This window comes from Mesorhizobium sp. P2_F5, from assembly GCF_056403715.1.
Map to the genome: position 1 here is coordinate 168,267 of NZ_JBFUEY010000005.1, position 55,301 is coordinate 223,567.

At 62.0% G+C, this 55,301-nt stretch carries 54 protein-coding genes, 1 tRNA gene and 3 pseudogenes (2 of these 58 cut by a window edge); 27 read left to right on the forward strand and 31 right to left on the reverse strand.

The features are described from left to right. Positions 1-47, reverse strand: partial view of a hypothetical protein gene (locus AC1DYO_RS10130; protein ID WP_181061779.1) — the 5' portion only. The gene continues 187 nt to the left of window position 1, outside the view; only the first 47 of its 234 coding nucleotides appear in the window; its start codon is at positions 45-47; the stop codon falls past the left edge of the window. Positions 48-199: 152 nt separating this feature from the next. Here AC1DYO_RS10130 and AC1DYO_RS10135 point away from each other — a divergent pair. After that, positions 200-457: pseudogene (locus AC1DYO_RS10135) on the forward strand (aldehyde dehydrogenase family protein); the annotation flags it as partial. A 125-nt stretch (positions 458-582) separates the two neighbouring features. Here AC1DYO_RS10135 and AC1DYO_RS10140 read toward each other — a convergent pair. From AC1DYO_RS10140 to AC1DYO_RS10155, 4 genes are all read right to left on the reverse strand, one after another. Then, positions 583-1,131, reverse strand: coding sequence for a hypothetical protein (locus tag AC1DYO_RS10140; RefSeq protein WP_477262758.1), 549 nt, complete (start codon positions 1,129-1,131; stop codon positions 583-585). 286 nt (positions 1,132-1,417) lie between these two features. After that, positions 1,418-1,720 carry a hypothetical protein gene (locus AC1DYO_RS10145; protein ID WP_477262760.1) on the reverse strand — a complete coding sequence of 101 codons (303 nt, stop codon included), beginning with the start codon at positions 1,718-1,720 and terminating at the stop codon, positions 1,418-1,420. 96 nt (positions 1,721-1,816) lie between these two features. After that, positions 1,817-2,446 carry a hypothetical protein gene (locus AC1DYO_RS10150; RefSeq protein ID WP_477262762.1) on the reverse strand — a complete coding sequence of 210 codons (630 nt, stop codon included), beginning with the start codon at positions 2,444-2,446 and terminating at the stop codon, positions 1,817-1,819. Positions 2,447-2,526: 80 nt separating this feature from the next. Continuing rightward, positions 2,527-3,057, reverse strand: coding sequence for a DnaJ domain-containing protein (locus AC1DYO_RS10155; protein WP_477262764.1), 531 nt, complete (start codon positions 3,055-3,057; stop codon positions 2,527-2,529). A gap of 210 nt (positions 3,058-3,267) precedes the next feature. Between AC1DYO_RS10155 and AC1DYO_RS10160 the strand changes: the two genes are divergently transcribed. Together AC1DYO_RS10160 and AC1DYO_RS10165 are read left to right on the forward strand one after the other, a co-directional pair. Beyond that, positions 3,268-3,459 (forward strand): hypothetical protein, encoded by a 192-nt coding sequence (locus AC1DYO_RS10160; protein ID WP_477262766.1) that lies wholly within the window; start codon positions 3,268-3,270, stop codon positions 3,457-3,459. A gap of 284 nt (positions 3,460-3,743) precedes the next feature. Continuing rightward, positions 3,744-4,553 carry a hypothetical protein gene (locus tag AC1DYO_RS10165; protein WP_477262768.1) on the forward strand — a complete coding sequence of 270 codons (810 nt, stop codon included), beginning with the start codon at positions 3,744-3,746 and terminating at the stop codon, positions 4,551-4,553. A 218-nt stretch (positions 4,554-4,771) separates the two neighbouring features. Here AC1DYO_RS10165 and AC1DYO_RS10170 read toward each other — a convergent pair whose 3' ends face one another. From AC1DYO_RS10170 to AC1DYO_RS10180, 3 genes are all read right to left on the reverse strand, one after another. Continuing rightward, entirely contained in the window at positions 4,772-6,109 is a 1,338-nt protein-coding gene (locus tag AC1DYO_RS10170) for an HlyD family type I secretion periplasmic adaptor subunit (protein ID WP_477262770.1), read from the reverse strand. Between the two features lie 19 nt (positions 6,110-6,128). After that, entirely contained in the window at positions 6,129-7,802 is a 1,674-nt protein-coding gene (locus AC1DYO_RS10175; protein ID WP_477262772.1) for a type I secretion system permease/ATPase, read from the reverse strand. A 207-nt stretch (positions 7,803-8,009) separates the two neighbouring features. Next, positions 8,010-11,678, reverse strand: a complete 3,669-nt coding sequence (locus AC1DYO_RS10180; RefSeq protein ID WP_477262774.1) for a beta strand repeat-containing protein — start codon at positions 11,676-11,678, stop codon at positions 8,010-8,012. A 768-nt stretch (positions 11,679-12,446) separates the two neighbouring features. Between AC1DYO_RS10180 and AC1DYO_RS10185 the strand changes: the two genes are divergently transcribed. From AC1DYO_RS10185 to AC1DYO_RS10195, 3 genes are read left to right on the forward strand one after another with little or no spacing between them, the layout of a single operon-like run. Further along, positions 12,447-13,100 (forward strand): hypothetical protein, encoded by a 654-nt coding sequence (locus tag AC1DYO_RS10185; protein WP_477262776.1) that lies wholly within the window; start codon positions 12,447-12,449, stop codon positions 13,098-13,100. Between the two features lie 6 nt (positions 13,101-13,106). After that, entirely contained in the window at positions 13,107-13,304 is a 198-nt protein-coding gene (locus tag AC1DYO_RS10190; protein WP_477262778.1) for a hypothetical protein, read from the forward strand. Further along, positions 13,288-14,331 carry a tyrosine-type recombinase/integrase gene (locus tag AC1DYO_RS10195; protein WP_477262780.1) on the forward strand — a complete coding sequence of 348 codons (1,044 nt, stop codon included), beginning with the start codon at positions 13,288-13,290 and terminating at the stop codon, positions 14,329-14,331. Before AC1DYO_RS10190 ends, AC1DYO_RS10195 begins: the two co-directional genes overlap by 17 nt. A gap of 47 nt (positions 14,332-14,378) precedes the next feature. On the opposite strand, the gene AC1DYO_RS10200 is transcribed toward AC1DYO_RS10195, so the two are convergent. Beyond that, a tRNA-Gln gene (locus tag AC1DYO_RS10200) sits at positions 14,379-14,452 on the reverse strand. A 136-nt stretch (positions 14,453-14,588) separates the two neighbouring features. Continuing rightward, positions 14,589-15,521 carry a lysylphosphatidylglycerol synthase domain-containing protein gene (locus AC1DYO_RS10205; protein ID WP_477262782.1) on the reverse strand — a complete coding sequence of 311 codons (933 nt, stop codon included), beginning with the start codon at positions 15,519-15,521 and terminating at the stop codon, positions 14,589-14,591. A 286-nt stretch (positions 15,522-15,807) separates the two neighbouring features. On the opposite strand from AC1DYO_RS10205, the gene AC1DYO_RS10210 reads away from it, so the two are divergent. After that, positions 15,808-17,148 carry a Ppx/GppA phosphatase family protein gene (locus tag AC1DYO_RS10210; protein ID WP_477262784.1) on the forward strand — a complete coding sequence of 447 codons (1,341 nt, stop codon included), beginning with the start codon at positions 15,808-15,810 and terminating at the stop codon, positions 17,146-17,148. A 58-nt stretch (positions 17,149-17,206) separates the two neighbouring features. Next, a complete protein-coding gene (locus tag AC1DYO_RS10215) occupies positions 17,207-17,953 on the forward strand; it encodes an RlmE family RNA methyltransferase (protein ID WP_477262785.1) in 747 nt (248 codons plus the stop codon). Between the two features lie 109 nt (positions 17,954-18,062). On the opposite strand, the gene AC1DYO_RS10220 is transcribed toward AC1DYO_RS10215, so the two are convergent. After that, positions 18,063-19,484 (reverse strand): MFS transporter, encoded by a 1,422-nt coding sequence (locus AC1DYO_RS10220; RefSeq protein ID WP_477262787.1) that lies wholly within the window; start codon positions 19,482-19,484, stop codon positions 18,063-18,065. A 311-nt stretch (positions 19,485-19,795) separates the two neighbouring features. Here AC1DYO_RS10220 and guaB point away from each other — a divergent pair, with 311 nt between their 5' ends. Genes guaB through AC1DYO_RS10235 form a run of 3 tightly spaced genes read left to right on the forward strand, consistent with a single transcriptional unit; the run spans position 19,796 to position 22,329 of the window. After that, complete coding sequence (gene guaB / locus AC1DYO_RS10225) at positions 19,796-21,298, forward strand: IMP dehydrogenase (protein WP_454576727.1); 1,503 nt, start codon at positions 19,796-19,798, stop codon at positions 21,296-21,298. A gap of 43 nt (positions 21,299-21,341) precedes the next feature. Further along, the gene (locus AC1DYO_RS10230; RefSeq protein ID WP_477262917.1) at positions 21,342-21,887 is read left to right on the forward strand and encodes a hypothetical protein; all 546 of its coding nucleotides are present in this window, start codon (positions 21,342-21,344) and stop codon (positions 21,885-21,887) included. A gap of 22 nt (positions 21,888-21,909) precedes the next feature. Continuing rightward, the gene (locus AC1DYO_RS10235; RefSeq protein ID WP_477262790.1) at positions 21,910-22,329 is read left to right on the forward strand and encodes an MAPEG family protein; all 420 of its coding nucleotides are present in this window, start codon (positions 21,910-21,912) and stop codon (positions 22,327-22,329) included. 16 nt (positions 22,330-22,345) lie between these two features. Here AC1DYO_RS10235 and rnd read toward each other — a convergent pair whose 3' ends face one another. The 3 genes from rnd to AC1DYO_RS10250 all read right to left on the reverse strand — a co-directional run bounded on the left by rnd (position 22,346) and on the right by AC1DYO_RS10250 (position 26,124). After that, entirely contained in the window at positions 22,346-23,497 is a 1,152-nt protein-coding gene (gene rnd, locus AC1DYO_RS10240; protein WP_477262792.1) for a ribonuclease D, read from the reverse strand. A gap of 75 nt (positions 23,498-23,572) precedes the next feature. After that, positions 23,573-24,817, reverse strand: coding sequence for an MFS transporter (locus AC1DYO_RS10245; RefSeq protein WP_181060784.1), 1,245 nt, complete (start codon positions 24,815-24,817; stop codon positions 23,573-23,575). 101 nt (positions 24,818-24,918) lie between these two features. Beyond that, complete coding sequence (locus tag AC1DYO_RS10250; RefSeq protein WP_477262794.1) at positions 24,919-26,124, reverse strand: MFS transporter; 1,206 nt, start codon at positions 26,122-26,124, stop codon at positions 24,919-24,921. 112 nt (positions 26,125-26,236) lie between these two features. Here AC1DYO_RS10250 and AC1DYO_RS10255 point away from each other — a divergent pair, with 112 nt between their 5' ends. Both AC1DYO_RS10255 and aspS read left to right on the forward strand, forming a co-directional pair. After that, positions 26,237-26,995, forward strand: coding sequence for a DeoR/GlpR family DNA-binding transcription regulator (locus tag AC1DYO_RS10255; RefSeq protein WP_477262796.1), 759 nt, complete (start codon positions 26,237-26,239; stop codon positions 26,993-26,995). Positions 26,996-27,125: 130 nt separating this feature from the next. Next, positions 27,126-28,916 carry an aspartate--tRNA ligase gene (aspS, locus tag AC1DYO_RS10260; RefSeq protein ID WP_477262919.1) on the forward strand — a complete coding sequence of 597 codons (1,791 nt, stop codon included), beginning with the start codon at positions 27,126-27,128 and terminating at the stop codon, positions 28,914-28,916. 117 nt (positions 28,917-29,033) lie between these two features. Here aspS and AC1DYO_RS10265 read toward each other — a convergent pair whose 3' ends face one another. Then, positions 29,034-30,224 (reverse strand): hypothetical protein, encoded by a 1,191-nt coding sequence (locus tag AC1DYO_RS10265; RefSeq protein WP_477262798.1) that lies wholly within the window; start codon positions 30,222-30,224, stop codon positions 29,034-29,036. 403 nt (positions 30,225-30,627) lie between these two features. On the opposite strand from AC1DYO_RS10265, the gene parC reads away from it, so the two are divergent. Next, a complete protein-coding gene (gene parC, locus AC1DYO_RS10270) occupies positions 30,628-32,880 on the forward strand; it encodes a DNA topoisomerase IV subunit A (RefSeq protein WP_477262800.1) in 2,253 nt (750 codons plus the stop codon). Between the two features lie 283 nt (positions 32,881-33,163). After that, positions 33,164-34,378, forward strand: coding sequence for an AI-2E family transporter (locus AC1DYO_RS10275; protein WP_477262802.1), 1,215 nt, complete (start codon positions 33,164-33,166; stop codon positions 34,376-34,378). Here AC1DYO_RS10275 and AC1DYO_RS10280 read toward each other — a convergent pair. The 4 genes from AC1DYO_RS10280 to AC1DYO_RS10295 all read right to left on the reverse strand — a co-directional run bounded on the left by AC1DYO_RS10280 (position 34,366) and on the right by AC1DYO_RS10295 (position 37,569). After that, positions 34,366-35,262: a DMT family transporter gene (locus AC1DYO_RS10280; RefSeq protein ID WP_477262804.1), complete on the reverse strand. Its 897-nt coding sequence runs from the start codon at positions 35,260-35,262 to the stop codon at positions 34,366-34,368. The two genes, AC1DYO_RS10275 and AC1DYO_RS10280, sit on opposite strands and share 13 nt — an antisense overlap. Before the next feature lie 132 nt (positions 35,263-35,394). Next, positions 35,395-36,159, reverse strand: coding sequence for an arginyltransferase (locus AC1DYO_RS10285; protein WP_192253163.1), 765 nt, complete (start codon positions 36,157-36,159; stop codon positions 35,395-35,397). 139 nt (positions 36,160-36,298) lie between these two features. After that, a complete protein-coding gene (locus tag AC1DYO_RS10290; protein WP_477262806.1) occupies positions 36,299-36,769 on the reverse strand; it encodes an RDD family protein in 471 nt (156 codons plus the stop codon). 107 nt (positions 36,770-36,876) lie between these two features. Beyond that, on the reverse strand, positions 36,877-37,569 hold the full coding sequence (locus tag AC1DYO_RS10295) for a methyltransferase family protein (RefSeq protein WP_477262808.1): 693 nt from the start codon (positions 37,567-37,569) through the stop codon (positions 36,877-36,879). Positions 37,570-37,769: 200 nt separating this feature from the next. On the opposite strand from AC1DYO_RS10295, the gene sthA reads away from it, so the two are divergent. Further along, a complete protein-coding gene (sthA, locus tag AC1DYO_RS10300; RefSeq protein ID WP_181060773.1) occupies positions 37,770-39,158 on the forward strand; it encodes a Si-specific NAD(P)(+) transhydrogenase in 1,389 nt (462 codons plus the stop codon). Positions 39,159-39,167: 9 nt separating this feature from the next. Here the strand turns inward: sthA and AC1DYO_RS10305 are convergent. After that, positions 39,168-39,348 (reverse strand): annotated as a pseudogene (locus tag AC1DYO_RS10305) (hypothetical protein); the annotation flags it as partial. A gap of 106 nt (positions 39,349-39,454) precedes the next feature. Between AC1DYO_RS10305 and AC1DYO_RS10310 the strand changes: the two are divergent. Both AC1DYO_RS10310 and AC1DYO_RS10315 read left to right on the forward strand, forming a co-directional pair. Next, on the forward strand, positions 39,455-40,096 hold the full coding sequence (locus AC1DYO_RS10310) for a DUF47 domain-containing protein (RefSeq protein WP_112397070.1): 642 nt from the start codon (positions 39,455-39,457) through the stop codon (positions 40,094-40,096). A 3-nt stretch (positions 40,097-40,099) separates the two neighbouring features. Then, complete coding sequence (locus AC1DYO_RS10315; RefSeq protein WP_477262810.1) at positions 40,100-41,104, forward strand: inorganic phosphate transporter; 1,005 nt, start codon at positions 40,100-40,102, stop codon at positions 41,102-41,104. A 122-nt stretch (positions 41,105-41,226) separates the two neighbouring features. Here the strand turns inward: AC1DYO_RS10315 and AC1DYO_RS10320 are convergent, their stop codons facing one another. Next, the gene (locus AC1DYO_RS10320) at positions 41,227-41,451 is read right to left on the reverse strand and encodes a hypothetical protein (protein WP_477262812.1); all 225 of its coding nucleotides are present in this window, start codon (positions 41,449-41,451) and stop codon (positions 41,227-41,229) included. An 81-nt stretch (positions 41,452-41,532) separates the two neighbouring features. Here AC1DYO_RS10320 and AC1DYO_RS10325 point away from each other — a divergent pair, with 81 nt between their 5' ends. Then, the gene (locus AC1DYO_RS10325; protein WP_477262814.1) at positions 41,533-41,721 is read left to right on the forward strand and encodes a hypothetical protein; all 189 of its coding nucleotides are present in this window, start codon (positions 41,533-41,535) and stop codon (positions 41,719-41,721) included. A gap of 2 nt (positions 41,722-41,723) precedes the next feature. On the opposite strand, the pseudogene AC1DYO_RS10330 reads toward AC1DYO_RS10325, so the two are convergent. Then, positions 41,724-42,083, reverse strand: a pseudogene (locus tag AC1DYO_RS10330) (IS1 family transposase); the annotation flags it as partial. A gap of 144 nt (positions 42,084-42,227) precedes the next feature. Beyond that, positions 42,228-42,884, reverse strand: coding sequence for an alpha/beta hydrolase (locus AC1DYO_RS10335; RefSeq protein WP_477262816.1), 657 nt, complete (start codon positions 42,882-42,884; stop codon positions 42,228-42,230). Positions 42,885-43,102: 218 nt separating this feature from the next. On the opposite strand from AC1DYO_RS10335, the gene AC1DYO_RS10340 reads away from it, so the two are divergent. Then, positions 43,103-44,290, forward strand: a complete 1,188-nt coding sequence (locus AC1DYO_RS10340; protein ID WP_477262818.1) for an OpgC family protein — start codon at positions 43,103-43,105, stop codon at positions 44,288-44,290. A gap of 12 nt (positions 44,291-44,302) precedes the next feature. Here AC1DYO_RS10340 and AC1DYO_RS10345 read toward each other — a convergent pair whose 3' ends face one another. Then, positions 44,303-45,382 carry a LacI family DNA-binding transcriptional regulator gene (locus AC1DYO_RS10345; protein WP_477262820.1) on the reverse strand — a complete coding sequence of 360 codons (1,080 nt, stop codon included), beginning with the start codon at positions 45,380-45,382 and terminating at the stop codon, positions 44,303-44,305. A 146-nt stretch (positions 45,383-45,528) separates the two neighbouring features. On the opposite strand from AC1DYO_RS10345, the gene AC1DYO_RS10350 reads away from it, so the two are divergent. Both AC1DYO_RS10350 and AC1DYO_RS10355 read left to right on the forward strand, forming a co-directional pair. Beyond that, entirely contained in the window at positions 45,529-45,672 is a 144-nt protein-coding gene (locus tag AC1DYO_RS10350; protein WP_477262822.1) for a hypothetical protein, read from the forward strand. A gap of 61 nt (positions 45,673-45,733) precedes the next feature. Then, positions 45,734-45,877 (forward strand): hypothetical protein, encoded by a 144-nt coding sequence (locus AC1DYO_RS10355; RefSeq protein ID WP_477262825.1) that lies wholly within the window; start codon positions 45,734-45,736, stop codon positions 45,875-45,877. A 43-nt stretch (positions 45,878-45,920) separates the two neighbouring features. Here the strand turns inward: AC1DYO_RS10355 and AC1DYO_RS10360 are convergent, their stop codons facing one another. Next, a complete protein-coding gene (locus tag AC1DYO_RS10360) occupies positions 45,921-46,295 on the reverse strand; it encodes a DUF423 domain-containing protein (protein ID WP_477262827.1) in 375 nt (124 codons plus the stop codon). Positions 46,296-46,335: 40 nt separating this feature from the next. Then, a complete protein-coding gene (locus AC1DYO_RS10365) occupies positions 46,336-47,601 on the reverse strand; it encodes a multidrug efflux MFS transporter (protein ID WP_477262829.1) in 1,266 nt (421 codons plus the stop codon). 152 nt (positions 47,602-47,753) lie between these two features. On the opposite strand from AC1DYO_RS10365, the gene AC1DYO_RS10370 reads away from it, so the two are divergent. Next, positions 47,754-48,419 carry a GntR family transcriptional regulator gene (locus tag AC1DYO_RS10370; RefSeq protein WP_477262831.1) on the forward strand — a complete coding sequence of 222 codons (666 nt, stop codon included), beginning with the start codon at positions 47,754-47,756 and terminating at the stop codon, positions 48,417-48,419. An 82-nt stretch (positions 48,420-48,501) separates the two neighbouring features. Next, the gene (locus tag AC1DYO_RS10375) at positions 48,502-48,759 is read left to right on the forward strand and encodes a DUF982 domain-containing protein (RefSeq protein WP_181060761.1); all 258 of its coding nucleotides are present in this window, start codon (positions 48,502-48,504) and stop codon (positions 48,757-48,759) included. A 50-nt stretch (positions 48,760-48,809) separates the two neighbouring features. Here the strand turns inward: AC1DYO_RS10375 and AC1DYO_RS10380 are convergent, their stop codons facing one another. Next, positions 48,810-48,968 (reverse strand): hypothetical protein, encoded by a 159-nt coding sequence (locus AC1DYO_RS10380; protein ID WP_181060760.1) that lies wholly within the window; start codon positions 48,966-48,968, stop codon positions 48,810-48,812. Positions 48,969-49,146: 178 nt separating this feature from the next. Here AC1DYO_RS10380 and AC1DYO_RS10385 point away from each other — a divergent pair, with 178 nt between their 5' ends. Next, the gene (locus tag AC1DYO_RS10385) at positions 49,147-50,118 is read left to right on the forward strand and encodes a glycosyl transferase family 90 (protein WP_181060759.1); all 972 of its coding nucleotides are present in this window, start codon (positions 49,147-49,149) and stop codon (positions 50,116-50,118) included. 9 nt (positions 50,119-50,127) lie between these two features. On the opposite strand, the gene AC1DYO_RS10390 is transcribed toward AC1DYO_RS10385, so the two are convergent. After that, positions 50,128-51,171: an aldo/keto reductase gene (locus AC1DYO_RS10390; protein WP_477262833.1), complete on the reverse strand. Its 1,044-nt coding sequence runs from the start codon at positions 51,169-51,171 to the stop codon at positions 50,128-50,130. 227 nt (positions 51,172-51,398) lie between these two features. On the opposite strand from AC1DYO_RS10390, the gene ppk2 reads away from it, so the two are divergent. Then, a complete protein-coding gene (gene ppk2, locus AC1DYO_RS10395) occupies positions 51,399-52,319 on the forward strand; it encodes a polyphosphate kinase 2 (protein ID WP_477262835.1) in 921 nt (306 codons plus the stop codon). A gap of 69 nt (positions 52,320-52,388) precedes the next feature. On the opposite strand, the gene AC1DYO_RS10400 is transcribed toward ppk2, so the two are convergent. Both AC1DYO_RS10400 and AC1DYO_RS10405 read right to left on the reverse strand, forming a co-directional pair. Further along, entirely contained in the window at positions 52,389-53,036 is a 648-nt protein-coding gene (locus AC1DYO_RS10400) for a dihydrofolate reductase family protein (RefSeq protein ID WP_477262837.1), read from the reverse strand. Positions 53,037-53,462: 426 nt separating this feature from the next. Beyond that, entirely contained in the window at positions 53,463-54,158 is a 696-nt protein-coding gene (locus tag AC1DYO_RS10405) for a winged helix-turn-helix transcriptional regulator (protein WP_477262839.1), read from the reverse strand. Between the two features lie 178 nt (positions 54,159-54,336). Here AC1DYO_RS10405 and AC1DYO_RS10410 point away from each other — a divergent pair, with 178 nt between their 5' ends. After that, entirely contained in the window at positions 54,337-54,663 is a 327-nt protein-coding gene (locus AC1DYO_RS10410) for a DUF1330 domain-containing protein (RefSeq protein ID WP_023673003.1), read from the forward strand. Between the two features lie 70 nt (positions 54,664-54,733). Here the strand turns inward: AC1DYO_RS10410 and AC1DYO_RS10415 are convergent, their stop codons facing one another. Next, positions 54,734-55,301: the final stretch of a polyhydroxyalkanoate depolymerase gene (locus tag AC1DYO_RS10415; protein WP_477262921.1), read on the reverse strand. The gene runs 641 nt beyond the window's last position; the window shows 568 of its 1,209 coding nt (coding positions 642-1,209); its start codon lies off the right edge, out of view; it ends in the stop codon at positions 54,734-54,736.

Below are 55,301 nucleotides of genomic sequence, written 5' to 3' on the forward strand. Positions count from 1 at the left end.
CCGTAGATCATGCGCAATAGCTGCGCCAGTGCGGTTTCGACACTCATGCGTTTTGCTCCGCATCGGTCGAGCGTCGCGGCACACAAATAGTGCCGGATCGTCGATCGGGAATTGGTCCCGATACGCAAAGGCTCGATCATACTTATTAATATATCGTTTAATGCTAATATACATGGCCGTACCGATTGAGCGCCGAGGCGTTTGCGAGCAGATCGGCACCGCCAACGACACCGTCTATGGGCTGGCCTCCTACATCCAGGCCAAGGACATCAAGAAGGCCCGCGAAGTCGCCGCCCGTATGCGCACCGGCAATGTCTACATCAACTATCCCCAGTGGGACGCCGGCCTGCCTTTCGGCGGCTACAAGCAATCCGGCAACGGTCGCGAATACGCCGAATACGGACTGGAGGATTTTCTCGAGATCAAGGGCATCGCGGGCTACGAGGCGGCGGAGTAGGGGTTACCCCTTCGGGACCGGCAACCTGCCAGTCCCGGGGGGAAGCCGGCGACTGGCAAGACAGGCCGCTTGCGGCGGCTTTCATTCTTCCCGGAAAGCCTTCTGGATCTGATCCGACAGCGGCTTCACCAGATAGGAAAGCATCGTCCGATCGCCGGTCGGGAAGAACACTTCGGCCGGCATGCCCGCGCGAAATGTTCGTACGTCACGCGCCACGGGTCGCTCTCCGCGCGTCTCTCTTCGCCGATCCAATGAAAGCTGTCGGCGGTGATCTCGGTGAAGCGCCACCGGGCCCGCAGGCCGCGCGAGTCAGCGCCGATCTGGACAATGTCCTTGCCCTCGGCCCGCCCGATCTGGCGCGAATAATCCTGGTTGAGCGGATCGCTCCAGATGATGTGCCAGCCACCGATCCCGGGATCGAAGACGCGCAAGGTCGTGCCATACATGGTGGGCGGGGCAGGGCGCTTCGGCTTGATCCAGATGTCCTGGATGGCGCGGCCTTCGAGCACCCAGCCGAAGTGACACTCACCATCCCATTTCTGAATTGTGCCGTCGTCGCGGTGGTGGACCGTCTCCATGTCCCAGCTGCCAATCAGCCATCCATAGAGATCCATGTCTTTCGCCTGATCGGCTGCGGGACCTTCAGATACGAGAGCGGTGAGAAACGTCGTCATGACTGTCTCCAGGGCAAGCCACGCCAAAATGCTGGAACATCGGCGCCACAACCATTGCGGTGTTGCGGGTTCCGGTCTTGGGAAAAATTGCTGTAGTGCCGCGGCTGCCGGCCTTCCGCGTTCTCGCCATTTCAGGCCCATGCGCCAATGCTAATGTAGCGACGGCGGGTACCCCAATGCCCGCCTTGCCGGCGCCTACTCGGGCAATCTCTTGATGAGCGGCGCCGGCCGCCGGCTTAGGCGGCGACCAAGTTCCTGCCGCAGGAACATCAGGCCAAGCAGGCGGTTATTGCTGGGCAGTTTTGGCAGGCATTCCGATATCGGTCTGTATCCCCAGAACGTCCGCTGCCCAATCGCGCAGTTCCGGAGAAGCATCGCCGGATTTCATGATCGACACGGCCAGCGCCGCCATATCCGCGGGCGGCTTGTTGTTCGAATGCGAAACCACATAGGTGAAATAGCCGGCCATGATGGCGCATCCCACCGAAATGACCGGCGGGACGATCTGGAGTGTCGCCAAAGCTATTGCGCGCCAGCGTTTGGGTCGGCTGGGTGCCGGAAGCTCATCCTCATCCAAAAGGTCAGTCATTCCACTTCACCCATCATCCGGTAGAACGCTGACCTGTAAGGATTATCTACATTAGTTAAAATGCGGATAAATCTCTATTGGGACCCTGCCGCTGCCCTAATCGGTCCCTTGGTGCGCTTCATCTTGCCATCCGGCCAGCTCCGGCAGGTCATCAAGCCAGCTTTTCTCTGTCATCGACGCTTCGCCGGCCTGCGGTGCGGCCTCTGTGGCGTTTTGAATGAGCCAGTCCATCCACTTTCGATAGGCAGCCGGGGTCAATTCGGGGGGCAGTACCTTGGCCTTGGCCAGCATGCGTTTGCGAAAGCTGATTTGCCTGCGCAGTTTCGTTGTCGTGAACTTGATGGCCTTGCCCTGGTATTCAACTGTCCAGCGCCCATCGCCGTGGCTGGTGAGCCTGTCGATGGCGAAACCGGCATCGACCGGCCTGTCGCGCCAGGGAAGCTCGACGGCGTTCCGCCTGAGATCGAGTGCCCATCGCCTGTAATTGGCCCCGGCACGCTGCGGCGGCAGCATACCGGCCTGTTCGAGTATCTTCCTGCGGAAGGTCGGCTGCTTCTTGATCTGGCCTGTCGTCAGCTCGATGCGATGCCCACGCAATTCGACGTGCCACCGGATCCTGCCATTGCCGACATACTTAACCAGCCTGTCGATGACGAACTCTTCATCGGCAAGCGTCACGCATCCCTGCCTAGTGCGTTCGAGAATGTACTGGCTATCGGTGGGCATGACGTGGCCTTGTGCAGGAACCGCTCAGGAAGCATAGCGGTACCGGACCTGCAAGTAGCCTAGGTCAACGGTTCGGTGTTCTATGGTCCCAGGAGCCGAATGCTGGTATCGCGACGCAGTTCGGAATCGGCGCGGTCGACGCCTTCAACCGTGATTGCGATTGTCCCGTTCTCAATTCTTGCGATCCACCCCTTCGCCTTCATGTACCAGAGATGGAACTCGAGATGCTCTCGCGGACAGCCTAACAAGCGTTCGATTTCGACGTCGCCAATGCCGGGGTTGCTGACATCCTGGCGGCGCTTCACATAGAGCAGAGAAAGCAGTTTGGCCTGGACCACGGCGTCCTTCTGAACGCCCTTGGCGTCGCTTGCTTCCTCCACCAATTGAAGGTGCAGACCGGCATGCTCTCGATAGGAGATGTCGTATTGGGCGCGCTTGACCGGATCTTTCAGGACGTTGTGTGCTTCTATTATTTCACTGAAGCGAGCTTCATTTCCGGTTTGCTGATTGTCGGGATGATAGCGCATCGCAAAATAGCGAAATATTCGCTCTAGCGTCTCCGAGTTGGCGTTTGGGCTGATTTCCAAGAGTTCGTAGTAATCGACGAACAATGCGCTGCTCCCTCAAACATCGCCCCGAAAAAACCAAAAGCCTGGGCCGCCTATCTATAGCGATCCAGGCCCTCAGCCGTCCGATTCTTCAGCGATATTGCGCTTGCCTGAGGCCAGTCACAAGCCGGACTTTGGTCCGGTCTAATGCCGATGCCGGCAAAGCAACAAGCGCGCTCGCCCTGTCCTGATTATCAGCGGCAGTGGTGTCCAATGGATGAACGCCGCAGCAGCGATATAGCGGTCATCGAGGAAGCTGACGAAGTGGTAGCCTTGGCTGTGCCGGTTTCTCTGCGTCCGATGTCCACCGCTTGTTCCTGTTCTTCCGAGTTTTCTCAGATGAAGTTTTGCAGGAAATTCAAGGAGATGGCTTGGCTGGGGAACCTGGATTCGAACCAGGACTAACGGAGTCAGAGTCCCCGCTAGACCGTTGATTATTAAGCTGTTTTTTCCCGACTTTGGGGAAGAAGCCGCATGTCAAATCAATGCGTTATAGGCGAATTGCCGACTAAGCCTATCGGCATTTCGCAACTGCAATGCGCGTCGATGAAGGCTGCTGCTCCTGGTTTAAGGGTAACCCGCCAAACATTCGAACGTCCAATCGTTCCTGCTTTGCGTCACCGCTTTGGCCTCGCACCTCATGAATCCGTCAGTGCCATTCACGAGGCCGACGGCGCACGAGCCGACTGATGGCGGTTCGTCTTCAAAGGCAAGATATTCTGTTCGCACACTTTGCGTTGAACATAGCGCAGGGGCTGTCAGGAACGACGCGTCAGGTCGGTGCTGCTATTGTCGACCATTTCAACAAGAAAACAGGCCGTTGCGATCCTAGCCTCGAACGCATTGCCACATTGCTTGGGCTCAGCAAGACGACGGTTCACGAGGCAACTGCGGCACTTGATCGCGAGGCATTGATCAAAAAGCAAAGTCACGGCGGCCGACATCATTCAGCCTCGTATATTCCCAATTGGGACAAGTTCCGGGCGATCGTCGCCGACTGGAATATCCGCATGAGAGATCTGGCGCCACCTCCAAAGAGGGAGTCTGCCAAGTTCGCCAAACGGCGAAGTTTAAGTTCGCCACATGGCGAAAGCGACGTTCGCCAAACGGCGAAACAAACCTTCCGAAAAAACCTTCCGAAAGAACCGGGCGTGATTGATGGGTCGGACTTGAAATCGGGAATGAAGTCGTGGAAAGGGGTTGCAGGCCCGCTAACGCAGCATGACCTCGTTCATGTATTGGAGAGAACAAAACGGGACAGCTCCCACAGTGCGGCAGCGCAAGCGGCGGCCGACCGCAAGCTCGCTCGAGACATCAATTCGATTGCCGATCCGAAGCTGCGAGAGGCCGCGTGGTTGCGCGAAATGGGCGAAACGGTAGTCGTTGGCGAAGAGGTCGAGCGAAGCGGCAGATCCCGCCGTTGTGCTCTGAAAGTCGCGGGTCCTTCCGGCTCCAAAACCGTATGCGGGCGGGCTAAGCCCGATAAACCACCAGTCTGACAGCAAAGTACAAGCCTAAACTTTAGCCTAAACAAGCAGCCCTAAACTCACGGAAGCGAGCGTCGTTGGTGTTGGTTCAAGAATCCGGCGATATCGCATATGCGCCATGAGCGGACGTATCGCTCGCAGCTAGGCCGCCTTGGAGAATCGGGGATCATCGAAATGAAGCGGTATGGCACGCAAAATTGGAATCGCGAATATGGTTGGCGCGAGGCCCGTCATTTTTGGCGGAAGGCGGAGTGGAACGACACAACCAGCGGGCCTAAAATGTAGTCGAGTGCGGTGCGTTCCTCGGTAACGATCATGACCGACGCCGGCATGCCTGGGTAAAGCGCAATCTGTGGGGCCGCTGCCAATTCCACCGGATCGACAGCCACGTCGGCGAGGTAGTAGGGAAACCCGGTCTTGCTGTCGGTGATGCGATCCGCCGAAATGCGGGTGACGCGTCCATGAATTATGGGTATCGAACGCTGCTTGTAGGATGTGAAACGAACTTCGGCGGCCATGTCGGGTCGCAGGTTCGATATGTCCTCGACGCGAACCTGCGCCTGGACGATCAGCGAATTCTCGGTCGGCACGATGTCGAGCATTGTCTGGCCCGGCGCCACGATCGCGCCGGTCGAGAAGACGGTGAGATCCATCACCTGGCCATCATAGGGCGCGCGCACTTCGGCCCGGTCCATGGCCGCCTGGGCGGCAAACATCTTGGGCACAAGGTCAGCAAGGTTCGATTGCGTATCGATCAGCATGGCCGACAGCTTGGCTCGGCGCTCGTGGGTCAACTGCGCGATCTGGCTCTCGAGTTCGGCCTTGCTCTGTTGGCTGCCGCCAATTGCGCCGAGGTTCTCGTCGATCAGACCCTGCAGATCCGAGGCGGACCGCTCCAGTTCCAGGATGCGAGGGCGGGTCGTCAATCCGGCCTTGAGCAGCTTCGACAGGCTGGCCTTCTCGTCAATCGTCGATTGCAGCTGTGCCCGGTAGGATTCGACCCGGGACTGCTTGCCCTTTATCTGCTCCTCGAGCTCGGCAATGCGCCGCTCGAGGATCTGCTTGGCGCCGGCCATCGAGGCACGCTGGCTTTCCAGATCGGCGATCTGGTTTGCCATTGCATCCCTAAGATAGTCTTCATGCTCCTTGAGGATGTCCTTGGGAAAGGCAACGGCCTCGCTGCCGTCCAGTTCGGCCCGGATCCTGGCGTCGGTTGCGCGCAACAGCGCATATTGCTGGGCATAGAGATTGAACTCGGACCGGATTCTGGTGTCGTCAAGCTTCAGCATGATGTCGCCCTTCCTGACGACGTCGCCATCCTTGACGCGGATCTCCTTCACCGTTCCGCCGTCGAAATGCTGTACGCTCTTTCGATTGCCTTCCACCTTGACGATGGCGTCGGCGAGCACAGCGCCGTTCAGTGGCGCAAAGGCTGCCCAGCCGCCGAAAATTCCGAAAAAGGCAACGATGATCAGCAAGCCGATATAGGCCGGCGCGCGGATCGAATCCGGGGCCTGGATATCGGTTTCGCCGGGCAGGCTCCGGTAGGTGAGGGCGACGTCGCTCATCGATCTCTCCGGCCACAGCTCATTGCGTTGCCACCGCCATTGGTGCAGCGCGCTGGTTGAGCAGCGCCACGATCTCGTTCCTCATGCCGAAGGCCTCGACCGCGCCATCGCGCAACAGAAGGATCTTGTCGACATTCGCCAGGGTCGAGGGTCGGTGCGAGACGATGATCACGGTGCTGCCGCGGCGCTTGAGCTCAATCGCGCAGTCGCTCAGCGCGCGGTCGCCATCGGCGTCGAGATTGGAACTCGGCTCGTCGAGAATGATCAGGTTCGGTGTGCCGAACACCGCTCGGGCAAGGGCAATCCGCTGCCGATATCCCCCTGACAGGACTGCGCCGCCTTCGCCGATCTGGGTCTCGTAACCCTGCGGCAGGCGGATAATCATCTCGTGCACGCCAGCCAGCCGCGCGGCCTCGATCACCTCCTGGTCGACATTGGTCTTGAAGCGACCGATGTTGGCGGCGACCGTATCGGCAAAGAGTTCGATGTCCTGTGGCAGGTAGCCGATGTGGTCGCCTAGCGCGTCGTGCCCCCACTGCGACAGGTCGGCGCCATCCAGCCTGACGGTGCCGCGGCTGGGTTGCATGACGCCAGCGAGATGACGTGCCAGTGTCGATTTGCCGGCGCCGGAAGGGCCAACGATTCCGAGCGCCTCGCCTGCTTCCAACCGGAACGATATGTCCCGGAGGAGCACTTTCTGCTGGCTGGCAATTGCAAAGCTGACCTGCTCGACCGAAATCTTGCCGGTGGGCTTCGGCAAGTTGAATGATCGTTCGTTCCGCGGTCCCCCGTCGACCAGCTTCTCGACCCTTGCCAACGCCGCCCGCGCCAGGATCAGGCTGCGCCAAAGGCCGACAATCTGCTCGACCGGCTGTAGCCCCCGGCCCAGCAAGAGGCTCGCGGCAAACATGGTGCCGCCGGTGATCTGCCGCTCGATCACCAGATAGGCGCCGAGGCCGAGGATCAGCGACTGCATGGTTAGCCGCAGGAAACGGATCAGGCCTGACATAAGGGCGGCGCGATCGCTCGCCTCCGCCTGGCGCCGCAGCGCCAGGTTACGGTCGCGCCCCCAGCGGCGGATGAGACCGTCGATCATCCCCATGGCGCGAACGACTTCCGAGTTTCTGAGGCTCATCTCGGTAAAGTTGTAGTTGGTCGTCGCCAGATCGTTGGCCTGTTTCAGCGGCGAACGCACGAGATACTCGTTGAGCACGGCCATGGCGATCAAGAGCAGCGAGCAGCCAAGTGCGAAGAAGCCGAGCCACGGATGCAACAGGAAGATGATGCCGATGTAGATGGGTGACCATGGCAGGTCGAACAGGGCATGGATGCCGCTGCCGGTGATCACCTGCCTGAACGTGTCGAAATCGCGGATCGGCTGGCTTTGCGAGGAGCCCGGCGATGGGGTCTCGACCGACGCGGCGAGGACTTTTGCCGAGAGCAACCGGTCGAGCCGCGCGCTGGCACGCGTCAGGATCCAGGCGCGTACCAGGTCGAGGCCGGCCAGCGAAAGGAAGGCCGCCAGCAACACCAGGGTCAGCATCACCAGCGTGGTTTCGCTGCCGCTGGTGACGACCCGGTCGTAGATCTGCAGCATGTAGAGGGGGGATGCGAGGTAGAGCAGATTGATCGCCAGGCTGAATGCCGCCGCAACCAGGAAATAGTAGCGGCACGCCCGAAGCGCGTCCTTCACGATCTTGGATTTGTTGTCGAGACTCAAATACCCAGCGGAAAACCGCCCCCCTGTCCAACTGCGCGCCCCGAACCGATCCTACTCCTGATCGTCCAACTGGCCACGCGGTCCCTTCCGAATCCTGCCGTAAACCTTAATTCGTAAGCTGAATCAGGCACCGGCCACATCAGTTGAGCCGCGCATATCCGCGCGGCTCACTTGCTTGTTTCACACCACAAAGTCGCTCGTCGTCAGGTGAACCACCGTTCTGCCGGCGCCGTCGTCGGCAATTGCGAAGCTGTTTGCATCGTAGACGCCAAGGAGGTGGAGCGTGGCGTTGTGCGTGCCGTCCGTGACGGTCAACGTTCCTCCGGCGCCGTCGAGGTCCGCCTGATAGGCAGCGGACGTTCCGGTGCCGAACAGGATATCTTCGAGGTTCACCTTGTCGTCATTGGTGATGCCGGCGATGCTTCCGCTGAAGTCGAATGAATCGTCCAGCTGCAGCGTGCCGGCGGCATCCTGCGCGAAGGTGATGTCCGTGGACGAGGCGCCGCCGAACTCCAGCTTCGACAGGTTGCCGATCGTAGCATCGCCGTCGCCAGTGACCTGGCCGTTGATGGCAATGTTGCCGCCATTGGCCCACAGCATGCCGGAATTCGCCAGCCCGCCAGTGATCGTCAGGCCGCCGGAGCCGGTTGCCTCCAGCGTTCCCGAATTGACGACGACGCTGCCTCCGGTGTCGATGACCAGCGCTTGCGAGCCGGTGGCGATGATCGTGCCCAGGTTGTTGAGGGACAGTGAACCGCCGCCCAGTTGGCCGGCGCCCGAGATCGTGTTGTCGACATTGACCAGAGTGACGTCCGGCCCTGTGCCGGAGATGATGTTGGCGGCACTGTCGGACAGCAGGACCTGCCCGCCACCCTGCAGGGTCACTCCATGCTGGATGATCTGCAGCAGCGTATCGCCGCCGCTAGAGTCGAGCGAGATGAGGCCGCTGTTGTTGATAATGCCGCTCAACGGTAGCATTGCGCCGTCGCCGATCGTCATGGTGCCGGCATTGTTGACCACCGGCGTCTGGTCGAAGGTGAAATTACCGTCCGCAAGCGCACTCGAGTGCACGCCGTCGAGCAGGATCGACTGCCCGTCGCCAAGCGTGATCACCGCGTTGCCGTTGGCGTCATCGGCCATATGCGCCTGGACGTCGGCGAAGCTCTGGAAGCCGGAATAACCGATCAGGTCGATCTGGTCAGCGGCCGCGTCGAAGCTGTGCACCGTGTCATTGCCGATCGGCTGCGAGAAGACGAAGAGATCGTTGCCGCTGGAACCGGTCAGCACGTCGTCGCCGGACCAGGCAAAAATCGGTGAACCCTGGGCGTAGGCTTCGACATTGTCGGCGAACCGCAGAGCCACGGTCGAGCCATCCGCTTGTGCGAAATCAACGGTCACATCCAGATGCAACGCGCCAACGTGTTCGGCTGGCGAAGTCACCGTCAGCGTGCTGATATCCATTGTCGTGATCGTCCAGCTGCCATCGGCCTGCTGCGCACCGCCATTGAGGACCCAGCCGGCAGGCGCATTGGTGATGGTGACCGTGGCGGCCAAGCCCTGGAATGCGGCCGGCGTCGTCAGAGCCAGATTGATGGCCTCTCCTGATACGCCCGCTGGGGCAAGTGCCGTTCCAAAGGCGAAGTCCGCCGCGCTGAAGGTACCAGTTATGCTTGCAAGGGTAGTAAGGTTGTCAAGGTCTGCAACGAGGATCGCTCCACCTGCTGCACTCGGATTTGCATCGTAATAGACCTGTGCGTGGCCTACGGTTGAATTAAGGAATACGAACAGTGCGCCAGTGGTGATGTTGGTATAACCATCGATCGTTGATTGAACGGCGGCTGTGGTCACGGACGCGTCTGTTTTGACGCCGACTTCTGTATTGGCCAGATTTATGGCAGCGTTGCCTCCCGTTCTGACGTTTTCAACCGTTGTATCGACGTCACCGATAGTGAATCGACCCGCGGTAACCGTAAATTCCAGTTTGTCACCGCTCGTGTTGAAGTCTGTGATGTGGTCGCCGGCATCACCGGTCGCGAGATACGCGAACGTATCGTTCCCGGCTCCGCCGGTCAGCGTGTCTGCGCCACCATTTCCCACGATCCTGTCGTCGCCATTTCCTCCGGAGATCGTGTCGTTGCCCGAGCCAGTCTTGAGGATATCGTCGCTGTTTCCACCGACGACAACAAAGGCTCCGGTCGTAACGAGGCTGGCATCCAAATTAAGCTTTCCGTTGCCACCGATACCGGATGCGTCGATAGTCAGCGTCCCATTGTTTTGGAAAGTCGAAGCGAACGTTAGATTGTCGACATGATTTCCGTTGTTGGTGTCAGTCAATTTGATGGTTTCAAAGTTTGTAAGCAGAGTATTTCCGACGCCGTTGCCGAACGTAAATGGCCCCAGGGTTCCGTCGGTGACGTTAAGCGTGTCGCTACCCGACCCTCCGGTCAGCTTGTCGGTCGTGTTCAACGTTGCATTGGTTCCATTCACGGTGTTTGTGCCGGAGGCGTAGAAAACGGTGTCCGTGCCTGTAGTCAGTGTGAACGGATTTGGGCTGGCCACAGAAATTGCAATGGTGTCTGTGTCAGTCAGCACTCCGGAGTCGCTGGTTGCGATCTGGATGGAAGCCGAGCCGCTGAAGCCCGACGTCGGCGAGAAACTCAGCCCGTTCAGTGCAGCATTGATGGCGGCATCCGTGCCGCTGAAAGTCATTGTCCCATCGGTTGTGCCGTCGCCGGTTCCAAATGACAGACCGGCCACGGTGCTCAAGGTCATCGTGCCGTTGGTTGCCGTCAGCGTCACTGAATGGCTGGTATTGTCCGGATCGGAAATGCTGATCGCGTTGCCGTTTGCCGTGCTGAATACCTTTGCCGTATTCGTGGTGGTTGTTTGTACGGTAGGCACGCCATTCACAGGCGCCTCGTTGGCGTCGGTGACCGTCACCGCGATGGCCTGCGTGTCGATCAGCGAGCCGTCGGAGACCTGCACCGTCACGTCGTAGATATTGTTGCCGCCGGCGTCGGCCGGCGCCTCGAAGTTCGGTGCCGAGACGAAGGACAGCACGCCGGTCGAGGCATCGATCGTGAACAGCGCGGCGTCCGCGCCGCCCGAGATCGAGTAGGTCTGCGTTGCGCCGGCATCCGGATCGCTCGCCGTGACCGTGGTCACCGCCGTGGTGTTCTCCGCTACCGAGGTCGAAGCCGTGGCTCCGCCGCCGTTCGAGGTGATCGTCGGCGCCGTTGTTCCCTGCTCGTTGAGAACTGCAATTTTCTCAATACCCGTGATCTTAAGATCAAGCGTCTTGAAGGTGTAGATAGCGCTATCAGCCTGGCCAGTTTGCGCGCTGATGTGTGCCGGAAGCCAAACGTTTTTGACGTAAGCGATTTCTGCCGTAATAGCCGCGTCGCCAAGCTGAGCTGTGCTGAGCCAGATCTGCAGAGTGTCGGCGTCCGGTGTGGAACCGGCCTTGCCCAGCTGCACAGCGCCATTTCCGCCGTCATATGAGTCATAGCCGGTAAAGGCGGGTCCGCCTAACAGCGTTTGAGTGGGTACAACCCCAATGGTGGTCTGACTGGCTGTCTGGTCTGTTCCAGAATACAGCGTCCCGCCTGTCACCGTCTGGGTGGAACTCGTGAATGTGCTGCCAAGTCGGTACTGGTTTTCATAGGCCTTATAGATCAGAGTGTCCGTCCCTGACCCGCCGAGAACAGTATCGAAACCGCTACCGCCATTGAGGACGTCATCACCCGATCCGCCGTTCAAGCGATCGTCTCCAGCGCCCCCTGACAGTATGTCCACACCACTGCCGCCGACCAGATTGTCGTTGCCACTTGTAGTAGTTGTCGTTGCCATACCCCTGTCCCCTATCTCGCTAGTTGTTCTTGTCGATCAAGAAGCGTCGACATCGACCCTGCAGCTTGCTGCTGGGTCGCTCAAAAATTGTGAACCTGTGAGGGCAAGTTCGCCTTCGCCAACTAACGGCTTGACCCTGGGAGAGCGCCGGACCAAACGAGTTCGCATTCGGACCAATGGCATGCGTACCAATGCCAAACGCCCACACCCGCGAGTCCGGCAAACACAGGTTGATGCCTATTGAATCATCGCAGGTAACAACGGGCTTCTTCGGACCGGTCGAGGCGGAGAACCCATCATCGATAGAGCAAAGCGCGATTCCAGTTCGACCGTTGCTCAGGGGGGGGGAAATGAGGAGAGGCGTATCTTCGGCAAAACGGTAGGTGTCGTTTCCGACCTGTGGCATATCGGGAAGCGACGTCGACATTCCGTCGGCGTCTAAGATTTCAGAAGAATCCACCCCAACCCCCTTTACCCATACACAGATGCCCCCACATCCGTTTACCGACCGTACTGAAAGACAAACCACTCCCTGTCAAAAACTCGTAGACGTCTCCACCGCGACGTTACCGCCTTACGAACAGCCTGACTCCGCAAGGCCGATTACAGACGGATGGCGGCTCGATGTTGATGATGATGCTGCGACAACATTGGTCGTCGCGCTGTCTCCCTGCCCCAACTGCGCCGGCTAACTCGTTGGTTGCCGATCATAAGTTTTAGAAAATGCTATATTAGGAGATTATTAACTCTGCCGAAGGGGAAGCGTCAATGTCCAACTTGGCGGAACAGTTAATAGTCGAAGCCAAAACATTTGCGAGCGACAATCGCGCTACACTTGTAGCACCGTCACTTGTGTGCTACAAATGTATCGTGATGCACGCCACCGACCGAATCTTCCCCGCCACCAAGGTCTGCGAAGCCGCAGGCTGCAAAGATGTGACGTTCCGGGCATGGCGTCGTCGAAATGGCTTATTCCCGGAACTGTGGGGCGGAAGGACCGTCAACCATTTTTCGATCCTCGACGTCTGCATGGTGCGGCTAGTAGTCGTTCTGACGCGCCACGGTCTGGGGGCCGACGACGCAGTTGCGTTCGTTCAAGGCAAGGATCTGCTGTTCGGCCTCAAGCTGTATCTCAGCGGAATGCTCGACGGCAACGACCGTGGCGAAATGATCGTCGGGTTTAGCTTTAGTGAGGAGACCCCAGCCGACACAAAAGTAATGTTGATGGAAGGGGACGGAACCATCGTCGCGGCAGCGGATGTTCCGCCGTCGCGCATAACGTATTTTTATGAAGGTGCCGGTCAGACCACGCTGGGCGAAGCAATGAAGAACAACAAGGGTGTGGCGACATTCTTGAGTGTTCGCGCGATTGTTGACCATGTGCTCGACAAGCTCGGCGTAAGTGTCTCGGTGGAGGAGTAACGGACTATGGTCGGCACGCCCGTTTCCTTCAAAATTGCTGATATTGCACGCGCCATCAAGGGCGCGCGCAGGGGCAATATGGAGCCGGGCAGGGTAGAAATCGATCCGGTTACCGGCAAGATCGTCGTTATCGCCGCCACACAGACGACCGAGCCGGAAAATGCCGTCGACAAATGGGTGAAAAATCATGCGCGTTCGTCTTAAGGGACTGAATAGCCGCACCAAGACGCTCGCCGATGGCAGGGTCGTGACTTACTATTGGGCATGGAAGGGTGGACCGAGCCTGCCGGGCAAACCGGGAGATCTGGAATTCATGGCGGCTTATAACGCCGCCGTCGCCCGCAAGGCCAAGCCTCGCCAAGGCGTGCTGTTTTCGATCTTGAACGCATTTCAGGCTAGCTCGGATTGGGATGACCTGGCGTCACGAACCCAGGCCGACTACGTCAAATTGATTAAGATGATCGAGAAGAAATTTGGCGAATTCCCGCTGTCAGGCATGAGCGATAGGCGCACGCGCGGCATCTTCATGGAGTGGCGCGACGAGCGCGCAAAGGCGTCTCGACGGCAGGCTGACTACGGCTGGCAGGTGCTGGCCCGGATCCTCTCCTGGGCGCTAGGTCGCGGCCTTGTGTCTGCCAATCCCTGCGAGAAGGGCGGGCGCCTCTATCGGGGCACGCGAGCCGCGAACGTCTGGACCGCTGCCGACGAGGCCGCATTCTATGCGAGTGCGCCGGCTCACCTCCACTTGCCGCTCACGCTTGCATTATGGACCGGCCAGCGCCAGGGCGACCTGCTGCGGCTCACCTGGCAGCAGTATGACGGCAAGGTGATCCGCCTCCAGCAATCCAAGACGGGAACACGCGTGGTCATCCCAGTTGGCACACCGTTAAAGGCGGCACTCGATGCGCAGCGCGGCAAGGCCGGCCAGATCCTGCTCAACAGCGACGGTGTGGCATGGACAGCTGACGGCTTTCGATCGTCATGGCGCAAGGCCTGTGCCGCCGCCGGCGTGGTCGGTGTGACCTTCAACGACCTTCGCGGAACGGCTGTCACGAGGTTGGCTATCGTCGGCGCGACCGTGCCGGAGATCGCGACAATCACCGGTCACAGCCTGCGTGACGTCAACGCGATCCTCGATTCCAATTACCTCAATCGCGATCCGGCGCTCGGTGAAAGCGCCATCCGGAAGCTCGAAACGGGAACAAAAATTCCCGACCGTGCGTCCGACTGACACGAAATGTTCTGATTATGAAACGGGAAAATCGCTTTAAAATCAATTGGCTGGGGAACCTGGATTCGAACCAGGACTAACGGAGTCAGAGTCCGTGGGTCTACCGTTAACCTATTCCCCAGCAGGCGCTGTCGCGCTGGTGGGCCGCCGAAGCAGCCGCGCGTGCCTTGTAGCCGCCGCCGGAAAATAGTCAAGCCTGCGTTGCGTTTCAATCATGGGCTTTTGGTTTGTGCGTCAGTGCGCGGCGGTGAGGGCGTTCACTTCTCGCCGCGGCTGTATTGCGAATGCTCGAAGAACAGCACCACGCCAAGCGCGATCAGCAGCGGGATGATGAGGTAGAACAGCCGGAACACCAGGAGTGCAGCCAGCACGCCGACCGGATCCATCTGTGACAGTCCGGCGAGGAACACGACCTCGAACACGCCGAGCCCGCCCGGCGCGTGCGAGATCTGCGCCACCGAGAACGACACCAGGAACACGCCGAGGATGACGAAATAGCCGGGATTGCCGGCCACGGGCAGGGCAAAGAAGACGATTGCCGCCGCCGCCAGCAGTTCTATCGGGCCGATCAGCAATTGCCGCGCCACGATCGGCAGCGCCGGGTAGTGCAGCTGGAAGCCGGCGATTTTCAGCGGCTTCAGGTGCAGCCAGCTGCCGAAGATGTAGGCGCCGACCAGAATGAGCAAAGCGAGGCCGGCGGCGATCGCCAGGCCGTGATGGGGGGCGCCTGAGAAGCGGTCGATGATTGAAGGCTCGAATACCAGCACCAGGCCGCCGACCAGCAGGCTGGAGAGCACGAAGGTGATCCAGCAGATGGCCACCAGTATGCCGACGTCCTGTCCGGTCAGCCCCCTGGTGCCATAGGCGCGGTAGCGGATCACGGCGCCCGAAAACACCGAGCCGCCAATGTTGTGCGACAGCGCATAGGTGGTGAAGGAGCAGAAGGTGACGAACAGCCACGATACCTTCTTGCCGATGTGCAGCAGCGCGATGTGGTCGTAGCCGGCGAGCGAGGCGTAGGCGACCACCGAACTCAGCGCCGCCAGCACCCAGCCGCGTGTCGGGATGGCGACGATGCCGTCCCAGACATCGTCGATCGAAATGCCGCGCAGCTCATGCCACAGCAACAGCAGCGAGAAGATAACCGCCGCGATGCCGATGACCGGCCACAGATAGCGCCTCCAACTCATGGAGTTCTCGTCATACGTTGCTGCCCATCGCCCAGGCGGGCGTGAAAACGTCCGCGATTCACCAACATTGCCCCTCATTTCAGAAATGCCTCATTGAAGCCGGCTATTCAACCGGACCGGCCCCGCTATTCAACGCCGCAGGCATTGCCGCTGCATGATGCCGGCAAAATTTGCCCCGCTGCTCTTGGTGATCGGGTCCGGCACTGCTACTCTGGCGGCAACTTAAAACATTTAGGTGCCTGCTGCGTCCGGTTTCCCGGTTCGCGCGGCGCCGGAAGGACCCGAAGTGGAAGACCACGACACCGGCGCTGGCGCGCCGGAAGTGGGCGTGTCCAGGGCTTCGCCGCCGTCAGGCCAGGCGAGCCCATCCGCCGGGCGGCCCCGCCAGGCGGGCCCCCAGTCCGGCAACGGACAGGCCGGCGACGCCCAGCATCAGCGAGGCAAGGCGAGAAAGCGGCGCAAGCGCCGGCGCGGACGCAAGGTTTTTGCACGCGATGAGCTGGCGGTATCAGCCCATCTCGTTGCGGCCGGCCCGCCTGCCGTCAACATCGCGCCAAATCCCGTGCTCGCGCCTCCGCCCCCGCAGCCCAGGCCGGAGCAGCCCATGCAGCGGCCGCCGATGCAGGAGCTGCCGGTGTTTGCTGCGCTCGATCTCGGCACCAACAATTGCCGGCTTTTGGTCGCGGTGCCGCAGCGCCACGGCCAGTTCCGCGTCATCGACGCCTTTTCGCGCATCGTCAGGCTGGGCGAGGGGCTGACGGCCAATGGGCACCTGAGCCAGGCGGCGATGGACCGCGCCGTCGAGGCGCTAAAAGTCTGCGGCGACAAGTTGCGCAACCGCAAGATCAAGAAGGCCCGGCTGATTGCCACCGAGGCATGCCGCACCGCCGATAACGGCGTCGAGTTCCTGCAGCGGGTCGAACGCGAGGCGGGGCTGAAGCTGGAAATCATCGATCGCCAGACAGAGGCGCGGCTGGCGGTGTCGGGCTGCGGCTCGCTGGTCGAGCGCGACACGCAAGGGGTGGTGCTGTTCGACATTGGCGGCGGCTCGTCCGAAATCGCGCTGATCGACCTCACCGGCCAGCGCTCGCCGCGGCTGGCCAACCACATCGTGTCGTGGACGTCGCTGCCGGTCGGCGTCGTGTCGCTGGCCGAACGCTTTGGCGGCCGCACGGTGACCCGCGAAATATTTGCCGCCATGGTCGAGGACGTCGCGGTGCGGCTGAGGTCATTCGACGGCCGCGACCGGCTGAGCCATGTGCTTGCTAGCCCGAAGTTCCATCTGCTTGGCACCTCCGGCACGGTTACGACTCTGGCCGGCGTCCATCTCGACCTCGAGCGCTACGACCGCCGCCGCGTCGACGGATTGTGGATGGATCGCGACAGCGTCGACCGCATGGTTGAAAAGCTGGTCGGCTGGGATTTCCAGCAGCGCTGCGCCAACCCTTGCATCGGCGCCGATCGCGCCGACTTGGTGCTGGCCGGCTGTGCTATCCTCGAAGCGATCCGCGCGGTGTGGCCGTCGGAGCGTCTGCGTGTCGCCGACCGCGGCCTGCGCGAGGGCATTTTGAGCGAGCTGATGGCCGATGACGGCGTCTGGCGCAACAGTGGGCGTGGCCGAGCATGATCCCGAAAAGTGCTGAGCGGTTTTCGGAAAAGATCATGCTCAAACAAGAAATAAAGTCATGATCAAGAAACCGGAAAAACCAGGTTCTGCCAGCATTCGGGTGCTGAAGACGCGGATCAAGAAGAAGAGCGGCCTGAAGGAATCGTCGCGCCGCTGGCTGCAGCGCCACATCAACGACCCCTACGTCCAGAGGTCAAAAGCCGACGGCTATCGCTCGCGCGCGGCCTACAAGTTGATCGAGATCGACGACAAGCATCATCTGCTCAAGCCCGGCATGAAGGTGATCGACCTCGGTGCGGCCCCCGGCGGCTGGTGCCAGGTGGCGGCCGCGAGGACGAAATCCACTGCCGAAAACCCGCACGTCATCGGCATCGACTATCTCGAAATGGATGCGGTGCCGGGCGCGCCGGTGCTGCTCATGGATTTCCTCGATCCCGAGGCGCCGCAAAAACTGGCCGAGGCGCTGGGTGGTGACCCCGATGTCGTGCTGTCCGACATGGCCGCGCCGACGACCGGCCACAAGCGAACCGACCACATCCGCACCATGCATCTGTGCGAGGTGGCCGCCGATTTCGCACTGTCGGTGCTGAAGCCAGGCGGGCACTTTTTGGCCAAGACATTTCAGGGCGGGGCGGAAAACGAGCTGCTGTCGATGCTGAAGAAGAATTTCCGCTCGGTGCACCATGTGAAGCCGCCGGCCTCGCGCGATGAGTCGGTGGAGCTTTATTTGTTGGCGAAGGATTTTAAAGGGCGCGTTCTTCCTTCTCCCCTTGTGGGAGAAGGTGTCGCCGAAGGCGACGGATGAGGGGTGTTCAAGCGGAGTGAGACGWCGGCGTTCCCTGGAACACCCCTCATCCGTCTCGGCGCTATCGCGCCGATCCACCTTCTCCCACAAGGGGAGAAGGAAGAAGGAGCTACTTCCCAGCAGTACCAACCGGCTCCAGCGTCTTCGGCGTCGTCAGCCGGCCGTGGCCCGACACCCCATTCCCCGCGTCTGGCGCCAGCCGCATGAACGATACTGACGCCGCCGCCGAGACCGCCGCCACGATAAAGAATGCGATGTGGAAATCGCCGAGCATCAGCGGGCCGCCATGGATCGACGTCGACACCTCCAGGATGCCGCCGGCCAGCGCCACGCCGAGCGCGATCGACAGCTGCTGGAACACCGCCGTGATCGGCGTCGCCTTGCTGGTGTCTTCGGCCGACACCTCGGCATAGGAGAGTGCGTTGACGCCGGTGAAGAACATCGAGCGGATGAAGCCGCCGACCAGCAACATGGCCAGCATCAGCGCGTAAGGCGTTTCGGGCGTGAACAGGCCGTAGATGGCGATCGATGCGGCGGCGATCAGCGAGCCCCAGATCAGCACCCGGCGGAAGCCGGCGAGCCGGAAGATCAGCGCTGTCACGAACTTCATGCCGATGGCGCCGATGGCCGAGACGAAGGTGATCATGCCTGACTGGAACGGCGTCAGCCCGAAGCCGATCTGGAACATCAGCGGCAGCAGGAATGGCACAGCACCTATGCCGATGCGAAACAGCGAGCCGCCGAGCACGGAGGAACGGAACACCTGGTTGCGGAACAGGTCGAGCGCCAGCAGTGGATTTTTGGCGCGCCGCGCATGCAGGAGGTAGAGCACGCCCGAAATCAGCCCGACAGCCACGGTGGCGAAGCCGATCGCCGGCGGCAGATAGGGCAGGCTGACCACCGACAGGCCGAAGACGACGCCGGAGGCCGCCAGTCCGCTCAGCACGAAGCCGACGAAATCGAGCGGCGGCGTCTCCATTGAGTCCGTCTGCGGCAGGAAGCGCGTCGCCAGCCAGATGCCGATCAGGCCGATCGGCACGTTGATCAGAAAAATCCAGTGCCAGGTGAAATAGGTGGTGATGAAACCGCCGATCGGTGGTCCCACAAGCGGCCCGACCAAGGCCGGCACGGTCAGCCATGACATGGCGGCGACCAACTCGCTTTTCGGGGTCGCGCGCACCAGCACCAGGCGGCCGACCGGCGTCATCATGGCGCCGCCTATGCCTTGCAGGAAGCGCGACACGACGAAGGCCGGCAGCGAATTGGAAATGGCGCAGCAGACCGAACCGACGATGAACACGCCGATCGCGGCGCGAAACACGTTCTTGGCGCCGAACCGGTCGGCCATCCAGCCGCTGATCGGAATGAAGATCGCCAGCGACACCAGATAGGCGGTCAGCGCCAGCTTGAGCGCGATCGGGCTGGTGTGGATGTCGACGGCGATCGCCGGCAGCGATGTCGCAATGACGGTCGAATCCATGTTTTCCATGAAAAGAGCGACCGCCAATATCAGCGGAATGATGCGGTTCAACGAACGCGTCCGAACTGGTCAAAATTTGCGTGCCGACCGGGGCAAGCCGACACGAAAGGGCGGTTATCACGCCTCAGGCCGTATGTCGCATTAATTTGCTGTCACTTTTGTGCGACCGCAACCCTTGGTGGCGGCTATCAGGGCGACCCCAACACTTTGCGGTGACATGCAATCATCGTCTTTTCAATGTCATCGCGACGTGTTACCAGCCAGCGCCAATCCTGAAAGGGAAGAAATGAGTCGGCGCTGTCCATTGCGGTCCAGCGCTTTTTTGTATTCCCCCCAGCGCGTTTGTATTCGAGGGACTGGCCATGGCAAAAATCATCGAAACGTCCACCGGCGCTTTGGCGCTGACCTTTGACGACGTGCTGTTGCAGCCCGGTCATTCCGAGGTCATGCCCGGCGAGACCGACATCCGCACCCGCATCGCCACCGACATCGACCTCAACGTGCCAATCCTGTCGGCCGCCATGGACACAGTCACCGAGGCGAGGCTTGCCATCGCCATGGCGCAGGCTGGCGGCATCGGCGTCATCCACCGCAATTTCTCGCCGGCCGAACAGGCCGAGCAGGTGCGCCAGGTCAAGAAATTCGAATCGGGCATGGTCATCAACCCGGTCACCATCGGCCCCGACGCAACGCTCGCTGATGCGCTGGCGCTGATGCGCACCTATTCCATCTCGGGCATTCCGGTGGTCGAGAATGGCGGCACCGGCGGCCAGAAGATCGGCCGCCTGGTCGGCATCCTGACCAACCGCGACGTGCGTTTCGCCTCGGACCCTTCGCAGAAGGTCTATGAGTTGATGACCCGTGAGAACCTGATCACGGTGAAGGAGAATGTCGACCAGGACGAAGCCAAGCGGCTGCTGCACCAGCACCGCATCGAAAAGCTCGTCGTCGTCGACAAGCAAGGCAATTGCGTTGGCCTGATTACCGTCAAGGACATCGAGAAGTCGCAGCTCAACCCGCACGCCACCAAGGATGCGCAGGGCCGCCTGCGGGCGGCCGCCGCCACCAGCGTCGGCGATGACGGCTTCGAGCGCGCCGAGCGGCTGATCGATGCCGGCGTCGACCTGCTGGTCATCGACACCGCGCATGGCCATTCGCAGCGCGTGCTCGATGCGGTGACGCGGGCCAAGAAGCTTTCGAATTCCGTGCGCATCCTGGCCGGCAATGTCGCGACGGCTGAGGGCACGCAGGCGCTGATCGATGCCGGCGCCGATGCCGTCAAGGTCGGCATCGGACCGGGTTCGATCTGCACCACCCGCATCGTCGCCGGCGTCGGCGTGCCGCAGCTGTCGGCGATCATGTCGGCGGTCGAGACGGCGCACAAATCCGGTGTGTCGGTGATCGCTGACGGCGGCATCAAATATTCGGGCGATCTCGCCAAGGCGCTTGCCGCCGGCGCCAGCGCGGCGATGATCGGCTCGCTGCTCGCCGGCACCGATGAAAGCCCGGGCGAGGTCTATCTGCACCAGGGCCGCTCCTTCAAGGCTTACCGCGGCATGGGTTCGGTGGGCGCGATGGCGCGCGGCTCGGCCGATCGCTACTTCCAGGCCGAGGTGCGCGACACGCTCAAACTGGTCCCGGAAGGCATTGAAGGGCAGGTGCCCTACAAAGGACCTGTGTCTGGCGTGCTGCACCAGCTTGCAGGCGGGCTAAAAGCCGCTATGGGTTATGTCGGTGGCCGCGATCTTGCCGATTTCCGCGAGCGCGCCACCTTTGTGCGCATATCCAACGCCGGACTTCGTGAAAGCCACGCCCATGACGTCACGATTACCCGCGAAAGCCCGAATTATCCTGGCGGAGCCTGACCAGCAGCCAGACCGGAACGTGCTGTGGCGCAATCAGGCGACGATCGTGCTGCGGCTGGCGCGCCATGTGGGCGCGCTGTGTTTTGCGTCCGCGGCGGTTTTCATCGCCATGACGTTGCTGGAATTCTTCTATTTCCGCCAGTTGAGCGGCGGCCTGTCGTCGCTCGATGTGCGCTTTGAAGGGTTTACGCCGGATGAGGGCATGGCCTGGCTGACGGCGCTCGGCCGGCGCGGCAGCGAGATCATTCTCGTCTGGCACTACCTGACCTTCGACCTTCTGTTCCCGGCGCTGCTGTCACTCACCATGGTCAGCCTGATCCTGGCCACCGGGCGGCGGCTGAAGAATTTTCGCGCCATGCCGGTGCAGCTTCAATCGCTGTTCGCGCTGGTCGTGGTGCTGCCCTACACACTGGCCGACTACGCCCAGAACATTTCGGTGGCGCGGCTTTTGTCCGATTTCCTGTCGGCCAATCCGGATTCGCTGTCCTTCGCCTCGTCGCTGATCGTCACCAAATTCGCGATGCTGGCGATACCTGTCGCTGTCATCGCGGTTTTGATCCTCGTCGCCCAGCGGCGTCCACAGGCATGAACAACAAAACAGGGGCGACGCCATGAGCCAGACGGCGATCTTCTGGCCAATGCTGGCGCAGGTGCTGCTGGTTTATATCGTCTACGTGGTGATGGGCCGGCGCCGCTACGGTGCGGTCAAATCAGGCGAGGCCAAGGTTGGCCAATACAAGATGCGCACGACCGAACCTGCGTCGAGCGTCACGGTCGCCAACAATCTCATCAATCAGTTCGAACTGCCGGTGCTTTTCTACGTGCTGTGCCTGGCGCTGCACGCGACCAATGGCGTCAATTATCTGACCTTGGCTTTGATGTGGATTTTCGTGATTTCCCGCTATGGTCACGCCTGGGTTCACCTCACCAGCAACAATCTGCGGTTTCGCAGCCGCGCCTTCTACATGGGCGCGATCATTCTCTTGCTGGCGTGGATCTGGTTCGCGCTGCACCTGCGCGGCCTGGTTTGAGCAGACCAGCAAGTCTCTACAAATCGAACACCGCGATCTTGCGCTTGTCGAACTTGATGCCGATTTCGCCGCGCACCAGCTTCAACGCGGCCTCGCCGAATACGGCGCGCCGCCATCCCTGCAGCGCCGGCACGTCGGCGGCTTCACCTTCGCCGGCGATGCGGTCGATGTCGTCGCTGGACGCCAGCACTTTCGAGGCGACGCCTTCCTTCTCGGCGACGATCCGCAGAAGCACCTTCAACAGCTCGGCAGCCGCGCTCGAACCCTCGGGCGGCTGAAAGCTCTTGGGCAGCTTCGGCATCTCTTCCCGGGGCAAAGCGAGCGCGGTATTGACCGCGCCAAGCAGTGCCGTTGCCGTCGATGAACGTTCCCAGCCTTTCGGCGTCGTGCGCAGCTTGCCCAACGCGGCCGCATCGCGCGGCGCCTGCTGGGCGACCTCGTAGATGGCGTCGTCCTTGAGCACCCTGCCGCGCGGCACGTCGCGTTCCCGCGCCTCGCGCTCGCGCCAGGCTGCCACCGTCTGCACGATCGCCAGCTCCTGCGGCTTGCGCAGCCGCATCTTCAGCCGCTTCCAGGCATCTTCGGGGTGCGGATCGTAGGTCTCGCGCGAGGTCAGCACCTCCATCTCCTCGTTCAGCCAATGGGCGCGGTTTTCCCGCTCCAGTTCGGCGCTGAGGTGCTTGTAGACATCGATCAGATGGGTGACGTCGGCCAGCGCATAATCGAGCTGCTTGTCGGACAGCGGCCGGTGGCGCCAGTCGGTGAAACGCGATGACTTGTCGAGCCGGGCGCCCGTGATGCGCTGCACCAGCTGATCATAGGAGACGCTGTCGCCAAAGCCGCAGACCATGGCCGCGACCTGGGTGTCGAACACCGGATGCGGCACCAGATCGCCGAGATGGACGATGATTTCGATGTCCTGGCGGGCTGCGTGGAAGACCTTGACCACCGCTTCATTGGCCATCAGCCGGAAGAACGGGGCGAGATTGATGTCGGGGGCCAGCGGGTCGATCAGCGCGGTGACGCCGGGCGCCGCCATCTGGATCAGGCACAGGATCGGCCAGAACGTCGTTTCGCGGATGAATTCGGTGTCGACGGTGACGAAATCCGACTTTTCGAAAGCGGCGAGAACGGACTCGAGCTCATTTTGGGTGGTGATGACGTGCATCAAATCGCTTTTTAGTAACGGGTAAGGTTCTCTTTCAATTTCAGCCGTGGGCGCTTTCGTCAAGCCGCCCTTCGGTCAAGTATCCGTCGATCCGTCGGAATCGCCATTCCTGCGCGCCAGCCGTGCGAACACCGTCGATGTGCGCAGCAGCGCCGTGAAGCGGCTGCGCTTGCCCGCCGGCACGCTGCCGCGCACCTGCATGCGGTAGAGAATGACGGCGATGAGGATGGCGTAGACCACAGCACTGAAGACAAACAGGGCGCCCGGTCCGAAATACTGCATCACCGTCGACGCCGCGAAGGGGCCGCCGATGGCGCCAAAGGAATAGAACAGCATCAAGGCGGCATTTATCAGCACGAACTCGCCCTTGTCGGCGCGGTCGTTGGAATGCGCCGCCGACAGCGAATAAAGCGGCATGGCGAAGCTGCCGAAGATGAAGACGATGATCAGGTTGAGGGTCGGATTGGAGCCGGCGATGAAGGCCAGCGCCAGCGCCGCCAGCAGGGCGCCGCATGTCGTTGCCAAAAGCACCGCGCGCCGGTCCCAGCGGTCGGAGAGATAGCCCACCGGATACTGGATGAGGGCGCCGCCGAAAATGCCGACACTGACGAAGGTGACGACATCGGCGACCGACATGCCGATCTGTTCGGCATAGACCGGCGATAGCGTGCGGAAGGCGCTGTTGGTGACGCCGACGCAGATGCAGCCGAAGCAACCGAGCGGCGAGATCCGCCAGACGCGCGCGAGATCCAGCTTGACGTCTTCCGGCGGCGTCGGGTTGGAGCGGTCGCCAAGCGACACCGGCACCAGAGACAGCGTGATCATCATCGACATGATGGCGAAGATGGCAAAGCCGCCGGGGCCGAAGATCGGGATCAGGAACTGCGCGCCGGTCACCGAGCCGATATCGACCATGCGGTAGATGGCCAGCACCCGCGCGCGATCCTTGTTTTCGACGCCGGAATTCAGCCAGGCTTCCATGACGGTGAACAGGCCGGCAAAGCAGAAGCCGCCGGCAAAGCGCACCGCGCACCACATCACCGGGTCGATCACCAGCACCAGGAGCAGTGTGCCGGCCGAGGCGGTGGCCGCCAATGCCGAAAACGTCCGGACATGGCCGACCGCCTTCAGGATGCGGGTTACGGCGAGGCATCCCAGCAGGAAGCCGGCGAAATAGAACGTGCCCATAAGGCCGATGTCGGAGGCCGAAAACCCTTCCTGCGCGCCGCGCAACGCGATCAGCGTGCCCTGCAGCCCGTTGCCGCCAAGCAGGATGCCGGCGGCGATGAGGAGAGGGATCAGCGGGCGGATGGAGGACATGAAGGAAATCGCTTGGTCAGCTTCCTTCTTGAACCATCATATCAGCCAATGCCAGCAGCAATTCTGCTAGCCAACAGGCGCGTGCCCTACAAGATTGCCGTTCAAGCTTCGTGAGCCCTCGCCAACGCTTCGCCCGCCGACAGCGCGACAGGGCTGGCCGCCCTTCGGCCAAGTGAGCCGGCGGTCAGCAGGCTGACGATGATGAACGGGATGCCGATGCCGAAGGCCGAACGGATGCCCCAATGGTCCGAGACGAAGCCGAGCAGCGGCGGACCGAGCAGGAAGGCGACGAAGGAGATCTGCGACAACGCCGCGACATTGATTGCCGCGGAGCGGTCCGTCCGCTGGGCCGCCGCCGAGATCGCCAGCGGAAAGATCGCGCTGCTGCCGATGCCGAGCAGGGCAAAGCCCAGCATCGATAAGAGCGGGGCAGGCGAGAAGAAGACGAGCAGCACGCCTACCGCCATCGTCGCCAGCAGCACCCGCGCCACGCCGCTCGGCGAGTGGCGCTCGACAAAGCTGTCGGCAAAGAAGCGGGTGCTCGCTTGCGAGAATGCAAACAGCGCCACCGTGAAGCCGGCGACGAACGGGCCTGCATCGAACACGGTGCGCATGTAGATCGCCGACCAGTCGATGCTGGCGCCTTCCATCAGCATCGCAGACAGTGTTACCGCGACGAGGACGAGGATCGGCAGCGTCGGCCGCGCCAGCTTTGGCGCCGTCTCGTCAGTGCCGGCGAAGCGGCTCGGCGCCGGTTCGTAGCCGCCGAGAAACAGCGCTATTCCTATCGCCACCATCGGTACGACGATGGCCAGGTGCAGTTGCGGCGATATGCCGAGATGCGCAAGTGCCGCGCCAAACAGGCCGGCGCCGAAAAAGCCGATGCTCCAGAACGAATGCGCCCGGTTCATGATCCGGCGCTTGAGCAGGAATTCGGTTCTGTCGGCCTCGACATTGAGGATGATCTCGACGCTGCCGATCATCAGGCCGACCGGAATCAGCATCAGGAACAGCGCAAGCGGCCCAGGCGCGTGCACGGCAATGGCATAGGCTACCGACAAAAGCGGAACCAGCCCGAGCAAGGCGCGGCGGAAGCCGACGCGTTCCAGGATCGGCGCCGCGAGCGTCAGCGCGGTCAACGTTCCGATCGGCGTCCCGATCAGGCTGAGGCCGAGCGTGCCGTCCGCAATGCCCATGGCATGCTTGATGTCGGGCAGCCGCGGAAAGATGTTGCCCATGCCGAACGAGTAGATCGCAAACCCGGCATAGACCCGGTGTTGCGGAGCGAGGCTGAGGCCGAAGGTCATGACGATGCTTTCAAGGAAGAGAGCTGGCGGTTGTCGCCGCCTGGTATGCCCTGTATCTTGCACAAACATGCAAATCGTGCAAGAACGCGCATGAAGAAAACAGGATCATGCAATGCTGACCGATGAGCGGCATCAAATCATTCGCGATCGCCTGGCCGTCGAGGGCAGGGTGCTGGCCGGCGAGCTGGCGAGCCGCTTCGGCGTTTCAGAAGACACGGTCCGCCGCGACCTCAGGGAGCTCGCCAAGGCCGGGCAATGCCGCCGCGTCTATGGCGGCGCGGTCGCGCCCGCACCTTTCGCCGCAACGCCGGTGGGTCTGCGCGCCAGCCATGCGGTCGAGGAGAAGACACGGCTGGCCCGCGCGACCGTGGCATTGCTCACGCCCGGACAGACCCTGTTCATCGACAGCGGCTCGACCAATGCCGCGATCGCCAGGGCCATCCCGCGCGACCTCGATCTGACCGTCGCCACCAATTCGCTCGAAATTGCCTCTGTCCTGTCAGACCACGCTTCGATCGAGCTGATTGTGCTGGGGGGCCGGTTCGACCGCCACCTCGGCGCCTGCGTCGGCGCCGACACGCTTGCCGCCGTCGCGCAGCTTGGCGCGGACCTGTTTGTTCTCGGCTCCTGCGGTCTCGATGCCTCACGCGGCGTGACGGCCTTCGATTCGGCGGAGGCCGAGGTGAAGCGGGCCATGGCCAAGAACAGCGCAGGTATCGTCATCGCTGTCACCAATGACAAGCTGGCCACCGCCGCACCCTACCGGGTCGCCAGGCCCGAGGCGATCCGCCACCTTGTGGTCGAAAAGACCGCGCCGGCCGCGATCCTCGCCGACTTCGAGCGTCAAGGCGCCGAAATCCACTTTGCTTGAACAGCGGGCCTTCGCCCGATCCCCCGGCTTGCCTTGACAAATCCGGCCTCCCATGCGCTTTTCGCGCAAATTTTGGACCGGGCTTGATGCCCGGCTCGCAACCAGAACACCCCGGAATTTTGACATGACAATGCATCGTTACCGCAGCCATACCTGTGCCCAGTTGAGAAAGAGCGACGTCGGCTCTTCGGTTCGCCTGTCGGGCTGGGTGCATCGCGTGCGCGACCATGGCGGCCTGCTGTTCATCGATCTGCGCGACCATTACGGCCTGACCCAGATCGTCGCCGATCCGGATTCGCCCGCCTTCAAGGTCGCCGAGACGCTGCGTGGCGAATGGGTGATCCGCGTCGACGGCGAGGTCAAGGCGCGCCTGCCTGACACCACAAATGCCAACCTGCCCACCGGCGAGATCGAGATATTTGCCCGCGAGATCGAGGTGCTGTCGGCGGCCAAGGAATTGCCGCTGCCGGTGTTCGGCGAGCCGGACTATCCCGAGGACATCCGCCTGAAGTACCGCTTCCTCGACCTGCGCCGTGAGACGCTGCACAGGAACATCGTGGCGCGCACCAAAATCATCGCCGAGATGCGCAAGCGCATGACCGATGTCGGCTTTACCGAATTCTCGACGCCGATCCTGACGGCCTCGTCGCCGGAAGGCGCGCGCGACTTCCTGGTGCCGTCGCGCATCCATCCCGGCACCTTCTACGCGCTGCCGCAGGCGCCGCAACAGTACAAGCAGCTGATCATGGTCTCCGGCTTCGACCGCTATTTCCAGATCGCGCCCTGTTTCCGCGACGAGGATCCGCGCGCCGACCGTCTGCCCGGCGAATTCTACCAGCTCGACCTCGAAATGAGCTTCGTCGAGCAGGACGACGTGCTGTCGACGATGGAACCGGTGATGCGCGGCGTCTTCGAGACTTTCGCCAACGGCAAGCCGGTGACGCAGAAATTCCAGCGCATTCCTTATGATATCGCGATGCGCAAATACGGTTCCGACAAGCCGGATCTGCGCAACCCGATCGAGATGCAGGCCGTCTCCGATCATTTCCGCGATTCCGGCTTCAAGGTCTTCGCCAACATCCTGGCCAACGATCCGAAGGCCCAAGTGTGGGGCATTCCGGCAAAGACCGGCGGCAGCCGCGCCTTCTGCGACCGCATGAACTCCTGGGCGCAGGGCGAAGGCCAGCCCGGGCTGGGCTACATCTTCTGGCGCAAGGAAGGCGACAAGCTCGAAGGCGCCGGTCCGCTGGCCAAGAACATTGGCGAGGAGCGCACCGAGGCGATCCGCCAGCAGCTTGGCCTTGCCGATGGCGACGCCGCCTTCTTCGTTGCCGGCGACCCCAAGAAATTCGTCACCTTCGCGGGTGCCGCGCGCACGCGCGCCGGCGAAGAGCTGAACCTTGTCGACCGTGAGCGCTTCGAGCTCTGCTGGATCGTCGACTTCCCGTTCTTCGAGTGGAACGAGGAGGAGAAGAAGATCGATTTCGCCCACAACCCGTTCTCGATGCCGCAGGGTGGTATCGAGGCGCTCGGGGGCGACGACCTGCTCGGCATCAAGGCCTTCCAGTACGACATGGTCTGCAACGGCTTCGAGATCGCCTCGGGCGGTATCCGCAACCATCTGCCCGAGACCATGGTCAAGGCGTTCGAGACGGTCGGGCTGGATCGCGCCACGGTCGAGGAGCGCTTTGGCGGCCTCTACCGCGCCTTCCAGTATGGCGCCCCGCCGCATGGCGGCATGGCGGCCGGTGTCGACCGTGTCGTGATGCTTCTGGTCGGGGCCAAGAACCTGCGCGAAATCACCATGTTCCCGATGAACCAGCAGGCTTACGACCTGTTGATGAGTGCGCCTTCGGAAGCCAGTCCGCAGCAGCTGCGCGAGCTGTCGCTGCGCGTCGCGGCGGTGAAGAAGGACGCCTGATCGCGACGTTCCGGCGGTTCTTTAACAAACCGCCGGAACCGATTCTTTCGGATAGACAATCCAACAAAAAAGCCCGGCATCGCTGCCGGGCTTTTTGCTTTTGAGCGTTTCGCTCGATCAGTCTTCGTTGGCCTTGACGTGGACGCCGAGCGTCTTCGGCAGGTCGAGCGGGTTGGACATCGCACCCGCCATGATCAGCGCGAACGGCACTGCTGCCGGCGGCTCCGCCGAAATCTCGAGGCTCTTCGGATCGTCGAGGTATTTGCTCACCGCGGCCGTCACTTCGGCCGTCAGTTCAGGATTGTTGAGCTGCGCCATGCCGAACGGCACGATCGCCTTGGCCTGGTTGGCGATGTCCTTGCCCGACATGCCCTGCTGCTTGCCGACATACTCAAGCACCTTGCCGGTCAGCGAATCGTCGTCGAAGCGGACCGAGGCGCTGTTGAAGGAAAGCTGCTGCAACAGGCCGAGCATGGCCATGCCCTGCGCCGAATTGTCGGCGCCTTCGGGCTGCGCCGCCAGCTTCTTCTGCATCTCCTGCATCGACTTGACGAAGTCGATCGTGTAGCCGCCGAGGCCGAAGGTCATGCCGAGCGTGCCGGCATTCTCGACCGAGATGTCGTATTTCGACAGGTCCATCTTGCCATCGCTCGGCTGCCAGGTGCCGCCGATTTCGATGTTACCCGAGATGTTCTGGTAGCCGAGGGCCTCGATAGCTTCCTTCGACTTCGCATCGTCGACCAGCGTCAGATCGGCGTTGAACTTTTCCGTCGTGGCGGAAAATTCCATCGCCTTGCCATCGGCCGGCGGGGTGATCTGGACAGCAAGGCCGTCCATCGAGAAGGCGGTCTTGTCGGCAACCTTGACCGTCAGGTTTTCGAGTTCGGCGGACTTGTACATCATCATCGAGCCGAGCGGGCCTGTAGCGCCCTCGGCCGGGATGTTCGCGTCATGGATGACGAAGGGGGTGAGGTTGAGCGTGACGCCGTCCTTGCTGTGCTCGAAGGCCGAAGTCGTGATGGTCGCTACATCAAAGCCGCCATTGGCTTCGGTCACGCCTTCAAGCTTGATGTCGCCGATCGGCAGCGCTTCCTTTTCGGCCGCCGGTTTAACCGACACGCCCTGCAGCACCATGCTGGAATTGTCACCGGAGACCCCGGTCCAGGTGATATCGACGCCCTGGGCGGTAAGTGCGGCCTTCAGCCGGTCGGCAACCGCCGTGTCCTGCGCAAAGGCGGCATTCAGCGGCAGGGTCAGCAAAAAGGTCGAGAAAGCGAGTGTCTTGAGTGTCGAGCGTTGGATTGTCATCGCGAGTTCCCTGAGAGAGTCCTGAAAAACTGTTTTCTCAATTCTGCGCCATCACCATTCCGTGACGAACTGGACGGGAAAAAGGCGCTTTCCCGCAGATTTGTCGAAAATCACGGCGAAAGGCAAACCGGAGCGGGAGCCTTCGCTCGATGCGGTGAATATGTCATGAAGGTCCGGCTCCCCTGCGTACCGTCTCCTGCCTTAGAGAGGGCGTGTAACAGATTGATGTTGGTTGGCAACAGCACTGCTATCGGTGCTGTTGCACAGGGGCGGCACGTTGGAACATGAAGTCCGTCACATCCATTGTCGGATCCTGAGCCGCCTTCACAGCCCGGAGGCCGCAAATTGCGGATTTCCGCAGCCCCGCCTTGCCGCGAATCATCCGCTCGGCTAGTCCAGCCGCATGGGAAAAAGGCTTTTGCCGCCTGAAGATGGCGGCGGTGACCACATCGAACCGGTCGATCTGAAGAAGGCGCTCGAAGAGCGCTATCTGGCATACGCGCTCTCGACCATCATGCACCGGGCGCTGCCGGATGTGCGCGACGGGCTTAAGCCCGTGCATCGCCGCATCATGCATGCCATGCGGCTGCTTCGGCTCAACCCCGACCAGGGCTTTGCCAAATGCGCCCGCATCGTCGGCGAGGTGATGGGCAAGTTCCACCCGCATGGCGACCAGTCGATCTATGATGCGCTGGTGCGCCTGGCGCAGGACTTTTCCATGCGCTACCCCCTGGTCGACGGGCAGGGCAATTTCGGCAATATCGACGGCGATAACGCCGCCGCCATGCGCTACACCGAAGCGCGCATGACCGACGTGGCGACGGAACTGCTTTCCGGCATCACCGAGGACGCGGTCGACTATCGGCCCACCTACAATGAGGAGGATGAGGAGCCGGTCGTGCTGCCCGGCGCCTTCCCGAACCTGCTTGCCAACGGCTCATCCGGCATTGCGGTCGGCATGGCGACGTCGATCCCGCCGCACAATGCCGCCGAGCTTTGTGACGCAGCGCTTCACCTGATCGAGGATCCGAGCGCGCCGGTGGCGAAGCTGATGGACTTCGTCCAGGGGCCGGATTTTCCGACCGGCGGCATCATCGTCGACAGCCGCGCCTCGATTCTCGAAGCTTACGAAACGGGCCGCGGCGGCTTCCGCGTCCGCGCCAAATGGGGCCAGGAGGACCAGGGCAGGGGCACCTGGAGCATCGTCGTCACCGAAATCCCCTATGGCGTGCAGAAGGCGCGGCTGATCGAGAAGATCGCCGAGCTTCTGATCGCGCGCAAATTGCCGCTGCTCGAAGATATCAGGGACGAAAGCGCCGAGGACATCCGCGTCGTACTAGTGCCGAAGAGCCGTTCGGTCGATCCCGGCATCCTGATGGAATCGCTGTTCAAGCTGACCGAGCTCGAAAGCCGATTCCCGCTCAACATGAACGTCTTGTCGCGCGGCAAGGTGCCCAACGTCCTGTCGCTGAAAGGCGTACTGCAGGAGTGGCTGGAGCACCGGCGCGATGTGCTGATCCGCCGCTCGAAGCATCGCCTTGGCGAGATCGAGAGGCGTCTCGAAATTCTCGCCGGCTATTTGATCGCCTATCTCAACATCGACGAGGTGATCAGGATCATCCGCGAGGAGGACGAGCCCAAGCAGGTGATGATGGCCCGCTGGTCGCTCACCGACACCCAGGCCGAAGCCATCCTCAACATGCGGCTGCGCGCTCTGCGCAAGCTGGAAGAGTTCGAGATCCGCAAGGAGTTCGACGGCCTCACCACCGAGAAGAAGCAGATCGAGGCGCTGCTGGCATCCAACGCCAAGCAATGGTCGACGATCAAGTGGGAAGTCGCCAGCATCCGCGACAAGTTCGGCCCCGAGACCGAACTCGGCAAACGCCGCACCCAGTTCGCCGACGCGCCCGAGCACGATTTGACCGACATTGCCCATGCCATGATCGAGCGCGAGCCGGTCACCGTGGTGGTGTCGGAAAAGGGCTGGCTGCGGGCCATGAAAGGCCATCTGGCTGACCATTCCACGCTGACCTTCAAGGAAGGCGACAGCCTCAAGCTTGCCTTCCATGCCCAGACCACCGACAAGATCCTGGTCTTCACCACCGGCGGCAAATTCTACACCATCGGCGCCGACCGGCTGCCGGGGGGCCGCGGCCATGGCGAGCCGATCCGCATCATCGTCGACATGGACAACGACCAGGATATCGTCACCGCTTTCGTCCATGACCCGAAGCGCAAGCTGCTACTGGTTTCCTACGACGCCAACGGTTTCATCGTGCCGGAGGAAGAGGTCATCGCTAACACCCGCAAGGGCAAGCAGGTGATGAACGTCAAGGCGCCCGACGAGGCCAAGGCCTGTGTCCCGCTTTCAGGCGATCACCTCGCCATCGTCGGCGAGAACCGCAAGATGCTGGTGTTTGCGCTGTCCGAGATACCCGAAATGGGCCGCGGCAAGGGTGTTCGCCTGCAGAAATACAAGGATGGTGGCCTGCTCGACCTGAAACCCTTCACGCTGGCGAGCGGCCTGTCCTGGCAGGATTCGGCCGACCGCACATTTACACGCTCGCGCGAGGAGCTGGCCGAGTGGATCGGCGCCAGGGCCTCGGCCGGGCGGATGGTGCCGAAGGGATTCCCGCGGACGGGGAAATTTGGCTGAAGCTGCCGATCTCCCCCCTTGTGGGGGAGATGGCCGGCAGGCCAGAGGGGGGGCGCTGTCCCGCCAGCTTATCAAAAGGTCATGGCTCGCTATACCTGTCCCAACTCTTGGGTCCTCAATGTCGAACCCCACGCTGGCGATCCTTCGCGCCCCCCTCTGTCCTGCCGGACATCTCCCCCACGAGGGGGGAGATTAGCAGCTTCACCAACCATTTGGACTATCGTCACGATTGCGGCACTATAACAGTGCACAAACGCTGGGTAGGCCGGGGAGAGATGGGCGTTTGAAGGAATCCAAGATCCAGAAGCCGGAACGTCAGCAGCGCCTGTTCGGCCTGTCGACGCCGCTGAGAGCCGCCGTCATACCGCCGCTGTCGGCGGCGCGCTGGCTCTTGGTGCTGATCGTCGCCGCCGGTGTCTATTTCTTCCACGGCTTCCTGTTTCCGGTGCTGGCAGCGCTCGTCATCGCCTTCGCCAGCTGGCCGCTCTACCGCAGGCTGCTTGCCGGCGTCGGCGGCAATCGCACCATCGCCGCGACGCTCGCCATCCTGTTCATCCTCACCTTCCTGGTGGTGCCGATCGCGCTCGCCGGCACCTATGCCATCAACGAGGTCCGCGAATGGGTCGGCTGGGCGATCGAGACCAACCGGCACGGCGCGGCCACACCGCAGTGGATCACGACGCTGCCTGTCGTCGGCGAGTGGTTGAACGAGCAGTGGGCGGACAATTTCGGCCATCCTGGCGGCATCGGCGAACTGATCCAGCTGGTCAGCGGCGCCAATATCGGCAGCATCTATCGCGGCGTGCTGGCGGCCGGCGGCAGCGCCTTCGGCCTGTTGCTGACGCTGCTGTTCATGATGATCGCGCTGTTCTTCGCCTATCGCGACGGCGAGCACTTTGCCGGCCAGATCGACCGCCTCGGCGAACGCATCCTGCCGACACGCTGGGAGCGGATTTCGCGCGTCGTGCCGGCAACCATTTCCTCGACCGTCACCGGCATGACCGTGATCGCCATCGGCGAGGGGCTGGTGCTGGGCGTCGCCTACTGGCTGGCCGGCGTACCGTCACCAGTGACGCTTGGCGCGCTCACCGGCGTGATGGCGCTGATCCCTGGCGGCGCGCCGCTGTCGTTCACGCTGGTGTCGATCTACCTCGCCGCCAGCGGTTCGCCGATGGCGGGGCTGGCCCTGTTCATCTGGGGCGCCGTGGAGCTGTTCATCGTCGACAAGACCTTGCGCCCGAAACTGGTCGGCGGACCGATCAAGCTGCCTTTCCTGCCGACCTTTTTCGGCCTGATCGGCGGCGTCAAGACGATGGGCTTTCTCGGCCTGTTCATCGGCCCCGTGCTGATGGCGCTCTTGGTGGCGATCTGGCGCGAATGGCTGCGCGAGGTGGAATTGGCCGAAGACCCCGTTCCCGATGCCGTCGCCGAGATCGAAGGCGGGCCGCCACAGATCGAGATTGTCGCCGGCCCGGCCAAGAAAAGTCAGGCTGGGTAAGCAACCGCGAGCGCTGCCCGCCGCTTGCGCCCGTCATGCAATTGCCGCAGCGAGTGCGCGACCAGCGTGACGATCAGGATCGAGCCGCCGATCAGGCTGTTGCGCGACGGCGTCTCGGCAAAGATCATCCACACCCAGACCGGTGCCAGCACCGTTTCGAGCAGATAAAACATCGCCACTTCCGGGCCTGAAATGTATTTCGGCCCATTGGCGAGGCAGAAGAAGGCGAACGGCATGATGACGGCGCCATTGAAAATGATCCACCATGGCGCCTCCACCTGAAAACCGGTCTTGGAGACCATCAGCGCCGCCAGCCCGAAAGGCAGGAGGACGCCGGTCAGCGCGGTGAAACCCATATCCTTGCCGCTGGCGCGCGAGACGGTGATGGCGCAGGCGATCGCCAAGGCCGAACACAGCGCCATCACGTCGCCGAACAGATATCCCGTGCCGATGGAATCGCCGACGATGATGGCGATGCCGACGATCATTAGCGCCATTGCCGCAAGCGTCAGCGGTTGCGGCTGCTCTTTCAGGAACAGCCACGACAGCAGCGCCGAAAACATGGTGGAGAAGGCCAGGATGAAAACCAGATTGGCGGTCGAGGTGTTGTAGACGGCGGTGATGAAGGCGATGGCGCCGAGCCCGTAGAGGGTGGCGACGACCAGGCCGGACCAGCCGGGTATGAGCTGCGGGGCATTCTTGCTGAACGAGCGCCAGACGGCCCATACGATCAATCCCGCCACGAAGGTGCAGCCTGTGCGCAGCAGAAGGATCGTCCAGGCTTCGCCATGGGCGAGGCGGATCAGCGGAATGTCGACGGTCAACGTCAGGCCGCCAAGCGCGGTGAGCAGCAGTCCTTTGGTGTGAGCATTGTGAGATGACATGCAACGACTTTCGCAATGGACGAGAGGCAGGATGACCGGTCGGCGCAATCGCGCACTCTCCACCAACCGGCGGAAAGACCAGCATCATCCCGGTTGAAAATGTTTAGGCCCGGAGTTGGGAAAGAAGAAAAATCAGCGCGTGACCGCTTCGTGGTCGTAGCGTTCCCAGCCCTTGGGGCCGAGATGCTCCTGCGGCATGAAGCGCATCTTATAGTTCATCTTGCGCGAGCCGTTGACCCAGTAGCCGAGATAGACATGGGGCAGGCCCATGGCCCTGGCGCGGGCGATATGGTCGAGGATCATGAAGGTGCCGAGCGAACGGTCCTCGAACTCGGGATTGAAGTAGGAATAGACCATCGACAGGCCGTCGGCCATCTTGTCGGTCAGCGCCACCGCGATCAGCTCGCCCTGGCCCTTGCCGGTGATGAACGTGTCGGGGCCGCGGCGCCGATATTCGATCACCTTGGTGTCGACATGGGTGTCCTCGACCATCATGGCGTAGTCGAGCACCGTCATGTCGGACATGCCGCCGCGGCGGTGGCGGGCGTCGAGATAGCCGCGGAACAGCGAATACTGCTCGGTCGACGGCTGCGCGTCGTGCATGGCGCCGATGAGATCGGAATTGCGCTGGATCACCCGCTTCATGTTGCGGCTGGCGGTGAATTCCTGCGCCAGGATGCGCACCGAGACGCAGGCGCGGCAGGTCTCGCAGGCCGGCCGGTAGGCGATGTTCTGCGAGCGCCGGAAGCCGCCTTGCGTCAACAGGTCGTTCATCTCCGGCGCCTTGTCGCCGACCAGATGCGTAAACACCTTGCGCTCGAACTGGCCCTCAAGATACGGGCACGGCGATGGCGCGGTCAGGAAGAACTGCGGCGACTGGGTTGGATGCTGCGTCATCGAACCTTGGGAACACTCCTGCGAATCGCTCTACCTTTGGCTTGGCCGGCGAAAAATTCAACAGGATTGTGAAGGTGGGGTTGAATGGACGCCTTCACATTTGCGCACAAATGCCTGTTGGGGTCGGTTGAACACCGGTTCAACGGTCGCTGCGGCTGACAACCGTGCCAAGCAGCAGGTCGTGCAGCGTGCGCTTGCGATCGGAAAACAGCGTCACCAGGAGGATGAGCGGCGTCAGGATGACGGTGCTCGCCCAAAACAGCACCGAATGGACGACAGCGGTCAGCCCGTCGATGCGCGTGCCGTCGAGACGATCGAGCCGGATGCCCATCATCCTCATGCCTGAAGTGGCCTGATTGCGGCCACCCAGCGTGTTCCAGATGTAGAGAATGGCGACCGCCGGCACGAGGATGGAATAAAGCGCCCACCCAAGACCGAATGTCAAAAGGCCAAGCACGGCCACCAGGATCGCGAACGGAATGGTGAGCAGCGCCACGATGCAATAGTCGATGATGAAGGCGAGGATGCGCCGCGTGCGCACACCGTCATAGGCCCTGACGTCGTCGAGCCTGCTGGTGATGATTTCGCCGTCAAGTACGCGCGCGTTCATGTCATGTCCTCGCCATGGCATCCAATGGGAATGCCCGTCGCCCTTTCAAATGGTGAGGGCGATGGCGAATTCAAGAAACGGACGCCCCGGCGTCCGGCGCAACATGCCTAGAAGATGCCGCGGAAAAGGCGGTAGCGTACCCTGCCCATATACTCGCGGTATTCCTGCGACCTTTCCAGGATAGCTTCCTCCCGCAGGATGCGGTGGATCTGGAAAAGCGTGATGATGGCATAGACGGTGAAATTGTAGATCGAGAAGCTCGACAGCAGGAATAGAATGTGTCCGATCAAATAGCCGGCGTAGATCGGATGCCGCACGAACCGGTAGGCGCCGCCGGTCACGACGCCGCGATTGGCGGGCAGGATGGCGAAGGAGCGGCCAAGCGACACCTTGCCCCAGATGACAATCCAAAGCCCAATGAACTGGATCGGCGCCGCGATATAGAGCGGGATGATGGGAACGCCGGCCTCCATCGAGACAAAGCCGGCGCCGAAACCGGCTGCCAGAGCGATGAAGACGGTTAAGGGGTTCCAGTCGCGCACCAAGGGTCGCCGCGCCGTCAGCAACCAGATGAAAGTCAACGAGTCGGAGATCATCAGCAGCAACAGGTTGAGACGGGCTGGATCGACGAACAGATGCTGCACGCCCCGATAGACAAAGAGTGCGGCGACAGCCAGGGCTATGAAACGGAACAGTCCCTCTCGCAGATCGATGAGGATCTCGCGGCTGCGCAGGCTGGACCAGAGACCCGCTTCCGCGCCAGACAGCGGCTCACTCTTGAAAATGGTCAAATCAGTCACCCGTTGGTCCCCTCGAGAGCGACCATTGCACGCAAGCGTTGCCGTCGGGTTAAGCTTTCTCGCGCACTTCTCACATTACGCCGGAAGATTCATCACAGTTGGGCCGAACCGCACGAGTTTGCCGTCTGGGCAGTTGAACATGACACTCTTCCCAGTTTAGCTTGCTGCGGCGCAACAAGACGCCGAGGGGACGGGGAAATATGGATTACGACATGCTGGTCATCGGCAGCGGCCCTTCCGGCCGCCGCGCCGCCGTGCAATCGGCCAAGCTCGGCAAATCGGTGCTGGTGGTCGATAGGGGTCGGCGCCTCGGCGGCGTCTCCGTGCACACCGGCACCATCCCGTCCAAGACGCTACGCGAAACGGTGCTCAACCTCTCCGGCTGGCGCGAGCGCGGCTTTTACGGCCGCGGCTACCGGGTCAAGCAGGACATCTCCATCGCTGATCTGGTTGAGCGCTTGCACAAGACGCTCGACCACGAGGTCGAGGTGCTGCAGCACCAGTTCATGCGCAACGCGGTCAAGAGCGTGCGCGCCATGGCGAAATTCGTTGGCCCCAACAAGGTCAGCCTGACGGCCGACAATGGCGACTATTCGGAGGTCGGTTTCGCCAATGCGCTGATCGCGGTCGGTACCAGGCCGCACCGGCCGCGCGACGTGCCTTTCGACAAGATCCGCGTCTTCGACAGTGACGAGATGCTGGAGCTCGACCATCTGCCGCGCACGCTGACGGTGATCGGCGCCGGCGTCATCGGCGTCGAATATGCGACCATCTTTTCGGCCCTCGACGTGCCGGTGACGCTGGTCGAGCCGCGCAACACCATCCTCGATTTCGTCGACCGTGAGATCGTCGACGACTTCATCCACCAGATGCGCGACCGCGGCATGACCATTCGTCTCGGCAGCACGGTCAAGGAAATTGTCTCCAAGCCCGACTATGCGGAAGTGACGCTCGCAGATGGCCGCACCATCCGCTCCGAGATCGTGCTTTATGCCGCCGGCCGCAGCGGCAATCTCGGCAGCCTCGGCCTCGACGTGGTCGGCATCGAGGCCGACTCCAGAGGCCGCATCAAGGTCGATCCGCAAACCTTCCAGACCAGCGTGCCCAACATCTATGCCACCGGCGACGTCATCGGTTTCCCCAGCCTTGCCTCGACCTCGATGGAGCAGGGCAGGGTGGCCGCCTGCCACGCCTTCGGCGTGCAGTTGCCACCGCCGCCGGAAACCTTTCCCTATGGCATCTACGCCGTGCCGGAAATCTCCACCGTGGGCCAGTCGGAGGAACAGGTGCGCGAAAGCGGTGCTGCCTATGAGGTTGGCCTGGCGCGGTTCCGCGAGACCTCGCGCGGCCACATCATGGGCGTCAACACCGGCTTCCTGAAGCTGCTGTTCTCGGTCGAGACGCGTCGCCTGCTCGGCGCCCACATCGTCGGTGAGGGCGCCACCGAACTGATCCATATCGGCCAGGCGGTGATCAATCTCGGCGGCACGGTCGACTTCTTCGTCAACAACACCTTCAACTATCCGACGCTGGCCGAAGCCTACAAGATCGCCGGGCTCGATGCCTGGAACCGGATGGGGCAGGGGTAGGCGCTGGAGCTAGCCTTCCATCTGGGCGAGCAGCGACAGCATGACGTCGGCCGAAGGCATCGGCAGCACCGCCTCGATTTCCGCTGGCGGCACGCCGGCAATCGCGGTATCCGCACCGCCGGTGACGAGCGGCCCGCGAAAAACCATGCCGTTTCGGGCTGGTGAGCGCCTCGAGCCGTCTAGCCGCGTCTGCGATCGTCCGCATCCACATCTTTCAGCCGGCTTACTGTTTTCAGTGGCTCGCTGGAGCGTTATGTGAGTTGGTGGGTCGTGGACGGGCGCGACGGGAGATCGACATGCTGGGCTGGTTCCGCAAGCTGCTGCCGCGCGAAGATCGCTTCTTCGATCTGTTTGAACGGCATTCCCGTACCGTAGTCGGTGGCGCCGAGGCGCTGGAGCAGCTTCTGCAGGGCAAGGACATCGAGCGCTGGTGCCAGAAAATCATCGATCTCGAGGACGAGGCCGATCATATCACGGCCGAAGTCCTGCTGGCGGTGCGGCGCTCCTTCATCACGCCCTTCGATCGCGGCGACATCAAGGACCTGATCCAGTCGATGGATGATGCCATCGACATGATGCACAAGACCGTCAAGACGGTGAAGCTGTTCGAAAAGAAGGAATTCGACCCGCTGATGCAGGAAATGGGTGGCGTCATCGTTGCCGCCTCCAGGCTGGTTGCCGAAGCGATCCCGCTGCTCAGCAAAGTCGGCACGCACACGGTGCGCCTAAACGCCATCGCGGAAGAAGTCATGCGCGTCGAAAGCCGCGCCGACGACCTGCATGAGCAGGGATTGAAGGACCTGTTCAAGCGGCATGGCCGCAGCGATCCGATGGCCTACCTGATCGGCAGTGAGATCTATGGCCAGTTGGAGAAAGTGGTCGACCGCTTCGAGGACGTTGCCAACGAGATCAGCGGCATCGTCATCGAGAACGTCTAGGCAATGGAAGCCACCATCGCCTTTCCTGTGCTGGCCGGCCTTGTCGCCGTCGCGCTGTTTTTCGATTTTCTCAACGGCCTGCATGACGCCGCCAACTCCATCGCCACAATCGTCTCCACCCGCGTGCTGAGACCTCAATATGCGGTGCTATGGGCGGCCTTCTTCAACTTCATCGCCTTCATGTTCTTCGGCCTCCATGTCGCCGAGACCGTGGGAAAAGGCATAGTCGACGTCACCATTGTCACGCCGGCGGTGATCTTTTCGGCGCTTGTCGGCGCCATTGTCTGGAACATCGTCACCTGGATTGCCGGTATCCCATCGAGCAGCTCGCATGCCCTGATCGGTGGGTTGGTTGGCGCGGGTATTGCGAAGGCCGGCGTCGGCGCCATCGTCTGGACGGGGCTTGGCAAGACGGTCGCCGCGATCGTCCTGTCACCGGCGACCGGCTTTGTCCTCGCGCTGGTCCTGGTTCTTCTTGTCTCGTGGCTGTTCGTGCGCCAGACACCGTTCGCCGTCGACAGCACCTTCCGCGTCATGCAGTTCTTTTCGGCCTCGCTCTATTCGCTCGGACATGGCGGCAACGACGCCCAGAAAACCATGGGCATCATCGCCGTACTGCTCTATTCGCAAGGCATGCTCGGCGCCAATTTCTACGTGCCGCTATGGGTCGTCCTCACCTGCCAGTCGGCGCTGGCTCTGGGCACGTTGCTCGGTGGCTGGCGCATCGTTCACACAATGGGCTCGAGAATAACCCGGCTGAACCCGATGCAGGGCTTCTGCGCCGAGACCGGCGGCGCCATCACCCTGTTCGCGGCCACCTGGCTCGGCGTCCCCGTGTCGACCACCCACACGATCACCGGGGCCATCATCGGCGTCGGCGCTGCCCGCCGCGTCTCGGCCGTGCGCTGGGGCATTGCCGGTAACATCGTCATCGCCTGGATCGTCACCTTGCCGGCGACGGCGGCAATTTCAGCGCTCACCTATTTTGTCACCCGCCTGGGCGGCTGACGCGGAACGGGCGCCAAAATCTGAGTATGGGCGATGAAGCGTCCAAACAGATATGACGCAAAGCCTGGCCCTGAAGTGTCGTTTGCTTTTCTCACCCAAAACCGTGTCGCCCAAACCAGCCCTTATCGGGTTTTTGCCAGATTTCTGCTAGGCAACAGTTTCACGACGCTGGCCTCTTGGAGGGTTTTGAGCGCTTCCTCCTTGGTGAGGCCGAACTTGCGGGCAAAGTAGGCGGCTTCGATCGCCATTTCGCGATCTGCCTGCGGTTCGATTTTCTGCTTTGCCTTCTTGCCCGCGCCACGAATCATAGCACATTCCGCTAGATAGCTCCAAAGAAGCTCGTCCACGGTAGTTGTCTAAGTTTGAAATTTTAACCCTGTCCGAAGCGGTCATTCAGCTAAGTCCCGCAATGTGCTATGATTCGACACATGGGGAAGAAGGCGAAGCAGAAAGCCAAACAGGCGATAGCAGAACCAATAGACGGCAAGCTTGAAGCGGAAGCCGCCTACTATGCCCGTAAGTGCGGCATCACCACAGCCGAAGCCRCCCAGATCATCCGAGATGCCTACGCTCCGAAGTTATCGATAGTCGGCAAGGACGGCGTGAAGGGCAGATAGCCCTAGGCGATCTTCTTCTTATAGGAACCGCGCTTCCCCGGCTTCGGCGCAACTGCGTCCATCTTCTCGCAAAGGTCGTCCATCGACCGGAGAGTTTGCGATACGCCAGCGGCCATTGCCGGCGTCATTTTCAGCGTCTTGTGCATCGTAATGAAGTTGTACCAGACTGTGTAAATGGCGGCCATGTGGACATGGTTTTCGAACTTCTTTGAGAACGCATCGGCAAGACGCGTGAAGCGGCGGTTTGCCATACGCATGGCGAGGTTGGCGCGCTCGATGTGCGACGTGCTGACATGCAAAGGATCGGGATTGCCTTCGATACGGGTCTTGGTCGCGCCAGTGCAGACGGCCGGGCTATAGCGCGCTCCGGCGGGCAGCGGCCAATGGGTTCTCGGCTTCTTTAGCCGAGATCGTGGCGCGGTCGCGAACGTCGACAGCGCTCTCTATCCTGACACTTTCGGACGGATGGCCACGATTGCCGGCACGACGCGGCAAGTGACGATTTGCTATGTAGCAACCGGCGCCGCCAGCCACTGCCGGACGATTGCGGCGTCAGGGTCGCCGATTTCATGACCTGAAGGCACGATCCGCGCGTCGACCTCGGCGCCGCGTCCGTGGAGCAGCGTCATCAATGCCGCCGCAAACGGCCCGTAGGTCTGGTCGGCGGCCCCGGCGACAATCAGAACCCGCGTCCCCGTGAGGTCGGTTGCCGGCGCGTCGTCAAGCACCGGCATAGCTCTCAGCAGCGCCGCTTTTCGGACGAGGCCGGGGTTGAGCAGCATCAGGCTGGACACCAGATTGGCGCCGTTGGAATAGCCGAGGAAGGTCGCTCGGGCGAGGTCGAGCCTATGGCGTTTTGCGGCCTCGCTTGCGAAGGCGGCAAAGGCTGCTGTTTCGGCACGGATGCTCGCCTGCTCGAAACTGGTCGGCGTGATGCGCTCGAACCAGCGGAAGCCGTCCTCCTGGGCGATGCGGCCGCGCACCGCGACCAGCGTGGCGTTGGAGGCGATCTGCCTTGCAATCGGCAGCATCGTCGTTTCGTCGACACCTGATCCGTGCAGCAAAAACAGGCACTCCCCGCCAGCGTTTTCCGGCTTGAGGAGGCGGTAGGGAAAGGCCAGATCCCGGTGCAGGCCGGCGTTCTTTTCGCTATATTCAGACACGCTCATATCTCTTTGATTTCGCGGATATATTGGTCATTTGCCGGCTTCAAAACGGAATATTTTCATGCTCCGCGAAATGTGATTGAACCAGGCTCATTTCAGACCGTTTCTGCGCCGATATGCTCCCTGCGGGAGGAATCGAAGCGGTGTGCGCCGATGGTCGCATCCCGGCATGAACAACACGAGCACGCTTGCTCTCGCTTTGAGGCCTTTTGTCGATGACTACGCAACTCCCGCCGGATCGCGCCGAACGCGACACCCGTATTGACGTGTTCCGCGCGCTCGCCCTCCTGACCATCTATATCGACCATGTGCCGGGCACCGTCTTCGAAACGCTGACCTACAAGAATTTCGGATTCTCGGACGCGGCGGAAGCTTTCGTGCTGATTTCGGGCATGTCGGTCGCGCTCGCCTATGGCAACAAGTTCCAGCCGGGGAGCCGGCTGCTGGCGACGTTGAAGATGTGGCGGCGGGCGGGCGTCCTTTATACCGCCCATATCGTCACGACGATCGTGGTCATGGCGATGTTTTGCGCAGCGGCGGTGTTCGCCCACCGGCCTGAACTGCTGAAACTCATCAACATCGAACCGCTGATGAAGAACACGCCGGAGGTGATTGTCGGCATCGTCACGCTCGGCCACCAGCTTGGCTACAACAATATCCTGCCGGTCTATGCGGCGCTACTGTTGATGGCGCCGCTTTTCCTGCTTTTCGTCAGCTACAGGCCGCTGCCGGCACTGATCTTTTCCGGCGCCCTGTGGCTGGTCGCCGGCATATGGCAGATCGCGCCGCCGAACTATCCGGAGCCCGGCGTCTGGTTCCTCAATCCGCTGTCCTGGCAGTTCCTGTTCAACATTGGTCTCGCCGGCATGCTGCATGTCAGGCGTGGCGGCACAATTCCCGTCAATCGCTGGCTGGTGGGCGCCGCGGCAACCTATGTCGCGGCAGCAGCGGTCTGGGTGCACAGCCCGCTCTGGGGCCAGATCACCTGGTTCGACCTGCCCGTGGTGATCGGCGGCTTCGACAAGACGTTCCTGTCGCTGCCCCGGCTGCTGCACATATTGTCGGTGAGCTATCTGATCGTCGCCCTGCCAGCTTTCTCGAACCTGTTCCGTTTCAGCCCGGACCATCCGCTTGCTCTGCTCGGCAAGCGCTCGCTACCGGTGTTCCTGGCCGGCACGGTGATCGCCATGGTGGCGCAGGTGATGAAGCTGATTAATCCGGGCGGCTTTGCCTATGACGCCCTGCTGATATCGGCCGGCATCGCCATGCAGTTCGCGCTTGCGTTCTATCTCGAATGGCTGTCCGGCATCGGCTGGTCGGGCAAGAAACCGGTTCGGACCGAAGCCCCGGCCGCTCGCCAGCCTTTCGGCATGTCGCCCGTAGTGGCAAGGCTGAGCCGGTGAAAGCGAAGGCCTTTAGGCGGGAGAGGGGCCTGACGAGGCTCTGATCACCAGATCGACCGGCAGCAGCTGCCGGCTGAGCGAGCCATCGTTCTCCAGGATCGCCTTGACGGCGAGCCGGCCCATCTCGGCAATCGGCTGGGCGACCGTGGTCAGCGGTGGCTTGGAGTCTGCGCCTTCAGGCACGCCGTCGAAGCCGACGATGGACACGTCGCCCGGCACGGCGATGTCGTGTTCGCGCAGCCAGTCGAGCGCATGCAGCGCCATCCTGTCCGACATGGCCAGGATTGCCGTCGGCCGCTGCGGCAGCGCGAAAATATGCTCGAGGCCGGCGCGCACGCTCTCTTCGTCGTTTAGGGTTTCGTAGATCGGCACAAGCGAGACGTCGATGCCGAAGCGGGAGAGTTCCGCGAAATAGCCACGCAGACGGTCGCGCGTGCCGGAATAGAGGGCCGACGTCTCGACTTGCTCTTGCGTGACCGGACCAAAGCCGGCGTCGGCAGATTCCAGGGCGAGCACGGCAAAGCGACGATGGCCAAGCTCGGCCAGATGGCGCGCGGCAAGGCCGGCGCCGGCGACGTTGTCGATGCCGATCGCCGCGACCGCCTCATTCTCCGAATCGAGGTCGAGCGCCACGAAAGGCAGTTTGCGTTCGCGCGCCAGTTCGACCAGCCGCGAACCGCCCTCGATGCAGAACACGATGAAGCCGTCGACAAGCGCACTCTGGATGTTCCAGGCGAGCTGCTCGCTGTTGGCGGCCGAGACCAGCGAAATCCCGGCGCCGGTCGCGTCGCAGGCCTGCGAGATGCTGGCCATCATGACGCGCGCAAAAGGATCGTCGAAGAAGTAGGACAGTGGCTCGGCGGTCGCGACGCCGATGGCGTTGACCTTGCCGGCGCGCAGAAGTCGACCTTTGGGGTCGGGACCGGCGTAGCCCATTGCCTCGGCTGCCGCCTTTACCCGTTCGCGCACCTCTTCGCGGACAATCTCGGGCCGAGCGAAGACATTAGATGCGGTGCCGTGCGAGACGCCCGCCGCCTTGGCAATATCGGCCAGCCGCACTGGTCTCGTCTTCCCGGAGGTCAATGCCGTCATCTTCGTCTCCTGAACCAGCCTCCATCTAGCACTTTCGTTGGATCGGTTCAAATTTTCCTTGATCGGAGGGCGGGGAGGGTCTATATTTGAATCGATCCAGAAAAATTTACCAGCTATCCATTGGATCGGTTCAAGAGGAGGGTGCCATGCATCCCATGAATTATCTGTTCGAAGACATCTACGGCAATGACTGGGGCATCGCCTCCGATGCCGCCACCCGCAAGCGCCGCGGCAAGACCGGCCCGTGGAAGCGCGACCTGCATTTCCTCGTGGAACGCAAGCGGAGCTGATCGGTCCGCATTTTCGTGCCGGTTGATTGGATCGATTCAATTCTGGAGAAGGAGACGAACCGTGCATCCCGTGAAGCATCTGTTCGAAGACATTTACCGCAATTACTGGGGCATCTCGCCGGCCGCGGAGCGGCCGGAACGGCAGCGGCTGACCAAGCTTGCGAAGCGCAGCCGCGACCTGCTGCCGGAACGTCGGCAGGATTGAGCCTCGTGTGAGAAACATCTGATGGGGCAGGGTTCTTGCCCCGTCAGGGACGTTGACGCACCAGCGCCGAGGCCGCGATCGCCAACCAGCCTGCGATCAGCAAGGTGCCGCCAATCGGCGCCGACATCGGGAAAAGCCGCGATCCCACGAAATCCCGCGCCAGCAGATCGCCGCAGAACAGAACGAGCCCGACGAGCAGCACCAGGCTGCCGATCCGCAGGATCCGGTTTGCGCCGGCGAGGCCGACGGCCAGAAACACCGGCGCATGCATGATCAGGAAGGATGCGGCGGTGCCGACGAAAGCGCCGCCGAGATGCGCCGCTGCCGCCGACAGCGCCACGCCTGCCGCGCCACACAGGCCGCCAGCGAAAACGAGGATGCGCGCGCTGCTTGCTGGCGCGGGTTCGGCGATACTCATGTCTCGGGCTCCGTGATTGACGACAGGCGCGCCCTGTCTGTCAGGATTTGCCTGATACCGCCAGCATGTCGCGCGTGCGGCGCGACTGGACCAGCCAATTGTACACGGCACCGCCGGCCATCAGCACGGACGTGCCGAGAAACACCGCACGCATGCCGAAATGGCCGCCGACGAAGCCGCCAAGCAGCGGGCCTGCGACCTGGCCGACATATTGCGCCGAGATTGCCAGGCCAAGCACATTGCCGCCGACGCCATCGGGAACATTGTGGCGGATGACGCTGGTGATGCAGGGCAACAGTCCGCCCAGCACCAGACCCATGAGGAAACGCAGGCCGACGAGCTGCCAGCTCTCTGTGACGAAGGCCTGCGGTATCAACAGCAGCGCCGAAACGGCCAGCGATGCCACGATGACGTTCCAGTGGCCGATGCGGTCGGCGAGCTTGCCCAGCCGCGACGCCGACAGGATGGCGCCGAGTGCGGCCGCCGACATGACGACGCCGGAGACCAGCGTCACCCGGCTTGCGTCCGCGACCAGTTGCTGGACATAGACAGTGATGATCGGCTCGATCGACATGTTGGCGAAGGTGAACAGCATGCCGGTCGCCAGCATCGCGACGACAGGGCGCTTGTCGGGGATCTGCGCCCAGCCGCCCTTCGGCCTCTCCTTGGGTTTTGCCAGTGCTGGCGGGCGAGGCATCTCCTTGATCAGGAACGTCGTCGCCAATGCCGCCAGGAAAATGACGCCGCCGGCGATGAGGAAGGTGGCGCGGATGCCGATCAGCGGCGGCAGCGCGCCGCCGAGCAGCGGCCCGACCAGGGAGCCTGCGGTGATGCCGGCCGACAGCACGCCGAGCGCCCAGCCGGAGCGGTCTTTCGGCGTCTGCATGGCGACCAAAATGGTCGAACCCGAGGAATAGCCGCCGGCAAAGCCGATCAGCAGACGCAACAGCACCAATTGCCAGACGGTCTGCACCATGCCGGTCAGCGACATGCAGATCGCCATGCCGAAGCTGGCGCGCACCAGCATCACCTTGCGGCCGTAGCGGTCGCCCAGCCGTCCCCACAGCGGCGCGACGAGGGCCGCGGCAAAGAAGGTGGCGCCGAAGGCGATGCCGGACCATTGCACGATCGCCGCGTGGCCGACGGCGCCCAACTGCTCGACATAGAGCGGCAGGAAGGGGAGCAGCAGCGTCATCGCCACAAGCGTGCTGAACGATCCGGCAAAGCACACGAACAGGTTGCGCCGCCAATGCACATTGTAGGTGGAAGGCTGTTCGGCGGCCTGCGCTGCACTGTCCTGCGGCATGTCGTGTCCTGTCCGCTTGCTGCGGATACCATTTTGGGATACCAAGTCGGTATCCTCATGGACGCAAAGTCCGGCTGGTGTCAATCCGGCACTCTCAAACGTGATCGGCCAGACCTCAAATGCGAGGCCGATCGCCAGCAACGGAACCAAAGATGTCGCAGATGCAGACCGTCGAAAAAGCGCTTCGCGAGATGATCCTCGGCCTTGAGGTCGGTCCCGGCGAGCGGCTGACGGAACGTTGGATCGAGAGCCGCTTCGGCGCCTCTCGCACGCCGGTCAGGGCAGCACTGCTGCGGCTCGAGACGGAAGGGCTGATCTGCCGCGACGGGCGCGGCTGGACGGTGTCGCCGATCAACCTTGCCGAACTGCAACAGATCGCTGTCTATCGCGAGGCGGTCGAGGTTGCGGCGGTCCGCTTGACCGCGGCGCTGGCCGACAGGAGCGCCGTCGATGTCATCGAGGCGATGCTGGACTCCTGTGACGCCGCCACACCGCGCGAGGAATGGCACCGCGTCGGCATGGATTTCCACATCGAGCTGGCGCGGCTCTCCGGCAACGAGTTCCTGTTCAGGGCGGTGCGCGATGCCATGACGCGCTTGTCGCGGGCGCGTTGGCTGGAGGTCCGCGACGAGGCCGCGCTCGGCCGTGCCTGGAGCGAACATCACGCTATCCTGGCGGCGGTGCGGGCCGGTGACGCCGACGCGGCGGCGGCGCGGCTTTCCGCCCATATCGTTGGCAGCCGCGACCGCCTGGTGACGTCGTTGCACAATGACCGGCGCGGACTGCGCGCGAGGGGATTTGCCGTCGTCGCCGCTTGATATCGGTCACGAAAGTGACAGATGTCAGGCGCCATCCGCTTTCGGCCTCGCTTCATGGACGCCGATGGCGTAAGGAGCGGCCATGGAAAACAACCGATTTGAAACACCCGTGACCGTCAAGGCAGCCGCGGGGGGAGCCAACCAGCTCCTGCGCACGGCCCGCGAGGCGTCCGATTACCTGCTCAACAGCTGGCCCGGCAAGCGCAGTCCCAAGCATCGCGAAGCGCTGCAGGCCTGTCATGATGCGCTGGCCGGCGACAAGCCGGCGATGATTGCAAGGCGTGCCTTCATTGCCGCGGCGCGCGAAGTCAACGTCTTCGTCAGCGACAAGGCGGCCTGATAGCAGCGACGCCGCCCGTTTGCCGGGCCGGATCGCTGCCATTCCTATGGCTATTCTTCGGTCTCTGTATCGGTTTCGGAACCGGCCTCGTCCTCGGGCTTGGAGCGCTCCTTGGCTGCGACCTTGGCGGCCAGCTTCTCCGCCTTCTTGGCGGCCTTCTGCCGGTCGCGCTCCTTGCGTTCCTGACCGTAGTTCGGTGGTCGCGCCATATCGTTTCCTTTCGCTGTACCTGACCCTGCCTAGAAGCATTGGCCGGCAAACACAACAGCGCCGCGAGGGCAGATGCCAGCGGTTCGGGACTTGCGTGATGGCTAACACAATGGTTTAGAAAAGGCTGCGGGACAGTCACTGGAGCCGCCGCCGACCGATTTCGAATCAAAACGACCGATGGCCACGCTTCAAAGAAACGCACAGAAGCTGATCTATTATGCGCGCAACGCCATGCGCGACATCGCGCCGCCGGTCCTTTTCCGGCGCCGGCTCGGCCGTCTGCTCGATCAGGCCAGGCTTTCCGATGCATCGGTCCGCCAGCGGCTCAACTACTACAACACGCTGCGGGAGCCTTTTACACCCAGCCCCGAGGCTGTGCCGGTCAATCGGCTGCCGTCGGACCGCAGCATGTACTATTACGATCTGAAGGAATTCACCCGTTATTTCGATCCGGGTCTGAGGGTCGACCTGGAATTCGGCGACGTCATCGAAGTGCCGAAGATGCCGTCGATCGTCAAGGACCGGCCGATCATCGGCGACAACGGCAACGGCGTCCTGTTCAAGCTGAACAAGTTCCGCCATTTCCACATGCCGGCCGACGATGTCGCCTTCGCCGACAAGCATCCGCTCGTCGTCTGGCGCGGCGAGCTCAACAATCCGATCCGCACCTTGCTGCTGGAGGCCGTCCGCGACCTGCCCTTCTGCGATGTCGGCACGCCAAGGGCGACGGCACCGGCGGAATATCGAAAACCCTATCTCACCATCGATCAGCAGCGGCGCTACCGCTACATCATTTCCCTCGAAGGCAACGATGTCGCGACCAACCTGAAATGGATCATGAGCTCGAATTCGCTCTGCCTGATGCCGCCGCCGACCTATGAGACCTGGTTCGCCGAGGGTCAACTCGAGCCCGATGTCCATTATGTGCCGCTGGCGCCCGACTTCAGCGATCTGGCCGAGCGCGTGCATCATCTCGAGAAGCACCCGGCCGAAGCCCAGCGCATCGTCGCAGCGGCCAACGCCTATTGCCGCAAATTCGCCGACGAGCGGGCCGAGCAGGCGATCTGCCTGCTCGTGCTCTACAAATATTTCGTGCTCAGCGGCCAGATCGAGCCCGATCCGGAGGTCTGGCGGTTTATCGCGGGCTAACTGTCGGCCTCAGATGACGCTTCGGTCGAGAACCAGATCGGCCGGACTGAACCGGTCCTTCGCGGTGAACTGCTGGTGCCAGTAGGGATAGAGCACCGGCGGCCGGCTGACGGCATCGAGACGATCGCGTTCCTCAGCGGTGAGGGTGAGTGCCGCGGCGGCGAGGTTATCCCTAAGCTGCGTCTCGTTGCGCGCGCCGATCACCAGCGAGCTGACGGCAGGCCGGCCAAGCAGCCAGGCTAGCGCCACCTGCGCTGCCGAGACGCCGCGCGCCGCACCGATGTCGACGAGAACATCGACGATCCGCCACAGCCGGTCTTCGTCGCGGATCGGCGGTTCCGACCAGCCGGCAAGCTGGCGCGCAGTCGGACTGTCGCGACGGTATTTGCCCGACAGCAGGCCGCCGGCAAGCGGGCTCCACACCAGCACGCCAAGGCCCTGGTCGACCGAGATCGGCAAGAGTTCATATTCAGCCTCGCGCGCTTCCAGCGTGTAGTGGATCTGCTGGGTGATGAAGCGCGGCTGGTGATGGCTGTCGCTGATCCCCAGCGCCTTCATCACCTGCCAGCCGGAATAATTGGAGCAGCCGACATAGCGGATCTTGCCCTGGGCAACCAGCGTGTCGAGCGCGGCGATGGTTTCCTCGAGCGGCGTCGTGCCGTCCCATTCGTGCAGGAAATAGATGTCGATGACATCGGTCCTGAGCCGCTTCAGGCTCTTCTCGCATTCGCGGATAAGATGATGGCGCGACAGGCCTTCGTCGTTCGGGCCTTTGCCGATCCGCATGCGCGCCTTGGAGGCGATCAGCACGTCGTTCTTGCGCTTGCCGCCGAGCGCTTCGCCGATGATCTCTTCCGACAGGCCGTTCGAATAGACATTGGCGGTGTCGATGAGGTTGATGCCGGCATCGATGCAGGTGTCGGTGATGCGGGAGGCCTCCGCGAGGTCGGAATTGCCGACGGCGGCGAACGGCCCGCTGCCGCCGAAGGTCATGGTGCCCAGCGTCAGCGTCGAAACTTTCAAGCCGGAACGGCCAAGCGTGCGGTATTCCATGTCAAATCCTCGTAATCTTGGTGGGGAAGGGGCGGGGAGGCCCGAACGGGTCCGCCATTTGTAGGACAATTTGAGCGGCTTGTCGCCATGCCACGGCGATGGATCGGCCATGCCTCGCCGATTTGAGCTGTGATCGACCGGCTGGCGGCTTGCAATAAAACCGTCATTGCCGGCCTATATCAAGTCGGCTCAGGGTTTCATGTCAGCCGGCAAGCGGAGCAGCGGAAATGACCGAGTTAAAGCAGAATTCTCCGGCCAGGGATTGGCTTGAAGCCGAACTCGCCGACACGCTCGACGAGGACTATGAGCTGGAAATGTCGGAGCCGGCGCTGTCGCTGGAGATCGCCAAAATCTACAAGAACGCGCATCCGCCATCGATCGATCGCATGCAGTATTTCCGCGACCTGATCGGCCTACAGTCGGAACTGATCAAGCTGCAGTCCTGGGTCGCCTATCACAAGAAAAAGCTGGTGGTGATTTTCGAGGGCCGCGACTCCGCCGGCAAGGGCGGCGTCATCAAGCGCATCACGCAGCGCCTCAACCCGCGTATCTGCCGCGTCGTGGCGCTGCCGGCGCCGACCGAGCGCGAGAAATCGCAATGGTATTTCCAGCGCTACGTGCCGCATCTGCCGGCCGGCGGTGAGATCGTACTGTTCGACCGCTCGTGGTACAATCGCTCCGGTGTCGAGCGGGTGATGGGCTTCGCCGGACCCGATCAGGTCGAGGAGTTCTTCCACGACGTGCCGGAGTTCGAGCGCATGCTGGTCCGCTCCGGCGTCACCCTGGTCAAATACTGGTTCTCGATCACCGACGAGGAACAGCAGATGCGCTTCATGATGCGCATCCACGATCCGATGAAACAGTGGAAACTGTCGCCGATGGATCTGCAGTCGCGCGTACGCTGGGAGCGGTACACCAAGGCCAAGGAAGAGACGTTCGCCCGCACCAACATTCCCGAGGCACCGTGGTACATCGTCGAAGGCAACGACAAGAAGCGGGCGCGGCTGAACTGCATGGATCATTTGCTCAAGCAGATGCCCTACGAGGAGGTCCCGCACGAAGAAATCACGCTGCCCGAGCGGGTGTTCAATCCGGAGTACGAACGCCAGGTCTTGCCGCGCGAGCTTTACGTGCCGGAGAAGTATTGAGACGGGAATGCCAAGGACCGGATGGGGGCGCGAAGGATCACAGCGCAGAAGGCTGCCCCCTGGTGAGAACTAACCCCGCTTGATCGTCACATGCGTGGCAAGCGCCGTCGCCACCTGTTCGGTGCACTGATAGCCGAGCTTCAGCATATCGAGACCGGCAAACAGGTTCTCACCCCTCCCGAGCAGCAGCGGCGACACCGCCAGATGCAGTTCATCGATGAGCTTCTCCTGGAGATATTGCCGGATGGTGGAGACGCCGCCGCCGACGCGGACGTCCTTGCCGCCGGCCGCGGCTCTCGCCTGGTCGAGCGCATCATGGATGCCCCCGGTAACGAAGTGGAAAGTAGTGCCGCCTTCCATTTCGATCGGATCGCGCTTGTAGTGCGTCAGCACGAAGACCGGCACGTGGTAGGGCGGGTTGTCGCCCCACCAGCCTTTCCAGTTTTCATCCGGCCACTCGCCGCGGATCGGTCCGAACATGTTGCGGCCGAGGATCCAGGCGCCGACATTGTCGAAGCTGCTGACGGTGAACCGGTCGTCCACATCGGTCGTCCCGCCATCGGCGCCGAGCACCATCTTGCGGAAGGTGCGGGTGCCGATCATCCATTTGTGCAAATCTTCGCCACCGACCCCGAGCGGATTTTGCAGGGTCTGGTCAGGACCGGCGCCGAAACCGTCGAGCGACAGGGTGAATGCATTGACACGCAGCTTGGACATGAAAGCCTCCGAGATAACCGGTTGTGATTTGCAAGTGGTTTGTTTTGTAGCAAACCGATTGCGGAATGCAAGTGGTTTTTTAAATCGCCAGGAATTAGCATATGCTAATACTTGACGGAAAAAGCCGCCGGGTTACCTTTCGGGAGGCCCTGAGTCGGGAGCGCACGAGATGAAGGCATATCGCGTCGAGAGGATGGACGGGGAGGTCGTTCAGGAGAGCGAGGAGACCCACGCCAGTACACCGTTTGGGGCAGCCGAAAAGGTGATCGGCCGGAAGGTCACCTTGCGAGGCGACGCCTGCAAATGGATCCGCGTGGTTGACCTGACGGACAAGGTCCCGACGCGGCGTCGCCCCAGCACCTACGAGTATAGGGCGCTGGGGGGATAGGTCAGCAAATTTGCGGCGCCTATGACGAGAATCTGGCCTCAAGCCGCGGCGCGCTTCGGCATCACCGCAAACGGGCTGAGGCCAAGCCAGGTCTGCATCTTGCCGGCGACGTCGAGGTCGCCGGTCAGGCTGATCTTGTCGCGTTCCTTGTGAACCGTCGTCAGCCCCATCCAGATCGAGGTCATGGTGCAGAGGTCCGTCGAGACATAGAGATCGACGTCAAAGCCCGGATCGTACCAGCACAGATCGACATCGCCGTGCTTCTCGACGATCAGCCACCACGAGCGTTTCGACGCCGGCAGGTCATGATACAGAAACTGTATTACGGTGCGCCCGTCCGGCAGTGGACTGGGGTTCAGGTTGCGCCGCATGTCCCACATCAGCAGCGACGGATCGAGGTTCTTGAGCGAGAGCCTGGCCTCGACCCATTTCTGGCCCCAGAACCCCATCGCCTCGACCACCGGGCGCAAATCCCGACCCGCCTCGGTCAGCCGGTATTCGAACACGCCCTTCTCGGATTCGATCTCGGTCCGCTCGACAATGCCGCCGGCTTCAAGGTCCTTGAGCCGTTGCGACAGAAGGGTTGGCGACATTTTCGGCACGCCGCGGCGCAGGTCGTTGAAGCGGGTCGAGCCCGCCACCAGTTCGCGCAAAAGCACCATGGTCCAGCGTGTGCACAACAGCTCCGCCGCCATTGAGAGTGGGCAGAACTGCTTATATCCGGCCTGTGTCATGTGGTGATCCCCAAAAGAAGTTGCCGGACCCTAATCAGAATCCACTGAAGTTGCCAGTACAGAACCTGTACTGGCACCCCCGGTACAGTTTGGTGACTGGAGCGGTCCGGCACAGTCATGCGAGGCAGCGGTCACGTCGCCGGGCAGTCCGGTGCCGATCCATGAGGAGTTAGGACAAATGACCGCTTACGTGATCGCAGACATCAAGGTGAAGGACGACAAATGGGTGCCGGCTTACGCCGCTTCGGTGCATGACCTCGTGCACAAGCACGGTGGCAAGTACCTGGCACGCAGCGGCAACGTGAAGACGCTGGAGGGCAAGCCGCTCGACACCAGCCTGATCGCCATCATGGCGTTTCCGTCGGCAAAGGCAGCCGAAGCCTTCACCAACGATCCGCAATACGCCCCGTTTGTGGCGGAGCGTCGGAAGGGCAGCGACAGCCGCTTCCAGCTGATCGACGATACCGATCTGGCCGGAACGATCCCTTATCTGCCCAAAGCGTGAGGAACAGCCGGAACCCGGCATGCCCGGGTTCCGGCTGTCCTTAGGCAAACCCTGTCCCGGCCGGGCAAGACTATTCCATAGACAGGATGAGGTTGCGCACGACGGGATAGATTTCGCGCTCCCAGCGCTTGCCGTTGAAGACGCCATAGTGGCCTACATTGGCCTGCAGGTGATGGCGCTTGAGATGCGGACGCAGCGACCGGCATAACTCATGAGCGGCAGACGTCTGGCCAAGTGCGCAGATATCGTCACGCCCTCCTTCCACGGTGAGCAGCGCGGTGTTGCGGATCTCGCCGGGATCGACCCGGCTGCCACGGAACGTGAAAGTACCGGTAGCCATTTCCGCTTTGTGGAACACGCGGTCGATGGTTTCGAGATAGAATTCTTCGGTGAGGTCGAGCACAGCCAGATACTCGTCGTAGAAGATCTTTATTTTCTCGGCCTCGGCTGTCTCTTCAGCCGCCAGATGGTCATGGAGCTTTCGGTGAGCCTTGGTGTGGCGGTCCATGTTCATAGCCATGAATGCGGCAAGCTGCAGAAAGCCCGGATAGACACGGCGCCCACCGCCGGCGTGGCGCCACGGCACGCGGGAAATAACGGAACTCTGAAACCAGGACAGCGACTTGCTGACGGCAAAT

Excerpts from the sequence above, each read along its gene's own strand:
- AC1DYO_RS10160 (WP_477262766.1), top strand. The coding sequence starts at position 3,268 with ATGGATGAACGCCGCAGCAGCGATATAGCGGTCATCGAGGAAGCTGAC.
- AC1DYO_RS10405 (WP_477262839.1), bottom strand. The coding sequence starts at position 54,158 with ATGACACAGGCCGGATATAAGCAGTTCTGCCCACTCTCAATGGCGGCG.
- AC1DYO_RS10180 (WP_477262774.1), bottom strand. The coding sequence starts at position 11,678 with ATGGCAACGACAACTACTACAAGTGGCAACGACAATCTGGTCGGCGGC.
- ppk2 (WP_477262835.1), top strand. The coding sequence starts at position 51,399 with ATGACCGAGTTAAAGCAGAATTCTCCGGCCAGGGATTGGCTTGAAGCC.
- AC1DYO_RS10185 (WP_477262776.1), top strand. The coding sequence starts at position 12,447 with ATGTCCAACTTGGCGGAACAGTTAATAGTCGAAGCCAAAACATTTGCG.
- AC1DYO_RS10250 (WP_477262794.1), bottom strand. The coding sequence starts at position 26,124 with ATGACCTTCGGCCTCAGCCTCGCTCCGCAACACCGGGTCTATGCCGGG.
- AC1DYO_RS10265 (WP_477262798.1), bottom strand. The coding sequence starts at position 30,224 with ATGACAATCCAACGCTCGACACTCAAGACACTCGCTTTCTCGACCTTT.
- AC1DYO_RS10380 (WP_181060760.1), bottom strand. The coding sequence starts at position 48,968 with ATGGCGCGACCACCGAACTACGGTCAGGAACGCAAGGAGCGCGACCGG.
- AC1DYO_RS10145 (WP_477262760.1), bottom strand. The coding sequence starts at position 1,720 with ATGACTGACCTTTTGGATGAGGATGAGCTTCCGGCACCCAGCCGACCC.
- AC1DYO_RS10370 (WP_477262831.1), top strand. The coding sequence starts at position 47,754 with ATGTCGCAGATGCAGACCGTCGAAAAAGCGCTTCGCGAGATGATCCTC.
- AC1DYO_RS10280 (WP_477262804.1), bottom strand. The coding sequence starts at position 35,262 with ATGTCATCTCACAATGCTCACACCAAAGGACTGCTGCTCACCGCGCTT.
- AC1DYO_RS10345 (WP_477262820.1), bottom strand. The coding sequence starts at position 45,382 with ATGACGGCATTGACCTCCGGGAAGACGAGACCAGTGCGGCTGGCCGAT.
- AC1DYO_RS10315 (WP_477262810.1), top strand. The coding sequence starts at position 40,100 with ATGGAAGCCACCATCGCCTTTCCTGTGCTGGCCGGCCTTGTCGCCGTC.
- AC1DYO_RS10140 (WP_477262758.1), bottom strand. The coding sequence starts at position 1,131 with ATGACGACGTTTCTCACCGCTCTCGTATCTGAAGGTCCCGCAGCCGAT.
- AC1DYO_RS10150 (WP_477262762.1), bottom strand. The coding sequence starts at position 2,446 with ATGCCCACCGATAGCCAGTACATTCTCGAACGCACTAGGCAGGGATGC.
- AC1DYO_RS10195 (WP_477262780.1), top strand. The coding sequence starts at position 13,288 with ATGCGCGTTCGTCTTAAGGGACTGAATAGCCGCACCAAGACGCTCGCC.
- AC1DYO_RS10365 (WP_477262829.1), bottom strand. The coding sequence starts at position 47,601 with ATGCCGCAGGACAGTGCAGCGCAGGCCGCCGAACAGCCTTCCACCTAC.
- AC1DYO_RS10390 (WP_477262833.1), bottom strand. The coding sequence starts at position 51,171 with ATGGAATACCGCACGCTTGGCCGTTCCGGCTTGAAAGTTTCGACGCTG.
- AC1DYO_RS10245 (WP_181060784.1), bottom strand. The coding sequence starts at position 24,817 with ATGTCCTCCATCCGCCCGCTGATCCCTCTCCTCATCGCCGCCGGCATC.
- AC1DYO_RS10285 (WP_192253163.1), bottom strand. The coding sequence starts at position 36,159 with ATGACGCAGCATCCAACCCAGTCGCCGCAGTTCTTCCTGACCGCGCCA.
- AC1DYO_RS10235 (WP_477262790.1), top strand. The coding sequence starts at position 21,910 with ATGAGCCAGACGGCGATCTTCTGGCCAATGCTGGCGCAGGTGCTGCTG.
- AC1DYO_RS10350 (WP_477262822.1), top strand. The coding sequence starts at position 45,529 with ATGCATCCCATGAATTATCTGTTCGAAGACATCTACGGCAATGACTGG.
- rnd (WP_477262792.1), bottom strand. The coding sequence starts at position 23,497 with ATGCACGTCATCACCACCCAAAATGAGCTCGAGTCCGTTCTCGCCGCT.
- AC1DYO_RS10190 (WP_477262778.1), top strand. The coding sequence starts at position 13,107 with ATGGTCGGCACGCCCGTTTCCTTCAAAATTGCTGATATTGCACGCGCC.
- guaB (WP_454576727.1), top strand. The coding sequence starts at position 19,796 with ATGGCAAAAATCATCGAAACGTCCACCGGCGCTTTGGCGCTGACCTTT.
- AC1DYO_RS10310 (WP_112397070.1), top strand. The coding sequence starts at position 39,455 with ATGCTGGGCTGGTTCCGCAAGCTGCTGCCGCGCGAAGATCGCTTCTTC.
- sthA (WP_181060773.1), top strand. The coding sequence starts at position 37,770 with ATGGATTACGACATGCTGGTCATCGGCAGCGGCCCTTCCGGCCGCCGC.
- AC1DYO_RS10340 (WP_477262818.1), top strand. The coding sequence starts at position 43,103 with ATGACTACGCAACTCCCGCCGGATCGCGCCGAACGCGACACCCGTATT.
- AC1DYO_RS10255 (WP_477262796.1), top strand. The coding sequence starts at position 26,237 with ATGCTGACCGATGAGCGGCATCAAATCATTCGCGATCGCCTGGCCGTC.
- AC1DYO_RS10205 (WP_477262782.1), bottom strand. The coding sequence starts at position 15,521 with ATGAGTTGGAGGCGCTATCTGTGGCCGGTCATCGGCATCGCGGCGGTT.
- AC1DYO_RS10290 (WP_477262806.1), bottom strand. The coding sequence starts at position 36,769 with ATGAACGCGCGCGTACTTGACGGCGAAATCATCACCAGCAGGCTCGAC.
- AC1DYO_RS10375 (WP_181060761.1), top strand. The coding sequence starts at position 48,502 with ATGGAAAACAACCGATTTGAAACACCCGTGACCGTCAAGGCAGCCGCG.
- AC1DYO_RS10410 (WP_023673003.1), top strand. The coding sequence starts at position 54,337 with ATGACCGCTTACGTGATCGCAGACATCAAGGTGAAGGACGACAAATGG.
- aspS (WP_477262919.1), top strand. The coding sequence starts at position 27,126 with ATGCATCGTTACCGCAGCCATACCTGTGCCCAGTTGAGAAAGAGCGAC.
- AC1DYO_RS10400 (WP_477262837.1), bottom strand. The coding sequence starts at position 53,036 with ATGTCCAAGCTGCGTGTCAATGCATTCACCCTGTCGCTCGACGGTTTC.
- AC1DYO_RS10215 (WP_477262785.1), top strand. The coding sequence starts at position 17,207 with ATGATCAAGAAACCGGAAAAACCAGGTTCTGCCAGCATTCGGGTGCTG.
- parC (WP_477262800.1), top strand. The coding sequence starts at position 30,628 with ATGGGAAAAAGGCTTTTGCCGCCTGAAGATGGCGGCGGTGACCACATC.
- AC1DYO_RS10385 (WP_181060759.1), top strand. The coding sequence starts at position 49,147 with ATGGCCACGCTTCAAAGAAACGCACAGAAGCTGATCTATTATGCGCGC.
- AC1DYO_RS10360 (WP_477262827.1), bottom strand. The coding sequence starts at position 46,295 with ATGAGTATCGCCGAACCCGCGCCAGCAAGCAGCGCGCGCATCCTCGTT.
- AC1DYO_RS10165 (WP_477262768.1), top strand. The coding sequence starts at position 3,744 with ATGGCGGTTCGTCTTCAAAGGCAAGATATTCTGTTCGCACACTTTGCG.
- AC1DYO_RS10170 (WP_477262770.1), bottom strand. The coding sequence starts at position 6,109 with ATGAGCGACGTCGCCCTCACCTACCGGAGCCTGCCCGGCGAAACCGAT.